General features: G+C 68.8%; 52 protein-coding genes (1 of these 52 cut by a window edge). 35 read left to right on the plus strand and 17 right to left on the minus strand.

Annotated elements, in window-relative coordinates:
- The first annotated feature begins 91 nt into the window (after window positions 1-91).
- From ACWGO6_RS16370 to ACWGO6_RS16400, 7 genes are all read left to right on the plus strand, one after another.
- Complete coding sequence (locus ACWGO6_RS16370; RefSeq protein WP_452327301.1) at window positions 92-1,183, plus strand: carbohydrate ABC transporter permease; 1,092 nt, start codon at window positions 92-94, stop codon at window positions 1,181-1,183.
- On the plus strand, window positions 1,180-2,070 hold the full coding sequence (locus ACWGO6_RS16375) for a carbohydrate ABC transporter permease (protein WP_136040799.1): 891 nt from the start codon (window positions 1,180-1,182) through the stop codon (window positions 2,068-2,070). Before ACWGO6_RS16370 ends, ACWGO6_RS16375 begins: the two co-directional genes overlap by 4 nt.
- Window positions 2,071-2,075: 5 nt before the next feature.
- Window positions 2,076-3,506 (plus strand): GH1 family beta-glucosidase, encoded by a 1,431-nt coding sequence (locus tag ACWGO6_RS16380; protein WP_452327302.1) that lies wholly within the window; start codon window positions 2,076-2,078, stop codon window positions 3,504-3,506.
- Window positions 3,507-3,622: 116 nt separating this feature from the next.
- Window positions 3,623-4,618: a LacI family DNA-binding transcriptional regulator gene (locus ACWGO6_RS16385; protein ID WP_136040829.1), complete on the plus strand. Its 996-nt coding sequence runs from the start codon at window positions 3,623-3,625 to the stop codon at window positions 4,616-4,618.
- Between the two features lie 353 nt (window positions 4,619-4,971).
- Entirely contained in the window at window positions 4,972-5,643 is a 672-nt protein-coding gene (locus ACWGO6_RS16390) for a TetR/AcrR family transcriptional regulator (protein ID WP_240744977.1), read from the plus strand.
- A 4-nt stretch (window positions 5,644-5,647) separates the two neighbouring features.
- Entirely contained in the window at window positions 5,648-6,415 is a 768-nt protein-coding gene (locus tag ACWGO6_RS16395; RefSeq protein WP_452327303.1) for a LamB/YcsF family protein, read from the plus strand.
- A gap of 22 nt (window positions 6,416-6,437) precedes the next feature.
- Window positions 6,438-8,063, plus strand: a complete 1,626-nt coding sequence (locus tag ACWGO6_RS16400; protein ID WP_452327304.1) for a 5-oxoprolinase subunit B/C family protein — start codon at window positions 6,438-6,440, stop codon at window positions 8,061-8,063.
- 136 nt (window positions 8,064-8,199) lie between these two features.
- On the opposite strand, the gene ACWGO6_RS16405 is transcribed toward ACWGO6_RS16400, so the two are convergent.
- Entirely contained in the window at window positions 8,200-9,528 is a 1,329-nt protein-coding gene (locus tag ACWGO6_RS16405; RefSeq protein WP_136040803.1) for a uracil-xanthine permease family protein, read from the minus strand.
- Window positions 9,529-9,639: 111 nt separating this feature from the next.
- Between ACWGO6_RS16405 and ACWGO6_RS16410 the strand changes: the two genes are divergently transcribed.
- Entirely contained in the window at window positions 9,640-9,903 is a 264-nt protein-coding gene (locus ACWGO6_RS16410; RefSeq protein WP_136040804.1) for a type II toxin-antitoxin system VapB family antitoxin, read from the plus strand.
- A complete protein-coding gene (locus tag ACWGO6_RS16415) occupies window positions 9,900-10,298 on the plus strand; it encodes a type II toxin-antitoxin system VapC family toxin (RefSeq protein WP_136040805.1) in 399 nt (132 codons plus the stop codon). Before ACWGO6_RS16410 ends, ACWGO6_RS16415 begins: the two co-directional genes overlap by 4 nt.
- Window positions 10,299-10,302: 4 nt before the next feature.
- Here ACWGO6_RS16415 and ACWGO6_RS16420 read toward each other — a convergent pair whose 3' ends face one another.
- A complete protein-coding gene (locus ACWGO6_RS16420; protein ID WP_452327305.1) occupies window positions 10,303-11,181 on the minus strand; it encodes a phosphoribosylaminoimidazolesuccinocarboxamide synthase in 879 nt (292 codons plus the stop codon).
- Between the two features lie 90 nt (window positions 11,182-11,271).
- Between ACWGO6_RS16420 and ACWGO6_RS16425 the strand changes: the two genes are divergently transcribed.
- The 8 genes from ACWGO6_RS16425 (at window position 11,272) to ACWGO6_RS16460 (ending at window position 17,634) form a co-directional block, all read left to right on the plus strand.
- Window positions 11,272-11,820 carry a GNAT family N-acetyltransferase gene (locus tag ACWGO6_RS16425; protein ID WP_136040807.1) on the plus strand — a complete coding sequence of 183 codons (549 nt, stop codon included), beginning with the start codon at window positions 11,272-11,274 and terminating at the stop codon, window positions 11,818-11,820.
- Window positions 11,821-11,964: 144 nt separating this feature from the next.
- Entirely contained in the window at window positions 11,965-12,591 is a 627-nt protein-coding gene (locus ACWGO6_RS16430) for a PadR family transcriptional regulator (RefSeq protein ID WP_452327306.1), read from the plus strand.
- A complete protein-coding gene (locus ACWGO6_RS16435) occupies window positions 12,588-14,159 on the plus strand; it encodes an MFS transporter (RefSeq protein ID WP_452327307.1) in 1,572 nt (523 codons plus the stop codon). Before ACWGO6_RS16430 ends, ACWGO6_RS16435 begins: the two co-directional genes overlap by 4 nt.
- A 122-nt stretch (window positions 14,160-14,281) precedes the next feature.
- The gene (locus ACWGO6_RS16440; protein ID WP_452327347.1) at window positions 14,282-14,506 is read left to right on the plus strand and encodes a DUF4160 domain-containing protein; all 225 of its coding nucleotides are present in this window, start codon (window positions 14,282-14,284) and stop codon (window positions 14,504-14,506) included.
- The gene (locus ACWGO6_RS16445; protein WP_452327308.1) at window positions 14,487-14,723 is read left to right on the plus strand and encodes a DUF2442 domain-containing protein; all 237 of its coding nucleotides are present in this window, start codon (window positions 14,487-14,489) and stop codon (window positions 14,721-14,723) included. The genes ACWGO6_RS16440 and ACWGO6_RS16445 overlap by 20 nt, the downstream gene beginning before the upstream one ends.
- 41 nt (window positions 14,724-14,764) lie before the next feature.
- Entirely contained in the window at window positions 14,765-15,304 is a 540-nt protein-coding gene (locus ACWGO6_RS16450; protein WP_452327309.1) for a GNAT family N-acetyltransferase, read from the plus strand.
- A gap of 126 nt (window positions 15,305-15,430) precedes the next feature.
- Window positions 15,431-16,909: an amino acid ABC transporter substrate-binding protein/permease gene (locus ACWGO6_RS16455; RefSeq protein ID WP_136040816.1), complete on the plus strand. Its 1,479-nt coding sequence runs from the start codon at window positions 15,431-15,433 to the stop codon at window positions 16,907-16,909.
- On the plus strand, window positions 16,906-17,634 hold the full coding sequence (locus ACWGO6_RS16460; protein WP_136040817.1) for an amino acid ABC transporter ATP-binding protein: 729 nt from the start codon (window positions 16,906-16,908) through the stop codon (window positions 17,632-17,634). The genes ACWGO6_RS16455 and ACWGO6_RS16460 overlap by 4 nt, the downstream gene beginning before the upstream one ends.
- Window positions 17,635-17,841: 207 nt before the next feature.
- On the opposite strand, the gene ACWGO6_RS16465 is transcribed toward ACWGO6_RS16460, so the two are convergent.
- The 4 genes from ACWGO6_RS16465 to ACWGO6_RS16480 all read right to left on the minus strand — a co-directional run bounded on the left by ACWGO6_RS16465 (window position 17,842) and on the right by ACWGO6_RS16480 (window position 21,897).
- Entirely contained in the window at window positions 17,842-19,182 is a 1,341-nt protein-coding gene (locus tag ACWGO6_RS16465; RefSeq protein WP_452327310.1) for an MFS transporter, read from the minus strand.
- A complete protein-coding gene (locus tag ACWGO6_RS16470) occupies window positions 19,179-19,658 on the minus strand; it encodes a winged helix-turn-helix transcriptional regulator (RefSeq protein WP_136040819.1) in 480 nt (159 codons plus the stop codon). The genes ACWGO6_RS16465 and ACWGO6_RS16470 overlap by 4 nt, the downstream gene beginning before the upstream one ends.
- 217 nt (window positions 19,659-19,875) lie before the next feature.
- Window positions 19,876-21,153, minus strand: a complete 1,278-nt coding sequence (purD, locus tag ACWGO6_RS16475; RefSeq protein WP_452327311.1) for a phosphoribosylamine--glycine ligase — start codon at window positions 21,151-21,153, stop codon at window positions 19,876-19,878.
- 69 nt (window positions 21,154-21,222) lie between these two features.
- On the minus strand, window positions 21,223-21,897 hold the full coding sequence (locus tag ACWGO6_RS16480) for an NUDIX hydrolase (protein ID WP_452327312.1): 675 nt from the start codon (window positions 21,895-21,897) through the stop codon (window positions 21,223-21,225).
- 53 nt (window positions 21,898-21,950) lie between these two features.
- Here ACWGO6_RS16480 and ACWGO6_RS16485 point away from each other — a divergent pair, with 53 nt between their 5' ends.
- Window positions 21,951-22,319: a sterol carrier family protein gene (locus ACWGO6_RS16485; protein WP_136040822.1), complete on the plus strand. Its 369-nt coding sequence runs from the start codon at window positions 21,951-21,953 to the stop codon at window positions 22,317-22,319.
- A gap of 8 nt (window positions 22,320-22,327) precedes the next feature.
- Here the strand turns inward: ACWGO6_RS16485 and ACWGO6_RS16490 are convergent, their stop codons facing one another.
- The 3 genes from ACWGO6_RS16490 to ACWGO6_RS16500 are packed head-to-tail and all read right to left on the minus strand — an operon-like array spanning window position 22,328 to window position 25,274.
- Entirely contained in the window at window positions 22,328-23,107 is a 780-nt protein-coding gene (locus tag ACWGO6_RS16490; protein WP_452327313.1) for a heme ABC transporter ATP-binding protein, read from the minus strand.
- The gene (locus ACWGO6_RS16495; RefSeq protein WP_452327314.1) at window positions 23,098-24,171 is read right to left on the minus strand and encodes a FecCD family ABC transporter permease; all 1,074 of its coding nucleotides are present in this window, start codon (window positions 24,169-24,171) and stop codon (window positions 23,098-23,100) included. The genes ACWGO6_RS16490 and ACWGO6_RS16495 overlap by 10 nt, the downstream gene beginning before the upstream one ends.
- Window positions 24,168-25,274 carry a heme/hemin ABC transporter substrate-binding protein gene (locus ACWGO6_RS16500; RefSeq protein WP_452327315.1) on the minus strand — a complete coding sequence of 369 codons (1,107 nt, stop codon included), beginning with the start codon at window positions 25,272-25,274 and terminating at the stop codon, window positions 24,168-24,170. The genes ACWGO6_RS16495 and ACWGO6_RS16500 overlap by 4 nt, the downstream gene beginning before the upstream one ends.
- A gap of 164 nt (window positions 25,275-25,438) precedes the next feature.
- Between ACWGO6_RS16500 and ACWGO6_RS16505 the strand changes: the two genes are divergently transcribed.
- Window positions 25,439-29,689, plus strand: a complete 4,251-nt coding sequence (locus tag ACWGO6_RS16505; protein ID WP_452327316.1) for an HtaA domain-containing protein — start codon at window positions 25,439-25,441, stop codon at window positions 29,687-29,689.
- A 154-nt stretch (window positions 29,690-29,843) separates the two neighbouring features.
- Complete coding sequence (locus tag ACWGO6_RS16510) at window positions 29,844-30,155, plus strand: potassium transporter Trk (protein WP_136041115.1); 312 nt, start codon at window positions 29,844-29,846, stop codon at window positions 30,153-30,155.
- A 131-nt stretch (window positions 30,156-30,286) separates the two neighbouring features.
- Here the strand turns inward: ACWGO6_RS16510 and ACWGO6_RS16515 are convergent, their stop codons facing one another.
- The gene (locus ACWGO6_RS16515; protein WP_136041114.1) at window positions 30,287-30,892 is read right to left on the minus strand and encodes a zinc-binding alcohol dehydrogenase; all 606 of its coding nucleotides are present in this window, start codon (window positions 30,890-30,892) and stop codon (window positions 30,287-30,289) included.
- Between the two features lie 86 nt (window positions 30,893-30,978).
- Here ACWGO6_RS16515 and purM point away from each other — a divergent pair, with 86 nt between their 5' ends.
- Genes purM through ACWGO6_RS16530 form a run of 3 tightly spaced genes read left to right on the plus strand, consistent with a single transcriptional unit; the run spans window position 30,979 to window position 34,898 of the window.
- The gene (gene purM / locus ACWGO6_RS16520; protein ID WP_136041113.1) at window positions 30,979-32,094 is read left to right on the plus strand and encodes a phosphoribosylformylglycinamidine cyclo-ligase; all 1,116 of its coding nucleotides are present in this window, start codon (window positions 30,979-30,981) and stop codon (window positions 32,092-32,094) included.
- A 6-nt stretch (window positions 32,095-32,100) separates the two neighbouring features.
- Window positions 32,101-33,573 (plus strand): amidophosphoribosyltransferase, encoded by a 1,473-nt coding sequence (gene purF, locus ACWGO6_RS16525; protein ID WP_452327317.1) that lies wholly within the window; start codon window positions 32,101-32,103, stop codon window positions 33,571-33,573.
- On the plus strand, window positions 33,573-34,898 hold the full coding sequence (locus ACWGO6_RS16530) for an MFS transporter (protein ID WP_452327318.1): 1,326 nt from the start codon (window positions 33,573-33,575) through the stop codon (window positions 34,896-34,898). The genes purF and ACWGO6_RS16530 overlap by 1 nt, the downstream gene beginning before the upstream one ends.
- 24 nt (window positions 34,899-34,922) lie before the next feature.
- Here the strand turns inward: ACWGO6_RS16530 and ACWGO6_RS16535 are convergent, their stop codons facing one another.
- Window positions 34,923-35,225 carry a hypothetical protein gene (locus ACWGO6_RS16535; protein WP_136041111.1) on the minus strand — a complete coding sequence of 101 codons (303 nt, stop codon included), beginning with the start codon at window positions 35,223-35,225 and terminating at the stop codon, window positions 34,923-34,925.
- The gene (locus ACWGO6_RS16540; RefSeq protein WP_452327319.1) at window positions 35,222-35,869 is read right to left on the minus strand and encodes a hypothetical protein; all 648 of its coding nucleotides are present in this window, start codon (window positions 35,867-35,869) and stop codon (window positions 35,222-35,224) included. Before ACWGO6_RS16540 ends, ACWGO6_RS16535 begins: the two co-directional genes overlap by 4 nt.
- A 146-nt stretch (window positions 35,870-36,015) precedes the next feature.
- Between ACWGO6_RS16540 and ACWGO6_RS16545 the strand changes: the two genes are divergently transcribed.
- Window positions 36,016-36,240 carry a hypothetical protein gene (locus ACWGO6_RS16545; RefSeq protein WP_136041109.1) on the plus strand — a complete coding sequence of 75 codons (225 nt, stop codon included), beginning with the start codon at window positions 36,016-36,018 and terminating at the stop codon, window positions 36,238-36,240.
- 191 nt (window positions 36,241-36,431) lie between these two features.
- Window positions 36,432-36,587 carry a hypothetical protein gene (locus tag ACWGO6_RS16550; RefSeq protein ID WP_168443193.1) on the plus strand — a complete coding sequence of 52 codons (156 nt, stop codon included), beginning with the start codon at window positions 36,432-36,434 and terminating at the stop codon, window positions 36,585-36,587.
- 161 nt (window positions 36,588-36,748) lie between these two features.
- Here the strand turns inward: ACWGO6_RS16550 and ACWGO6_RS16555 are convergent, their stop codons facing one another.
- On the minus strand, window positions 36,749-37,783 hold the full coding sequence (locus tag ACWGO6_RS16555) for a LacI family DNA-binding transcriptional regulator (RefSeq protein WP_136041108.1): 1,035 nt from the start codon (window positions 37,781-37,783) through the stop codon (window positions 36,749-36,751).
- 94 nt (window positions 37,784-37,877) lie between these two features.
- Between ACWGO6_RS16555 and ACWGO6_RS16560 the strand changes: the two genes are divergently transcribed.
- From ACWGO6_RS16560 to ACWGO6_RS16585, 6 genes are all read left to right on the plus strand, one after another.
- On the plus strand, window positions 37,878-39,734 hold the full coding sequence (locus ACWGO6_RS16560; protein ID WP_452327320.1) for a glycoside hydrolase family 35 protein: 1,857 nt from the start codon (window positions 37,878-37,880) through the stop codon (window positions 39,732-39,734).
- Between the two features lie 336 nt (window positions 39,735-40,070).
- Window positions 40,071-45,098 carry an endo-alpha-N-acetylgalactosaminidase family protein gene (locus ACWGO6_RS16565; protein ID WP_452327321.1) on the plus strand — a complete coding sequence of 1,676 codons (5,028 nt, stop codon included), beginning with the start codon at window positions 40,071-40,073 and terminating at the stop codon, window positions 45,096-45,098.
- On the plus strand, window positions 45,095-47,629 hold the full coding sequence (locus ACWGO6_RS16570) for a GH116 family glycosyl-hydrolase (protein WP_452327322.1): 2,535 nt from the start codon (window positions 45,095-45,097) through the stop codon (window positions 47,627-47,629). The genes ACWGO6_RS16565 and ACWGO6_RS16570 overlap by 4 nt, the downstream gene beginning before the upstream one ends.
- Before the next feature lie 161 nt (window positions 47,630-47,790).
- Complete coding sequence (locus tag ACWGO6_RS16575; protein WP_452327323.1) at window positions 47,791-49,071, plus strand: ABC transporter substrate-binding protein; 1,281 nt, start codon at window positions 47,791-47,793, stop codon at window positions 49,069-49,071.
- A 69-nt stretch (window positions 49,072-49,140) separates the two neighbouring features.
- A complete protein-coding gene (locus tag ACWGO6_RS16580) occupies window positions 49,141-50,121 on the plus strand; it encodes a carbohydrate ABC transporter permease (RefSeq protein WP_136041102.1) in 981 nt (326 codons plus the stop codon).
- Complete coding sequence (locus ACWGO6_RS16585) at window positions 50,118-51,014, plus strand: carbohydrate ABC transporter permease (protein ID WP_136041101.1); 897 nt, start codon at window positions 50,118-50,120, stop codon at window positions 51,012-51,014. The genes ACWGO6_RS16580 and ACWGO6_RS16585 overlap by 4 nt, the downstream gene beginning before the upstream one ends.
- 33 nt (window positions 51,015-51,047) lie before the next feature.
- On the opposite strand, the gene ACWGO6_RS16590 is transcribed toward ACWGO6_RS16585, so the two are convergent.
- Window positions 51,048-51,953: a helix-turn-helix domain-containing protein gene (locus tag ACWGO6_RS16590; protein ID WP_168429476.1), complete on the minus strand. Its 906-nt coding sequence runs from the start codon at window positions 51,951-51,953 to the stop codon at window positions 51,048-51,050.
- A gap of 233 nt (window positions 51,954-52,186) precedes the next feature.
- On the minus strand, window positions 52,187-52,372 hold the full coding sequence (locus ACWGO6_RS16595) for a DUF3073 domain-containing protein (protein ID WP_029263716.1): 186 nt from the start codon (window positions 52,370-52,372) through the stop codon (window positions 52,187-52,189).
- 148 nt (window positions 52,373-52,520) lie between these two features.
- Between ACWGO6_RS16595 and ACWGO6_RS16600 the strand changes: the two genes are divergently transcribed.
- Complete coding sequence (locus ACWGO6_RS16600) at window positions 52,521-53,066, plus strand: universal stress protein (protein ID WP_136041099.1); 546 nt, start codon at window positions 52,521-52,523, stop codon at window positions 53,064-53,066.
- A gap of 62 nt (window positions 53,067-53,128) precedes the next feature.
- On the opposite strand, the gene ACWGO6_RS16605 is transcribed toward ACWGO6_RS16600, so the two are convergent.
- Together ACWGO6_RS16605 and ACWGO6_RS16610 are read right to left on the minus strand one after the other, a co-directional pair.
- Window positions 53,129-53,755 carry a PadR family transcriptional regulator gene (locus tag ACWGO6_RS16605; protein ID WP_136041098.1) on the minus strand — a complete coding sequence of 209 codons (627 nt, stop codon included), beginning with the start codon at window positions 53,753-53,755 and terminating at the stop codon, window positions 53,129-53,131.
- On the minus strand, window positions 53,752-54,591 hold the full coding sequence (locus ACWGO6_RS16610) for a DUF4097 family beta strand repeat-containing protein (protein ID WP_136041097.1): 840 nt from the start codon (window positions 54,589-54,591) through the stop codon (window positions 53,752-53,754). The genes ACWGO6_RS16605 and ACWGO6_RS16610 overlap by 4 nt, the downstream gene beginning before the upstream one ends.
- Before the next feature lie 204 nt (window positions 54,592-54,795).
- Here ACWGO6_RS16610 and ACWGO6_RS16615 point away from each other — a divergent pair, with 204 nt between their 5' ends.
- The 3 genes in view from ACWGO6_RS16615 to ACWGO6_RS16625 are tightly spaced (at most 45 nt apart) and all read left to right on the plus strand, a layout consistent with a single transcriptional unit that may run on beyond the window.
- Entirely contained in the window at window positions 54,796-55,458 is a 663-nt protein-coding gene (locus tag ACWGO6_RS16615) for a GntR family transcriptional regulator (RefSeq protein ID WP_240745007.1), read from the plus strand.
- A gap of 45 nt (window positions 55,459-55,503) precedes the next feature.
- Entirely contained in the window at window positions 55,504-56,298 is a 795-nt protein-coding gene (locus ACWGO6_RS16620; RefSeq protein WP_136041096.1) for an MBL fold metallo-hydrolase, read from the plus strand.
- Between the two features lie 27 nt (window positions 56,299-56,325).
- A protein-coding gene (locus tag ACWGO6_RS16625; RefSeq protein WP_136041095.1) for an NAD-dependent epimerase/dehydratase family protein crosses the window boundary here: on the plus strand, window positions 56,326-56,488 show its beginning. The gene runs 623 nt beyond the window's last position; the window shows 163 of its 786 coding nt (coding positions 1-163); the start codon lies at window positions 56,326-56,328; its stop codon lies beyond the right edge, outside the window.

Here is a 56,488-nt window from a genome sequence, read left to right on the forward strand (position 1 = left end):
GTTCCGGTCGCAGTTCCTGCCGCCTCCACCCCACGGTCGGCGGCAGGAACTGCGACCGGAACCCTCGGAACCCCGGGACAAGGACCCCTCCATGACTCTCACCGCCCCGCCCGCGGAGCAGCAGGCCGCGGCATCCGCCCACAAGACGGATGCGCCCGCCAAACGCTCCTGGCGCCACCGCGTCTCGCGGTTCGACCAGAACGCCTCCCCGTACTTCTACATCTCGCCGTTCTTCCTGCTGTTCGGGCTGGTCGGCCTGTTCCCGCTGCTGTACACCGTGTGGGTCGCCGTGCACGAGTGGGACCTGCTCAAGGGCGAGGGCGACTTCGTCGGCGTCGGCAACTTCGTCGAGATCCTCGGCGACGCCATGTTCTGGAACTCCATCGGCAACACCCTGAGCATCTTCCTGCTCTCCGCGATCCCGCAGCTCTCCGTCGCGCTCGTGATCGCCTATCTCCTCGACCGGGGGCTCCGCGCCCCGACCTTCTGGCGGATGAGCGTGCTGATCCCGTTCGTCGTCACCCCCGTCGCGGTCGCCATCATCTTCTCGAGCATCTTCAACGAGGCCGACGGCCTGGCCAACAACCTGCTCAACCTCATCGGCATCGCCGACCAGGAGTGGAAGCACAACACCGCCCTGTCGCACATCGCGATCGCCGTCATGGTGAACTTCCGCTGGACCGGGTACAACGCCCTGATCCTCCTCGCCGCGATGCAGGCCGTGCCGCGCGATCTCTACGAGTCGGCCGCCCTCGACGGGGCAGGCGCGGCCCGTCGGTTCTTCTCGATCACGATCCCGACGATCCGGCCGACCCTGATCTTCGTGATCATCACCGCGACGATCGGCGGCCTGCAGATCTTCGCCGAGCCGCGCCTGTTCGACGTCTCGACGGCCGGCGGCATCGGCGGCAGCGATCGACAGTTCCAGACGACTGTGCTGTTCCTCTGGGAGCTCGCGTTCTTCCGCCGCGACCTCGGTGAGGCGTCCGCGGTCGCCATCCTGCTGTTCCTCCTCATCGTCGGGATCGGCGTGATCAACTTCCTCATCTCCCGGCGCATCTCCACCGGGGACGGGCCGAAGAACCGTGCCGCCCGCCGACGCGCCCGCACCGCCGACACGACGGCCACGACCGCCGCTGCGGGAACGACGATCGCCACCACCACCGAGGAGAACGCGCGATGACCGCCACCCAGGCACTCAGCGTGCCCGAGAAGATCCGCCGTCGGCGCAGCGCAGCGGGAGGCACCGCCGGCATCGGCAGCCGCCCCGGCTTCCTCACCTACGGGCTCCTCGCCGCGTTCATCATCGGCAGCGTGTATCCGCTGTGGTGGTCGGTCGTGGTCGCCAGCGGCACGAACGCCACCCGCGGTGAGACGCTGCCGCTGATCCCCGGGGGCAACTTCTTCGCCAACGCGGCCAAGGTGTTCGACGCCATCCCGTTCTGGCTCGCCCTCGGCAACTCATTCCTGATCTCGGGCATCATCACGATCTCGGTCGTCACGTTTTCCACCCTCGCGGGCTACGCGTTCGCGAAGCTGAAGTTCAAGGGACGCGACGGACTGATGGTCTTCGTGATCGCGACGATGGCGATCCCGACGCAGCTGGGCATCATCCCCCTGTTCATGCTGATGCGCGAACTCGGCTGGACCGGCTCGATCGGCGCGGTCATCGTGCCGACCCTCGTCACCGCATTCGGGGTGTTCTTCATGCGGCAGTACCTCGTCGACGTCATCCCCGACGAGCTGATCGAGGCGGCGCGTATGGACGGCGCCAACCAGTTCCGCACGTTCCTGACCGTCGGGCTGCCCGCGGCTCGACCGGCCATGGCCATCCTCGGACTCTTCACCTTCATGACGGCGTGGACCGACTACCTGTGGCCGCTGATCGTGCTCTCCCCGCAGAACCCGACACTGCAGACGGCGCTCAGCCAGCTGCAGTCGGGCTACTACATCGACTACTCGATCGTGCTCGCCGGTGCGGTGCTCGCGACCCTCCCGCTGCTCGTGCTCTTCGTGGTCGCGGGTCGGCAGCTGGTCAGTGGCATCATGGCGGGCGCGGTGAAAGGATGACCCCTATGACCCGCTCCTTCCCCGAGAACTTCCTTTTCGGCGCCGCGACGGCGGCGTACCAGATCGAGGGGGCGGCGTTCGAGGACGGACGCACGGCATCCATCTGGGATACGTTCGCCCGCGTGCCCGGTGCCGTGATCGGCGGCGACAACGGCGACGTGGCCTGCGACCACTATCACCGGTACCGCGACGACGTCGCCCTGATGACCGAGCTCGGCCTGCAGACGTACCGCTTCTCCACGTCGTGGTCGCGGGTGCGACCGGACGGCGGCGCCGTGAACGCGTCCGGCGTGGACTTCTACGAGCGCCTGGTCGACGAGCTGCTCGCCGCCGACATCCTGCCCTGGCTGACGCTGTACCACTGGGACATGCCGCAGGCGCTGCAGGATGCCGGTGGCTGGACCAACCGCGACACGGTCGACCGGTTCCTCGAGTACGCCGGTACCATGCACGACGCGCTCGGCGACCGGGTGAACGTGTGGACGACGCTCAACGAGCCGTGGTGCTCCTCCTTCCTCTCCTACACGGGCGGTGAGCACGCGCCGGGGCACACCAGCGTCGCCGAGGGGCTGCTCGCCTCGCACCACCTGCTGCTCGCACACGGCAAGACGGTGCAGGAGCTGCGCGGCCGCGACGCCTCGCTGAACCTCGGCATCACCCTGAACCACACGGTCGCCGACCCCGCCGACCCGCAGAACCCGGCCGACGTCGACGCCGCCCGCCGTGTGGACGGGCAATTCAACCGCTGGTTCCTCGACCCGATCTACCGCGGCAGCTACCCGGCGGACATCGTCGAGGACATCCGCGCGGTGGATGCCGACGCCGTCGCACAGTTCGAGGCCGCGGTCCACGACGGCGACCTCGATACCATCTCCCAGCACATCGACACGCAGGGCGTGAACTACTACCACGGCGACTTCCTGTCGGGCACGGCGCCGGCCCAGGCGCCGGTGTCCGGAGGGCCCGCCACCGAGCGCCCCGTCCGCAGCCCCTATCCGTCCAGCGACGGCATCCATTCGGTCGAGCGCGGGCTGCCGCGCACGGCGCAGAACTGGGAGGTGCAGCCCGAGGGGCTCACCCGGGTGCTGCAGCGGGTCTGGAGCGAGTACGCCGAGCCCGCGGGCGCGGTGCTGTACATGACCGAGAACGGTGCCGCCTATGACGACGTCGTGGTGGTCGAAGACGGCGAGACACGCGTGCACGACGCCGACCGCACGGAGTTCCTGCGCCTGCACCTCGGTGCGGTGCTCGATGCCGCAGAGTCGGGCGTCGACGTGCGGGGCTACTTCTACTGGTCGATGTTCGACAACTACGAATGGGCCTGGGGCTACGACAAGCGCTTCGGCATCGTGCGCGTCGACTACGACACGCAGGAGCGGAGCCTCAAGGACTCTGCCCGGGAGTACGCCCGCATCATCGAGGCCCGGTCGCTGTAGCCCTCCCCGGCTTCCGAATCGTGCGAATGGTCCCATCCGGGGCCGGGATGGGACCACTTGCGCGATTCGAAGCAGGACGTCAGTGAGAATAGGGCGATGGAAGAGTGCGTACGTTGATGTCGCCACGAGCGACCATCGAAGAGGTGGCCGCGGCCGCCGGTGTCTCCCGGTCGACCGTGTCGCGGGTCGTGAACGGGTCGACGGCGGTGAGTCCGGAGGCGCTCGCCGCGGTGCGCGCCGCGATCGATGAGCTGAACTACGTGCCCAACCGTGCCGCCCGTTCGCTCGCTTCCCGCCAGACGCACGCGATCGCCTTGATCGTCCCCGAAGACACGAACCGCTTCTTCGGCGACCCGTTCTTCGCCGCGATCGTCGCCGGCATCACGGGTGCGCTCGGCGGTTCCGACTATCTGCTCAACCTGCTCATCGCGAGTGACGACCCGGGCGACAAGATGACCGGCTTCGTGCGCAACGGCGGCGTCGACGGCGCGCTGATCGTCTCGCATCACACCAGCGACGCGTTCATCGACCGCGTCGCGGATGCCGTGCCGGTGGTCTACGGCGGTCGGCCGGTGCGCCGGCTCGAGGGCGACTACGTGGTCGACGTCGACAACGTCGCGGGCGCCCGCGCGGCGACCCGTCGCCTGATCGACATCGGGCGCACGCGCATCGCGACGATCTCGGGCCCGCTGACGATGGTCTCCTCGGGCGACCGCATCCAGGGCTTCCGGGCGGCGCTCGCGGATGCCGGGCTGACGCCGTTCGCCGAGGAGGAGGGCGACTACAGCGAGGCCAGCGGTGCGGATGCCGTGCGGCGCATCCTCGCCGCCGGTCGACCCGATGCGATCTTCGTGGCCAGCGACCTGATGGCGCGGGGTGCGCTGACCGCGCTGCGTGCCACCGGTGTGCGCGTCCCGGAAGACATCGCCCTCGTCGGCTTCGACGACTCATCGGTCGCGCTCACGACCGACCCGCAACTCACGACGATGCGGCAGCCGATGTACGCGCAGGGCGAGACCATGGCCCGCGTGCTGCTGTCGCGTCTCGCGGGGGAGGATCCGCCGCAGACGACCATCCTGCCCACCGAGCTCGTGGTCCGCGCCTCGGCCTGAGTCGGTCTTCGGCCGGCACGCCTCGGCCCGGGCGTCTCGTCCGGGGTCGACCTCGGCCCGGGCGTCTCGTCCGGAGCCGGGAGGAAACACGGCAGCGCCCCTGACGCCCCCTCCTGGCCAGGGACGCACCCGTGCGTCTTTGCAGCACAACTTCGGAGATCGGCGGCGAACCGCCGGTGGAAGGCACGGATGCCGCGGCGTGTCGCCCCGGATCTCCGAAGTTGTGCTCGGCTGATCTGGTCAGCCGAAAATCGCATCCATTCATAGGTTGAACGGACGTTCAGTGAGTAATCTATACGGCAGGGGGCGCATTCGGGAAAACGGACCGGCTGAACTCAGGAGGTGGATGCCGCGTGGCACGCTCCGACGAGCAGAACCGACTGGCCCGTCAGCGCGCCAGGGAGAACATCCTGGAGGCCGCGATCGAGGTCTTCAGCGAACGCGGTGTCACCGGCGCGAGCATCGCCGCGATCACGAAGCGGGCGGGCGTCGCCCAGGGTCTGGTCAACTACCACTTCGGCGGCAAGGAGCAGCTCGTCGCGGCCGTCATCGACCGATGGTTCGAGACGGTGCTCAGCTTCGCGCGCGTGGAAGGCACCCCGGACGAGATGCTCGCGGCCGTGATCGACGGAGCCCTCACGGCCACCGCCTACGCGATCCCGCTGCAGCGGGCGGTACTGGCGATGCAGCAGCAGCCCGCCACACATCGACTGTTCGCCGAATCGGAGGCTCGTCATGAAGCGCGCGCCACTGCCGCGGAGGATGCCGTGCGACAGCTGTTCCGCGCCCGCGGCGCCGAAGACCCCGCGCTCGAAGAGGTCATGCTCCGCAGCACGCTCGAGGGCGTCTTCGTGAAGTTCGCCGTGTTCGGCGATACCTATCCGCTCGAGGACGCCCGGCGTTGGGTGCATCGCCGGTACGGACTGCCCGAGCCGACGACACCCATCGCTCCGCCGGTTCCGCTCCGGGACGGCGAACCGCGCCCGCGCGCGACGGCGGCGCTGGGTTCGGGGCGGCAGGCGTGATCGCATGACGTCGATCGACCTGAACTCGGACCTCGGCGAGAACGTCGCCGACCGGATCGTCAGCGACGACGCGAGTATGCTGCGCCTGGCCACGAGCGCGAACGTGTCGTGCGGATTCCACGCGGGCAGCCCGGAGGGGATCCGCAAGACGCTCGCCGCCGCCGTCGAGGGCGGTGTCGTGATCGGTGCGCACCCCGGCTACCGCGACTACGAGAACTTCGGCCGCACCAGGGTGGACATCGACTCGGCCACGCTCCAGGCGCATGTCGAGTATCAGCTCGGTGCCCTCATGGGTCTCGCCGCCGCGGTCGGCGGCACGGTCTCCTACGTCAAGCCGCACGGGGCGCTCTACAACACCATCGCCCGCGACGAGCGGCAGTCGAAGGACGTGGTGGCGGCGATCCGCGCGATCGACCCGAGCCTGATGCTGCTGGGGCTCGCCGGGGGTGTCGTGCTCGACGTCGCCGAGCGGGCCGGGCTGACGGTTGCCGCTGAGGCCTTCGCCGACCGGGCCTATCAACCCGACGGGCAGCTCGTGCCGCGCACCGAGGTGGGAGCCGTGCTGCATGACCCGACCGTGGTGGCGGAGCGCATGGTGCGCCTCGCGGCCGACGGCGTGATCCGCGCGATCGACGGCTCCGACGTGCCCGTGACGGCGCAGTCGATCTGCGTGCACGGCGACAGTCCCGGCTCGGTGGCGATGGCGGCCCAGACCAGGCGGATGCTGCAGGACGCGGGCATCACGATCGCCCCGTTCGCGGGCACCCGATGACACGGCCGGCGCAGGTCGGCTGATGCGCATCCTCACGGCATCCGATCACGCACTGCTCGTCGAAGCGGACGACCTCGACGAGGCGATGCGGCTGAACGGGGCGTGGGAGGGCGTGCCCGGCATCGTCGAGCGCATCCCCGGTGCCCGCACCGTGCTCGTGCGCTTCGATCCGCTGCGGGTGTCGGCCGCCGATCTCGCGCAGACGTTGGCGGCGACCCGAGTCGATGTCGCATCCCTCCCGGGCGCCGGGGAGGTCGTGATCCCCGTGAGCTACGACGGTGAGGACCTCGACGAGGCGGCATCGCTGCTCGGTGTCTCGGCGGAGGAGCTCGTGAACCGGCATCTCGCCGCGGACTGGCGGGTCGCGTTCGCCGGGTTCGCCCCCGGCTTCGGCTACCTGGTGAGCGACGATCCGCTCTTCGACGTGCCGCGCCGCTCGTCTCCGCGCACACGTGTGCCTGCCGGGTCGGTGGCACTCGCCGGGGCGTTCACGGGTGTCTATCCGCGCGAGAGCCCCGGTGGGTGGCAGCTGATCGGCCGCACGGATGCCGTGATGTGGGACATCGACCGCGACCCGCCGGCGTTCCTGTCTCCGGGGACGGCGGTGCGGTTCGAGCGGGTGCGGGCGGATGCTCCTGTGGCCGCGGCTCAGCCGGGTGCGGCTCAGCCGGACCGAAACGGAGATGATCCGGCGGACGCCCGGCGCGCCGTCGAGCGACTCGCCGACGCGGAAGCGGATGGTCCGGGATTCGGCGCGGCATCCGCGGTCGAGGTCATCCGGCCGTCGCTGCAGCTCCTGGTGCAGGATGCCGGGCGCCCGGGTTACGCGGCGCTCGGGGTCTCGGCATCCGGAGTCGCCGACCGACGCGCGATGCGGGATGCGAACCGCGCCGTGGGGAACGCCCCCACGGCTGCTGTGCTCGAGAGTGTCGGCGGAGCGGTGCTCCGGTTCCACGGGGTCGGCGTCGCGGTGGTCATCGGGGCTGTCGGCGCGCTCACCCTGAGCGGAGCCGAGGGGCTCGTCCGTCCGGTCGTGCACGGCGAGCCCTTCGCCACGATCGACGGCGACGAACTGACCCTCGGCCATCCGGACCGTGGTCTGCGGTACGTGATCGGGGTTCGCGGCGGAATCGAGGCGACGCCCGCGCTGGGCAGTCGTGCGGCCGACACCCTCGCGGGGCTGGGGCCGGAGCCGCTCACCGCCGGTGCGCTCCTCGCGATCGGCGATGCCGCCCCGAACCTGGTCGAGCCCGGGGCCGTGCCGCGCGACCTCCCGGCCCCCGGCGACCTCGTCGAGCTCGACATCACGCTCGGCCCTCGTGACGACTGGTTCACGACCCGTGCCCTCGAGGTGCTCACGACCCAGGAGTGGACGGTCACACCGCGCTCCGACCGCGTCGGCATCCGCCTCCATGGCGCGGTGCCGCTGGAGCGTTCCGTCGACGGCGAGCTGCCCAGCGAGGGTGCGGTCACCGGTGCGATCCAGGTGCCGCCCGACGGGCAGCCGGTGCTCTTCCTCGCCGACCACCCGCTCACCGGCGGGTACCCGATCATCGGCGCCCTGACCGACCGCAGCCTCGATCTCGCCGGTCAGCTGCCGCCGGGAGTGCGCGTTCGGTTCACCCTCCGGGTGCCGTCCGCCGGCTGAGTTCCGCCGTCGGACGGTTCACAACTCCGCAGAAAACTGCACCGATCCGGAGTGATACCGCCGTACAGAGCCGTGCGGGCTGGTTTCTGAGGAGTTGTGAACGCGACGGGTGAAGCACCCGACGCTGCGGGACCGCTCAGGCGGGGTCGCCGCCGAGCGGGCCGACCGCCTCGAGCGGCTTCGGGTCGTCGGCACCGGTCTTGCGCAGGCGGGCGATCAGGTTGCCCAGGTGGTAGATGAGGATCGCCGCGACCGTGGCGATGACGATGCCGCCGAGCTCGAAGCCGGATGCCTCGTCCTTGATCATGAACCCGCCGACCGCCATGATCAGCGCCACGGCTGCCGTGTACTGGTTGACCGGGCGCGAGAAGTCGACGCGGTTGTCGACCCAGATCTTGATGCCGATGACGCCGATGAGGCCGTACAGCGCAGTGGTCACGCCGCCGAGCACACCGGCCGGCACGGAGTTGATGACTTCGCCGAACTTGGGCGAGAGGCTGAGCAGGATCGCGGCGGCTCCAGCGACCCAGTAGGCGGCCGTCGAGTACACGCGGGTGGAAGCCATCACGCCGATGTTCTCGCCGTAGGTCGTGGTGCCCGAACCGCCGAAGAAGCCGGCCAGGGTGGTCGAGACGCCGTCGGCGATCAGAGCCTTGCCGGTCTGCTGGTTCACGCTCGCGTCGCCGGTCATGGTCGCGACGCCACGCACGTGCCCGACGTTCTCGGCGATCAGCACGAGCACGACCGGGAGGAACATCGCGAGCGCCGTGAGGGTGCCGGGCTCGGTGAAGTTAGGGAAGTGGAAGGTGGGGAGGCCGACCCAGTCGGCCTTCTCCACGGCGGAGAAGTCCAGTTCGCCGCGGAACGCCGCGAAGATGTATCCCGCGATCACGCCGAGGAAGATCGAGATGCGTCCGAGGAAGCCGCGGAACACGACGGCGAAGAGGATCGTGATGGCGAGCGTGAACGTCGCGGTCACGGGGGCTGCGGCGTAGTTGTTGTGCGCGGCGCCCGCGAGGTTGAATCCGATGAGGGCGACGATCGTCCCCGCGAGGACCGGAGGCAGGAAGCGGTCGACCCACTTCACGCCGACTGTGTGCACCACGACGCCGATGATGGCGAGCAGCACACCGACCGCGACGATGCCGGCCAGGGCGGTGCCCATGTTCGCGGAGGCGGTGGCGGCGGTGACCGGAGCGATGAACGCGAACGACGAGCCCAGGTAACTGGGCAGCTTGTTGCGCGTGACGAGGAGGAACAGGATCGTGCCCACGCCGCTGAACAGCAGGGTCGTGGCGACCGGGAAGCCGGTGATGATCGGCACCAGGAACGTCGCGCCGAACATCGCGACGACGTGCTGGAGTCCGATCGCGATCGTGGCGGGCCAGTTCAGGCGCTCGTCGGGACGGACGACGGCGCCGGGCTCGACCGTCCGGCCGTTTCCGTGCAGCTTCCACAGGGCCATGCGGGCTCCTCAGGGTTCGGGGGATGGCGGGAGTGCTGGAGCAACACTATCGATTCCTGAGTTTTCCCTGAGCGCTTCTACCATGGTAGACGCGACGGTAGAATGGTAGACATGAGCCTCAACATCAAGAACGAGACGACGCACGAGCTCGTGCGCCGACTCGCGGCGTTGACCGGTCAGAGTCAGACGAGTGCGGTGGAGGATGCGGTGCGGCGGCGTCTCGCCGAGCTGGAGGAGACGCGTGAGGCGGAGATAGAGCGCAAGCGTGCGGCGATCGCCGCTGTGGTGGAGGAAGCGCGGAAGCTACCGGTCATCGGGCCGAGCTATGAGGAGATCATGGACGAGATGTATGACGAGATGGGCCTTCCTCGATGATCCTCGACTCATCCGTGATCGTCGCGATCCTGACGAGTGAACCCGACGGAGTTCTGTTCCAGCGCCTGTTGGCGGAGGAGGCGGATCCGGTGATCTCGGCGGCGACGCTGCTCGAGTCGCATATCGTGATGCGCCGGCGGCTGGGTGAGCCCGGCGTGGAGAAGGTGGACCGGCTCCTCCGTGAAGGAGGCGTCGGCGTGATCCCGGTCGATGAAACGCAGGCCAGGAGTGCAAGTCGTGGGCATGCTGCGTACGGGCGGGGTTCCGGGAGCCCAGCGCGCCTGAACTACGGCGACTGCTTCTCCTACGCGCTCGCGATCAGTCGCGACGAACCGCTGCTCTTCAAGGGCGACGACTTCATCCACACCGACGTGCGTCGGGTGGAGCTCGCCTGACGACTCAGGCGCCGAGGCGGTCGATCAGTTCGCGGTAGCGGTCGGCGGTGCGCTCGACCACGTCGTCGGGGAGTGCGGGCGGCTCCCCCTGCTTGTCCCAGTTCGCGGCCATCCAGTCGCGCACGATCTGCTTGTCGAAGCTCGCCATGCGTGCGCTCGGGGTGCTGCCGGTGCGCCAGGACTCGGCGTCCCAGTACCGCGAGGAGTCGCTGGTGAGCACCTCGTCGGCCAGGCGCAGGGTGCCTTCGGCATCCGTCCCGAACTCGAACTTGGTGTCGGCGAGGATCAGACCCTTCTCCTCGGCGATCGCGGCGGCGCGGGCGTAGATCGCGAGCGAGGTGTCGCGCAGCTCGGCCGCGCGCTCGGCGCCGACCAGCTCGACGGTGCGCTCGAACGTGATATTCTCGTCGTGCTCGCCCATCGGCGCCTTGTAGGCCGGCGTGAACAGGGGCTCCGGCAGACGGTCGCCGTTCTGCAGGCCGGCGGGCAGCGGGATGCCGCACACGGTGCCGTTCTCCTGGTACTCGGCCCAGCCGGAACCGGTGATGTAGCCGCGCACCACGCATTCGATCGGCAGCATCTCGAGCGACTGGGCGAGCATGGCGTGATCGGCCACCTCGTCGGGCAGCTCGCCCTCGGCGATGTGGTTGGGGAAGTCGGAGAGCTGTGCGAACCACCAGCGGCTCAGCCGCGTCAAGAGCGCGCCCTTGCCGGTGATGCCGGGGGAGAGCACGAAGTCGAAGGCGCTCACGCGGTCGGAGGCCACGACCAGGATGCGCGTGTCCGCCGGATCCTCCGAGGCGTACAGGTCGCGGACCTTGCCCGAGTAGATGTGCCGCCAGCCGGGGATGCTCTGTGCCGTGCCTTCTGAAGGAGTGCTCACCCGCCCATTATCCCGGTTCCATCCGACCGCGAACGCCGTCGGTCGTGGGTCGCGCCGCCCGGTGTCGGAGCGGTTGTCTAGCGTTGAGGGGTGACTGCTGACATCTTCACCGACCGGCTCCGCCTTTCGCGGTCGACCCCGTCCGACCTCGATGCGGTCTTCGCGATCCAGAACGATCCGCGGGTGTGGACGCACTTTCCGAGTCTTCGACACGCCGACCCCGCGACGACCCTCGAGATGATGGAGCGCTGGGAGCGCAGCTGGGAGCTGGCGGGACTCGGATCCTGGGTCGCGCGTCTGCGTGACACGGGCGAGATCATCGGAAACGGTGGGTGCACGCTGCTCCGCGATGAGGTGTGGAACGTCGGCTACCGGATCGCGGCCGACCATCACGGACACGGGTACGCGACCGAGCTGGCACGCGCCGGCATCGAGCAGGCGCGCATCATCGCGCCCGATCGCCCCGTGATCGCCTATCTCGTGGAGCACAACCGGGCGTCGGCGCACGTCGCAGAGAAACTGGGCCTCGAGCTCGTGCATCGGGCACCGGATGTCGGCAACCCCGATCCGGCGGTGATGCGGCTCGTGTACGCAGATCGACCGCTCACCCCGATGCAGCTCGCGGCCGCCCTCGGCTGACCGGCTGACCGACCGGCCGGCTGACCGCCTGACCGACCGGCTGACCTGCTGCTCGGCTGACCGACCGACCGGCCGCTCGGTGGTCGGTCTTGTCGCTGTCCGCCGCGGGGGCGTATAGTCCACATGGACTATTTGAGGTGGGATATGAAGAAGGATGCCGTCGATCGGCTCACCCCGATGGGGGTGATGGTGCTCGCGCTGCTGCGCGAGGGCGACATGCACCCCTACGAGATGGTGCGTCTGATGCGCGCCAGGCACGACGACCGACTGCTCACGATCACCAACGGGACGCTGTACCACACGGTCTCTCGACTCCACCGCGCCGGGCTGATCGACGAGCTCGGCATCGATCGTGACGGCAACCGTCCGGAGCGCACGACCTACGCCCTGACGGATGCCGGACGCGATGCGGTCGTCGCGTGGGTGCAGCGCGAGCTGCCGCGCATCGATCGCCCGGCCGACTTCCGCGTCGCGCTCGCCGAGGCGCACAATGTCGAGCGTCCGGAGGTCCTGGATCTCCTGCGTGCGAGGCGCGCGGCGCTCGTCGAGGATCACGCCAGGCACCTCGACGGCCTCGCGAAGGCCCGGCAGAAGAACGTGCCCGAACAGGTGCTCGTCGAGATCGAACGGCAGGAGGCCCTGCTGGACGCAGAGCTCCGCTGGCTCGACTCCCTCCTCGACCGCCTCGAGGCCCAAGTCCTGCCGTGGGGTCCCACGGCATTCCCGAACTCAGACCGCTACCGCGCTCAGCGAAAGGCTGCACAGCAATGACAGACACTCCTCGCGACGGAGACCGCCCACCGGTGTCCGCGCCCGCCACATCCGGTCCTTCGACCGGCACCTACTCCGTCGGGCACAAGCCCACGAGTCCGTGGCCTGCCCTCTGGGCTCTGGTCATCGGCTTCTTCATGATCCTCGTCGACACCACGATCGTGTCGGTCGCGAACCCGGCGATCAAGGCCGCGCTCGATCCGAACACGAACAACCTCGACAACGTCGTGTGGGTCACCAGCGCCTACCTGCTCGCCTACGCCGTGCCGCTGCTGATCACCGGACGCCTCGGCGACCGCTTCGGCCCGAAGAACATCTACCTGATCGGCCTCGCGATCTTCACGCTCGCCTCGCTGTGGTGCGGACTGTCGAACTCGCTCGAGGGACTGATCGTCGCCCGCGCCGTGCAGGGCCTCGGAGCGGCGTTCATGACCCCGCAGACCATGGCCGTGATCACCCGGACATTCCCGCCCGAGCGCCGCGGCGCCGCCATGGGTCTCTGGGGTGCGACGGCCGGTGTCGCCACACTCGTCGGTCCGCTCGTGGGCGGCCTGCTCGTCGACGGCTTCGGCTGGGAGTGGATCTTCTTCGTGAACATCCCGGTCGGCATCGTCGCGTTCGTGCTCGCCTGGCGTCTGGTCCCGAAGCTCGCCACCCACCCGCACCGCTTCGACATCGTGGGCGTCGTGCTCAGCGCCGTGGCACTGTTCCTGATCGTCTTCGGACTGCAGGAGGGCGAGAAGTACGACTGGGGCGTGATCTGGGGTCCCATCTCGGTGTGGAGTCTGATCATCGTCGGCCTCATCGTGCTCGGGCTGTTCATCGTGCAGCAGGCCAAGACCCGCAGCGAGCCGTTGGTCCCGCTCGAGCTGTTCCGCGACCGCAACTTCTCAGGTGCCAACGTCGCGATCGCCGCGGTCGGCTTCACGGTGACGAGCATGTCGCTGCCGATGATGTTCTTCCTGCAGTCGGCGCGCGGACTCACCCCGACCGAGGCCGCGCTGCTGCTGATCCCGATGGCGGTGCTGTCGGGTGTGCTCGCCCCGGCGGCGGGCAAGCTGCTCGATCGGGTGGATCCGCGCATCATCCTGATCCCCGGTCTGCTCTGCGTCGCCGCCGCGCTCGTCTGGTACTCGGTCCTGATCAACATGGACACCCCGATCTTGATGTTCCTGCTGCCCTCGGCTCTGATGGGCATCGGCAACGCGGGCATGTGGGGCCCTCTCGCCACCACCGCGACGCGCAAGCTGCCGCCGCGCCAGGCGGGTGCCGGAGCTGGCATCTACAACACCACCCGGACGATCGGGTCGGTCATCGGCTCGGCATCCATCGCCGCGTTCATGCAGTCCCGGCTCGAGGCGAACCTGCCCGGTCTCGCCGATGCGCCGGCCGGCATCTCGACCGGGGGAACGCTGCCTCCGCAGGTGGCCGACGGGTTCGCGGCCGGCATGTCGCAGGCGATCCTGCTGCCGGCCTGCGTCATGGTGATCGCGCTCGTCGCTTCGCTGTTCCTCGGCCGCTACGACAAGGCGGATGCCGCGGCTCCCTCGGCCGCGCAGCCGGAGTAGTCGACGACTTTCCCTGCACGATCGGGTCCGAGGGGTGCGACTTCCGCACTCCTCGGACCCGATCGCTGTCCGGCTCCGGATTGCATCGGTCTCAGCGCTACCGTCGCTCTGTGCCGACGGTCATGCGAGTACGCGGATACCGATTCTTCTTCTACAGTAACGGGGGGTCGGAGCCCCCGCATGTGCACGTCGAGCGGGCGGAGTTCACCGCAAAATTCTGGCTGCGGCCGGTAGAATCGGCCGCGAAGACGGGGTTCGGCGACCGTGAGCTGCGAATGCTTCGACGGCTGATCGAGTACCGACGAGATCTGATCGAGGAGGCGTGGCATGAGCACTTCTGTGGATGACGCTGTCGCGACCGGAGTCCTGATCGACGACCGCGAGCTGCACGTGCACATGAAGGACGGACGCACCATCAGTGTTCCTCTCGACTGGTTCCCGCGCCTTGTCGACGCGAGCGCCGATGAGCGAGCGGACTGGCGCCTGATCGGCGCGGGGGAGGGTGTCCACTGGCGGCAGCTGGACGAAGACCTCTCCATCGCCGCGCTGCTCCGAGGCCGCTGACGCCCTTTGCGGGGTATCGCGGAATGTGATGTCATCGGGCGATGACGATCGCACTCGCTCGACCGACCATCGACCTCTTCGACTCCTGGGCCGCGGCCGTGGCGGAGTTCGACGGCGGACACATCGACGGCGGCGGTTACGAGCAGAGATTCGTGCCCGACCGGGCGGCATGCGCGGCGTTCGTCGAGAAGGCGGAGCTGTATGCCACTCCGGGGACGGTGCTGCCCGAGGGGCACGTGCCGTGCGACTTCTTCTGGATCACCGAGGGCGACCGCGTCGTCGGGTTCATCGCGTTCCGGCGTGAGCTCAACGAGTGGCTGCGTCGCTTCGGCGGCCACATCGGCTACTCGACGATCCCGTCGCGGCGCCGGGAGGGAATCGTGCGCGAAGCCCTCCGCCTCGTGCTCCGCTTCGCGAAGTCCGAAGGCTACGACCGCGTGATGCTCACCTGCGACGACGACAACGTCGGCTCTATCCACACGATCGAGGGCGCCGGCGGGGAGCTCGAGGGCGTGATCGACGCCTCGGAGTCGGGGCAGCCGCGCGTGCGGCAGTACTGGATCGAGCTGTCGCCCGCCTGAGGCCGGACTCGCCCCTCTGTGTGGTTCCCGCGGGACGGGCGGAGGCGGGCGCGCGCCGAGGCGGCGACTAAGGTGGATGCTCGGCGATCGTCCGGTCGCATCATCCGATCCCGAGGAGCACACGTCGTGATCCGAAATCCATCCGCCGCGACCGGCCGCCTGCGCCGATCTGTGCGCCGCGCCGGTGCGGCCGCACTCGTCGCCTTCGTCGCCGTGGGAGCGCTGCTCGCCGGCGCCGCCCCTGCCACCGCCGCCGATGACGGCGAGAAGTACGTCATCGGCACCGACACGACGTTCGCCCCGTTCGAGTTCACGAATGCGAACGGCGACCTCGTCGGCATCGACATGGACCTGCTCCGTGCGATCGCGAAGGATCAGGGCTTCGAGGTCGAGATCCGCCAGCTCGGATTCGACGCCGCCGTGCAGGCGCTGCAGTCGAACCAGGTCGACGCCGTCATGGCCGGCATGTCGATCACCGAGGCGCGGCAGGAGACCTTCGACTTCAGCGAGCCCTACTTCACCAGTGGAATCCAGCTGGGCGTGCTCGAGGAGAGCGACATCCAGTCCCTCGACGACCTCGACGGCAAGGCCGTCGCCGTCAAGACCGGCACGCAGGGTCAGACCTTCGCCGAAGAGAACAAGGACGAGTACGGCTTCAAGGTCACCCCGTACCAGGACACGACCGACATGGTGGATGCCGTGAAGGCGGGCCAGGCGGTCGGCTACTTCGAGGACTTCCCGGTGCTGGCCTACGGCATCCAGCAGGGTTCCGGCTTCCGTCTGATCGGCCAGCCCGAGCTGGGCGGCGAGTACGGCTTCGCGGTCAACAAGGGCGAGAACCCCGAGCTGATCGAGATGTTCAACGAGGGTCTCGCGAACCTGAAGGCCTCCGGCGAGTACGACGAGATCGTCGACACCTACCTGTCCGGCGGCGAGGAGTCCGCGCAGCCGACCGACATCATCTCGGTGGCCGTCGAGTACTGGCCCGCGCTCATGCAGGGGCTCTGGCTCACGATCCTCGCGACGATCGTCGCGATCGTGGCCGCGTTCATCCTCGGCATCATCTTCGGGTTCGGCCGTCTCGCGAAGTTCGCTCCCCTGCGCTGGATCTCCACCGCGTACGTCTACATCTTCCGCGGTACCCCGATCCTCATCCAGGCGTTCTTCGTGTTCTTCGCGATCCCGCAGCTGATCCCCGATCTGAAGTTCGATCCGTTCGTCGCCGGCGCGATCACGCTCTCGCTCAACACGGGTGCGTACATGACCGAGATCATCCGCGGCGGCATCCAGGCGGTCGATCCCGGTCAGAACGAGGCCTCGCGTTCGCTGGGCCTCAGCCACTGGAAGACGATGCAGAAGGTCGTGCTCCCACAGGCGTTCCGCATCATGATCCCGTCGTTCGTGAACCAGGGCATCATCACGCTCAAGGACACGTCGCTGATCAGCGTCATCGGCCTCGCGGAGCTGACGTTCGTGTCGCGCCAGATCATCGCCTCGACGTATCTTTCGGCCCAGGTGCTGACGATCGTCGCCATCATCTACTTCATCGTGATCACGCTGCTGACGCTGCTCGCGAACCGCCTGGAGAGGACGTTCAACGCATGAGCAAGATCGTGGTGCAGAACCTGCACAAGTCGTTCGGCGACAACGAGGTGCTCAAGGGCATCGACCTGGCGGTGGAAGACGGCGAGGTCGTCGCGGTCATCGGTCCGTCGGGGTCGGGGAAGTCCACGCTGCTGCGCTGCCTCAACAAGCTCGAGGAGCCGACGTCAGGGCACGTCATCATCGACGGCGTTGACCTCACGGACAAGAGCGTGAAGCTCGACGAGGTGCGTCAGCGCATCGGCATGGTGTTCCAGCACTTCAACCTGTTCCCCCACATGACCGTGCTCGAGAACATCACCCTCGCGCCGGTCGAGTGCGGCAAGATGACCAAGGCTCAGGCGCGCGAGCGTGCGCTGGCGCTGCTGGAGCGCGTCGGCCTGTCGGAGAAGGCGGACGCGAAGCCGGCATCCCTCTCCGGTGGTCAGAAGCAGCGCGTGGCGATCGCCCGTGCGCTAGCGATGGATCCCGAGATCATGCTGTTCGACGAGGCGACGAGCGCCCTCGACCCCGAGATGGTCGGCGAGGTGCTGCAGGTCATCCGCGACCTGGCCTCGGGCGGTATGACGATGGTGCTGGTGACGCATGAGATGGGCTTCGCCCGCGAGGTGTCCGGACGCACGGTCTTCATGGACGGAGGCGTCGTGGTCGAGGAGGCCCCGCCCGCCGAGCTCTTCGGCGCCCCCAAGAACGAGCGTCTGAAGGACTTCCTCTCGAAGGTGCTCTGACCCTCCCTCCCGGGGGTCGAGCGGCCCCTTCGCCTCCGTCGAGTGCACGGGTTCGCGCCGAGTGCACGGGCAGTTCACGTGAACAGGCCGTGCATTCGGCAGCATCCCGTGCACCGGAGGCGACGGGGATGATGGCGCGGGGACGCCGGGGCGGATGCCGGGGCGGATGCCGGGGCGGATGCCGGGACGGTGGGGAAACGGGACGGACTACTCGCGGGCGCGGGCGGGGGTGGGGTGTCGACGGATCGTCGCGCTGACCAGCGCCGCGACCGCGCAGAGGCCCGCGGCGGCGAACCACGCGAACGTGTATTGACCGGTGTGGTCGCGCACGATCCCCGCGAGCACGGAGGCGATGCCCGCGCCGATCTGGTGCGCCGCGAACACCCAGCCGAACACGAGCGGTCCCTTGTCGCCGAAGACCTCACGGCACAGCGCGATGGTCGGCGGCACGGTGGCGACCCAATCGAGGCCGTAGATGACGATGAACACGATGATGCTCGGCTGCACCTCGGCCGAGAGCAGGCTCGGCAGGAACAGCAGGCTCACTCCGCGCAGCGCGTAATACGCCGCGAGCAGGATGCGCGGGTTCACCCGGTCGGTCAGCCAGCCCGAGAAGACGGTGCCGACGATATCGAAGATGCCGACCACCGCGAGGAGACCTGCCGCCGTCGTGGTCGCCATCCCGTGGTCGTGCGCGCTGGGGATGAAGTGCGTGCCGATGAGTCCGTTGGTGGTGGCCCCGCAGATCGCGAACCCGATCGCCAGCGCCCAGAATGTCCGGGTGCGCGTCGCCTCACGCAGAGTGGTGAGGGCGAGCTTCGCGGCTCCCCAGGCCGTTCCGCGGCGAACCGGCGTCGGCGCCACGGTGGGAGTCGTCTCCCCATAGCGGGCGACGCCGAGGTCACTCGGGCGGTTGCGCAGGAAGATCCAGACCAGAGGCATGACCGCGAGGGCACCACCCGCGATGATGAGCGAGGCCCCGCGCCATCCGATGTCTTCGGCCGCCGCCGCGATCACGGGCAGAAAGATGAGCTGTCCGGTCGCACTGCCCGCCGTCAGCACGCCGGAGACCAGTCCGCGCCGAGTGGCGAACCAGGTGTCGGTGATGGTCGCGGCGAACACCAGCGCCATGGATCCCGTGCCGAGCCCGATCAGCACACCCCAGGTCAGGATGAGCTGTCCGGGTGTGGCGACGAACACGCTGAGTGCCGCGCCCGCCCCGATCACGAAGAGTGCGACGACCGTGACGGCGCGGATGCCGAAGCGCTGCATGAGGGCGGCGGCGAACGGGGCGATGAGGCCGTAGAGCAGCAGGTTGATCGAGACCGCCAGCGACAGCTCGGCCGTGCTCCACCCGAACTCCTCTTCGAGCGGCACCATGAGCACGCCGGGGGCTGCGCGGAATCCGGCGGCTCCGATGAGGGCGATGAGGGCGACGAGGGCCACGGTCCACGCCGGGTGGAAGCGGCGCTGACGCGCGCGGACGGGCTTGGCGGTCGGCTCGGCGGTCGGCTCGGCGGTCGGCTCGTCCACCGATTCGGCGGTCATGCCGCGCGCCCGGCGTGGAGCGCGAAGGGCTCCCCGCCCATGCTGCGTCGTGCCCAGCGGGTGCTGTCGGCGTCGAGCGGCGCCGCACAGGTCGCGCACCAGTCCACCGACTCCGAGACGTCGCCGCACCGGCTGCAGCTGACCGTCAGGCCCCAGGACCCCCTCGGGTCGGTGATGCGGGAGAAACGTGCGTAGGCGTGCAGGATCGGGAGCGTCTGGCGCCCCGCGTCCGTCAGCCGGTAGCCGCTGCGGGCGTCGTCGGGTTCTTCGCGCGCGACGAGGTCGGCCTCGCCCATCGCGGTCAGTCGCCGGGAGAGCACCGAGTCGGCCGCGCCGGTCGCCTCGCGCAGCTGCTCGAAGCGGGTGCGACCCGAGAAGAGCTCGCGCAGGATGAGCAGCACCCACGGGTCGGCGAGCACATCGGCGGAGTGAGCGATCGGGCAGGTCGAGGACGACCAGTCGGAGCGGAGTGGCATCCATCTACTTTCTTGAAGAAAGCTTGCTGCGTCAACCGCGAACTCGACGTTGGCAGGATTCGCGTCGGGATTCGTCCGGAATCGCGCGCCAGCGCTGCCGTGCGCGCCGGATGCTGCCGAGTGCACGGGATGCTGTCGAGCTCACGGGGTGTTCGCGTCGATAGGCCGTGCGCTCGGCGCGAAGTCGTGCGCTCGGCGAGGTGGTCGGTGGCGGAGACTAGTCCGCGACGCGGGCGGCGATGTCGGTGCGGTAGTGCGAACCGTCGAGGCGGATGCGGGAGATCGCCTCATACGCCCGGTCGCGCGCGGTGCGGAAGTCGGAGGCCACGGCCACAACGTTCAGCACGCGCCCACCCGTCGCGATCAGCGATCCGCCGGGAGCATCCGGGCTCGCGGTCGCGGCGTGCACGAGGCGGACGCCCCCGACGGCCGCGGCCTCTGCGAGACCCTCGATCGGGCGTCCGGTCTGCGGTGCCTCGGGGTAGCCCTCGCTGGCCAGCACGACCGTGATCGCCACGTCATCGCTGAACTCGGGCTCCGGCTGGTCCTCCAGGGTGCCGGATGCCGCGGCGAACAGCAGCTGCGACAGCGGGGTGACCAGGCGGGGCAGCACGATCTGCGTCTCGGGGTCGCCGAAGCGCGCGTTGAACTCGATCACGCGCACGCCCGCCGGGGTCAGGATCAGGCCCGCGTAGAGAAGCCCGATGAACGGGGTGCCCTCCGCGTCGAGCTGGCGCACCACGGGGAGCGCCACGTCGCGCGTGACCTCTTCGACGAAGGCCTGCTCGCTGCCGAACTGGTCGGCGAGCCAGGGCAGCGGGGAGTAGGCGCCCATGCCACCCGTGTTGGGTCCGGCGTCGCCGTCGAGTGCGCGCTTGAAGTCCTGGGCGGGGCTGAGCGCGCGCACGGTGTCGCCGTCGCTCAGGAAGAACAGGGAGACCTCGGGGCCCGAGAGGAACTCCTCGATGAGCACCGGGCCGGCGGGGAGGTACTGCTGGGCGTGGGCGAGGGCTTCGGCGCGATCGGACGTGACGATGACGCCCTTGCCGGCTGCGAGGCCGTCGGCCTTGACCACGTACGGTGCGCCGAGATCGTCGAATGCGGCCTCGACCTCGCTCGTGCTGGCGGCGCGGACAGCGCGTCCGGTCGGCACTCCGGCGGCATCCATCACCCGCTTCGCGAACGACTTCGAGCCCTCGAGCTGTGCTGCGGCCTTGCCCGGTCCGAACACCGGGATGCCGCGCACGCGCAGGGCATCGGCGACTCCGGCGACGAGGGGGGCCTCGGGCCCGACGACGACCAGATCGATCGCGTGCTCGTGGGCGAAAGCGGTGACCGCTCCGCCGTCGAGAGGATCGACCGAGACGGGGGTCGCATCTTGCGCGATGCCGGCGTTGCCGGGAGCGACGAAGATCTCGTGCTCCGTCTGCTCGGCCCGCAGGGCGAGGATGATCGCGTGCTCACGGGCACCGGAACCGAGGACGAGAATCTTCACCCGTCCAGACTACCGAGGCTCGCACTCCGGGTTTCGGCGTCGCGGGCAGAACCCGACTCCTCAGATGGCTCAGACCTCGACGGTCCGCTCCACCGATGCGTCCCAGGGAACGGTCCATCCCGCCGCGTCGAACAGCGCATCGAGCACCATCGCGGTGAAGCCCCACACGATCGTCCCATCGACGTCGAACGCCGGTCCGCGGAAGGTGCGGCCCATCCGCGTGAGTGTCGAGGTGAACCGGGTCGCGGGGTCGAGCAGTTGCGCGACCGGAACCCGGAACACTTCGACCGTCTCGGCATGGTCGACGGCAACGACCCTCGATGGCGACTGCCACCAGGCGAGCACGGGTGCGACGAGGTGGTTGCTTGCAGCGAGGGGGATCACGGGCAGCGTCGCCAGGATCTCGACGCCGGCCGGATCGAGCCCGGTCTCCTCCTCGGCCTCGCGCAGCGCCGTGGCGACCAGATCCGCATCGTCCGCCTCGACTCGGCCTCCGGGGAACGACACCTGTCCCGGATGGGAGGAGAGGGTGGGCGCTCGCCGCTGCAGCAGTACGTCGAGGTCGCGGGCGACGGCGGCGTCGGCTGTCGCGGCGGGCGTGCGGTCCAGCACCCCGAACAGAATGAGCACCGCGGCATCGTGCGCGTTGTGCGGGTCGGCGAGGGGCGGGATCCGGACGCCCCAGGAGTGGTCGGCGACGGCGGCGAGCAGCTCGGCGCGGGCGCCCTGCGGATGCATGCTCATGCGTCCGAGCTTAGGACGCGTCGGGAGCGCGTGGCCGGTTCTAGGCTGGGGGAATGGCCAGGAAGATCGACATCATCGACGGGCGGGTGGCGCTGGATGCCGTTCGCGCTGCCGATGCCGCCGGCGCGAAGCCGCAGCGGACCGACCTCGCCACGGCGGTGCGCTACCTGTTGCAGCTGCTCGACGAGAAGGCTCCGGGAAACAGTGTCGAGGTCCGGGTGCCGCCCTTCGGCGCGGTGCAGGTGATCCAGGGCCCCCGCCACACGCGCGGCACCCCGCCGAACGTCGTCGAGATGGATGCCGCGACGTGGATCGCCGTGGCCACCGGCATGGAGCCCTGGGCGGATGCCGCAACAGCGGGCCGCATCCATGCCTCGGGAACGCGCGCGGATCTCAGCGACGTGCTCCCGGTGCGTCCCTAGTCGACCACTCAGCGCCGCGCGACCACCAGCGGCACTCCCGTCGCGGGGTGCGGGAACACGTCGACCGCCTGTCCGTAGACCTGCTCGATCCGTTCGGCCGTGAGCACCTCGGCCGCCGGCCCCGTCGCCGCGACCCGGCCGTCGGAGAGCAGTGTGACCCGGTCGGCGTGCGCGAGCGCGGCGTTGAGGTCGTGCAGCACGATCGCCACGGCGATGCCGGCATCCGCGCGCCCGCGGATCAGCCGCATGACGTCTTCGTGATGCTTGAGGTCGAGGGCGGCGGTCGGCTCGTCCAGCAGCAGGATGCCGGTGCTCTGGGCGATCACGCGGGCGAGGGCGACGCGAGCGCGCTCGCCGCCGGAGAGTGAGGGCACCGCGCGAGCCCGGAGGGCTGTCACTTCGGTCTGCGCCATCGCGGACGACACCAGCTCGTCGTCTTCGTCGGCCGCGGGCGTGCGTGCCCACGGCGTCCGCCCCATGCGCACGACCTGCTCGGCGCTGAAAGGGAAGGTGACGGAGTTCTCCTGCAGCAGCACGGCCCGCTCCCGGGCGAGGAGCCGGGGCTTCACGCGTTCGATGGGCTGACCGTCGATCTCGACCGTGCCCGCCTGCGCGACCACATCGCCGGCGAGCACACCGAAGAGGGTGGATTTGCCGGCGCCGTTGGGGCCGACGAGTGCATGGATCTCGCCGCCGTGGATCTCGATGGACGCGTCGTCGAGGATCGTCCGGCCCTCACCGACGCGCACCGTGAGCCCCGCCCCGCGGAGCCGCACGGTCACGCCCATCCTCCGGAGCGACGGCGCGTGCGCACGAGCAGCCAGAGGAAGAACGGCCCGCCCACGAGCGAGGTGATCATGCCGATCGGCAGGTCGGCGAGCGGAACGGCCGTGCGCGCGACAAGATCGGCGACGGCGATCAGCAGCGCGCCACCGAGGGCCGACGCGATCACCAACGGCAGGTGGGCGGGGCCGATCAGCATGCGCATCAGGTGCGGCACGACGAGCCCGGCGAAGCCGATGATCCCGGCGAACGCGACCGCCGCGCACACCAGCAGAGCGACCGTCACGATCACCACGACCCGCAGCAGCTCGACGTTGACACCGAGGTGCCGTGCGGTGCGCTCGCCGAGGGCGAAGAGATCGAGGCTCGGAGCGACGATCAGGGCGACGACCACGCCGATCAGGACCAGCGGGGCGACCAGTTGGATGTTCGACCACAGGGCGCCGTTCAGCGACCCGAGCTGCCAGAACACGATCTGCTCGCGGGTCGACGTGGTGCCGAGGAAGGTGAAGAACGCCATTCCCGCGCCGGCGATGGCGTTGATCGCGATGCCGGTGAGCAGCAGGGTCACGACCTCGGTGCGGCCCCCGGAGCGACTGATGAAGTACACCGAGAACACCGCGATCAGCCCGCCGGCGAACGCGAATGCCGGCGTGGTCCACATGCCGAAGGTGGCCAGGCCGAACGTGATGCTCGCCGCCGCGCCGAGTGCCGCGCCCGAGGAGACGCCGACGACGCCGGCATCCGCGAGCGGGTTGCCGAAGATCGCCTGCATGAGCACGCCCGAGACGGCGAGCGCGGCGCCGACCAGGAGACCGAGCACGATGCGCGGCATCCGCAGGTTGAAGATCACGCCGTAGTCGGTGGATGCCGCGGGCGCCCAGGCGGTGTCGATCCCGACGCCGCGCAGCAGCACACCGACCAGCGCGGTGGGGGACAGGTCGTACTGCCCGCTCGTGATCGAGACGACGCAGGTGATCGCGAGCGCGACGACCAGGCCGACCGTCACGAGGGCGAAGCGCAGCCCCCGGTGCCTGGTCGGCGTCGGTGTGACGACCTCCCCGGTCACTTCGCGGGCTCGGGGGCGTACAGGGCGCGGGCCAGGGCGCCGATCACATCGGCGGTGCGCGGGCCGAAGCTCAGGATCTCGCTGTCGGCCATGTCGATCACGCGACGGTTCGCTCCGGCCGGCGTCTCGGCGACGGCGGGGATCCGTTCGATGAGACCGTCGATGCCGCCGACCGACTCGAGTCCGTCCGTCATCATCACCAGGACATCCGGCTGTGCGGCGACCAGGGCCTCCGCGGTCATGGGCTTCATGCCCTCCCAGCCGATCTCGGCGGCGACGTCGACTCCGCCGACCGCGTCGATGAGGGAGTCGGCACCGGAGTCCTCGCCGAAGATGTAGTAGACGTTCGCGCTGCCGCGCACGTAGAGGAAGAGCATCCGTGCGCGATCGGCCTCGTCGGCGGGCACGACGTCGGCGATCTCGGCCAGCGTCCCGTCGACCGAGGCGTCGAGCCGCGCGATGAGCGCCTCGCCGCGGCTGGGCACTCCGAGAGCGGTGGCGATCTCGGTGACCAGTTCGTCGGTGGTGTCGAGCCGCCGGTCGCTGGAGATCACGACGACCGCGATGCCCGCGTCGCGCAGCTGCTGACGGACCTCCTTCGGACCGATCGTGGTGTCGGTGAGCACGACGGTCGGCGCGAGCTCGAGGATCGCCTCGGCGTTCAGCGTGTGGCCGGTCTTCGTGACGACCGGGAGGTCTTCCGTGCCGGCGAAGACCGTCGACGCGTCGCGCCCGACCACCTGGTCGCCGAGTCCGAGGGCGAAGACGGTCGAGGCGATCGTGCCTGAGATGTCGATCGGGAGGATGCGGTCGACGTCGGTGATCTCGATCTCTCGGCCCTCGCTGTCGGTCACCGTCACCGGGAGCGTCGGCGCGGTGTCGTCATCGACTGCCTCGATCGCGCGGCCGGAGAGGCACGCGGTGGAGGGGCCCTCATGCCCGCGGACGTCGTCGATCACGTCGAGCGAGGCGAGGGGAGTGGATGCCTGCGGGCAGGTGTCTTCTGCGGCGGCGGGTGGTGCGGCGGGCGCTCCGGGCTCGGCGCACGCGGTGAGACCCATGGCGAGAGCGGCGACGAAGAAGACGGCAAAGACGCGACGCATTAGGCAAGGCTATCCTAAAACTTGACGGGCGCTGATTCGCACCTCTACGCTCAGGAACGGCGGCTTGCTTAGCCAAGCCTAACCAACATCCGACCCTTCGCCCGACTGCATTGCGGCACCGCCGGCGCGCGTGCTCTTCTGCGTGCCCGGAGCCGTGGAGAACCGTGAACGCCACAGCCACAGCATCCTCAGGGAGCACCCGCATACGCGTGCTGCTCGCCGCTTTCGTCTCCTTCCTCCTCGTCGCCGCCGGTGCGGTGATCGTCCCGCCCGCGCATGCTGCCGGCGCCACGGTCACAGCGACGGTCGCCTCTGCGACCACCTCCGGCGTGAGCGCGCAGGTGCAGGTGAGCGGCCTGCCGGAGGTCGAAGGCGCCTATGCGGCCCTCATCGTGAAGGGCACCGAGGCCGGCCTCAGCGGCAGTGGCGGATACGCGGCGTTCGTGATGCCCACGGTCGCGGCGGGGGCGAGCACGTTCACGCTCGATGCGCCCGCCGGATCGCTCGATCGGACCATGTCCTACGAGGTGCTCGTGTGGCAGAAGCACTCGAACCCGAACGAGACGACGATCTACGGCCGCGGCGACGTCGCGATCTCCGCGGGGCAGTGGGACGCCGTATTCGGCCCCGTGCCCACCGACCCGGGCGCCGACCCCGGAACCGACCCGGGCACGGACCCTGGCACGGATCCCGGGACTGACCCGGGCACCGATCCCGGCACCGACCCCGGTACTGACCCGGGCACCGACCCCGGTACTGACCCGGGCACCGACCCCGGTACTGACCCGGGCACCGACCCCGGCACCGACCCGGGCGAGACGCCGTTCTCCCCGGCGATCGAGGTCTTCCTGGCCGACGGCACGACCTCCGCGACGGGCAAGGCTCTCAAGGCCGGCGACGAGATCGTGGTGAAGGGCTCCGGCTACGACCCCGCGGCCAACGTCGGAGGCCGCGGCGTTCCGATCCCGAAGGATCTTCCGCAGGGCACGTACGTGGTGTTCGGCAACTTCGCCTCGGCGTGGCAGCCGTCCGCCGGTGCAGCCTCGTCGACCCGCTCAGTCGGAGCGCAGGTCTGGGCGCTCTCCGAGGGTGTGCTGAACCAGGTTCCCGCGCAGTATCAGGGTGCGATCCGCGCGCAGTGGGTCGACATCGCAAGTGATGGCACGTTCCAGGCGACTCTGACGTTGAAGGACACCGCCGCGACCCCCGGCGCCTACGGCGTCTACACCTACGGTGCGGGCGGAGTCACCAACGCCGCGCAGGAGAAGAGCGTCGCTCTCGACTACACCGAGACCGCCGTCGCCTCCGCGAGCGTGAAGTCCGCGACCGCGAAGGACGGGCTGACCGTCACTGCATCCGGTTCGAAGCTGGGCACGATCACCGGTGCGTACGCCGCACTGATCGAGACGGGCACCGAGTCGGCGGTCACCTCGGGCGGCGGGTTCCTCGCGATGCAGTACGTGCGCGGGATCGAGGGTGGCGCGTTCAGCGTCGACCTGACCGCTGCCGCCGACACTCTCGACCGTACGAAGTCGTACGAGGTGATCGTGTGGAAGCAGCACACGATGCCGAACGCCGAGACCATCTATGCTCGCGGCGCCGTCGCGATCAGTGACGCCGAGTGGGATGCGCTCGTCGCCCCGACGTTCTCCCCGTCCATCGAGGTCTTCCTCGCCGACGGCACGACGCCGGCCGGGAACTCGGCCCTCAGGGCGGGCGACAAGGTCGTCGTGAAGGGCTCCGGCTACGACCCGGCGGCCAACGTCGGAGGCCGCGGCGTTCCGATCCCGAAGGATCTGCCGCAGGGCACGTACGTGGTGTTCGGCAACTTCGCCGCGGACTGGAAGCCGTCGACCGGCGCCTCATCCGCGACCCGCTCGGTCGCGGCGCAGGCATGGGCGCTCGCCGAAGGTGTGCTGAACCAGGTGCCGTCGCAGTACCAGGGTGCGATCCGCGCGCAGTGGGTCGACATCGCGGCCGACGGCACGTTCCAGGCGACGCTGACGCTGAAGGACACCGCCGCCACCCCCGGCTCCTACGGCGTGTACACCTACGGCGCGGGCGGAGTCACCAACGCCGCGCAGGAGCAGAGCGTGGCACTGAACTACGGCAACGCCGCGGGCCTCACCGCCACGGTGAAGACGGCGACGGCGAAGGACGGCCTGACGGTCACGGCGGCGGCCTCGAAGCTCGGCGACATTGCCGGCGCGTATGTCGCGGTGATCGAGAAGGGCACCGAGGCGGAGGTGACGGCCGGCGGTGGCTTCCTCGCGATGCAGTACGTGCGGGGTATCACCGGCGGCGCGTTCAGCGTCGACCTCACGGCTGCCGCCGACGAGCTCGACCGCGCGAAGTCGTACGAGGTGATCGTGTGGAAGCAGCACACGATGCCGAACGCCGACACCATCTACGCCCGTGCGGCCGTGCCGGTCAGCGACGAGCAGTGGAACGCGATCCTCCCGGAGGGCCCCGCTCTCGGCGCGACCGTGAAGTCGGCGACCGCGAAGGACGGGCTGACCGTCGCGGCGGCGGCCTCGAAGCTCGGGTCGATCCCGGGCGCATACGTCGCACTGATCGAGAAGGGCACGGAGGCGGATGTCACGGCCTCCGGCGGCTTCCTCGCGATGCAGTACGTGCAGAACATCACCTTCGGCTCGTTCACGGTCGATCTCACGACGGCGGCGAAGAACCTCGACCGCACGAAGTCGTACGAGGTGATCGTGTGGAAGCAGCACTCCATGCCCACCGCCGACACGATCTACGCGCGCTCGACGGTGACGATCACGGATGCTCAGTGGCGCGCGCTGTTCGGCGAGAAGCCCACGGACCCGAAGCCGCCGACGAAGCCGACGACCCCGCCGGCGAGCGTTCCCGGCGGATCGCTCCGCTGGGCGATCTCCTCGGACTTCGCCCGCTACGTCACCGGTGGCATCGCCCAGGGGGCCATCGCGGTCTCCGACGGTGCGACGCGCTCGGGCAACCAGTTCCAGTTCGGTCAGACCGTCGGGGGCGACTTCGACGTGAAGACCGGGCTCGGCAGCGTCGTCTACCGCGGATCGGTGCGCTTCACGGGCCACCACGGGGTGCTCGACGTCACCGTGTCGAACCCGCAGATCCGCATCACCTCGGCGGGAGCGGCGACACTTTCCGTGACCAGCGGAGGTGCGCAGGTGCCGTTCGCGACGCTCGACCTCTCGCGGGCGGCGCGCATCTCGGCGAACGGTGCCGTCACCTACACCGCGGCGCCGGCGTCGCTGACGGCGGCCGGTCGCGATCGGGTGCTGGCGGGGTACTCGACCGACCTCAACCCGGTCACCTTCACGATCGGCTCCGTCGCGGCGGCGCCCGCGGGGAACACGGGCACCGTGGCTGCGGCCGCCGCGAAGGCGAGGACGACCCTGCCCGCGGCCCCGCCGGCATCGGACGGCATCGACGTCGACGCGGAGAACCTCGCCGCGCTCGAATCCGGGCAGCCGGCCACCATCACCGCATCCGGTTTCCAGCCGAACGAAGAGGGCATCAAGGTCGTCGTGTACTCGACCCCCGTGCTCCTCGACACCGTGACCGCGGATGCTGCGGGCGTCGCGACCTGGTCGGGCACGCTGCCCGCCAGCCTCGAAGACGGCGCGCACACGCTCACCCTGCAGGGCTCGGTCGACCGCGGCCTGTCGTTCACGCTCACCCGCGCGAAGACCGTGATCGGCGCGTGCACGGTCGAGGGCGCCACGCTCCAGTGGGGGTACAAGGAGTCGTTCCGCACCTACATCGAGGGCATCGCGAAGGGCGGCTGGACGCTGACCGACGTCGAGTACCGCTACCCGGACTACGTCTGGGAGAGCGGCACCGGCTCGTTCGATGACGAGACCCTCGCCGGTGTCATCACCTACGGCGGCAGCATCACGTTCACCGGCCACGACGGCGCACTGAACACGACGCTGGGGAACGCCCGGCTCGAGCTCGCCGGCGACAAGGGCTACCTCGTCTTCGACGTGAGCGGCACCACGCAGGACGGCCAGAGCGTCGACCAGAAGGCCGTCCGCCTCGCGGAGTTCGCCCTCGGTGATGCCGCGGTCGTCGACGGGAAGCTCTCGCTCGACGCGATCCCGACGACACTCACCGAGGCGGGGGCTGCCGCGTTCGGCACCTATGCCGCGGGCGAGGCGCTCGACCCGGTGACCGCGATCATCCCGGTCGACGCGGAGTGCGGCGTCGCGATGGAGGAGGAGGCCGAGGTCGACTCCGAAGCCACCACCGCCGTCACCGCGGTGACCGAGCCGGCAGACGAAGACGGCGCCCCGGTGTGGCCGTGGATCGTCGGCGGCCTTGTGGTCGTGGCCCTCGCCGCGACCGGCGGTGTGCTCATCGCCCGGCGCAACCGCAAGGGCGAGACCGCGGAGACGACGACCGAGGTCTGAGTCGAGAACCCGGTACGGATGTCGGGAGAAAGTACGGATGCAGGGAGCACTCGCCGTGATGGCTCCGGCATCCGTACTTTCTCCCGACAAGTGCTCGTCGCCTCGGACGCCACCCCGGGTTCCCGGCATCGGCCGACGGTGGGACAATGGAGGTATGGCCCCCACCGATACCCACCAGACCGTCGAAGCGACCGTGCGCCGTGTGCCGCGGTACGGCGTGCTCATGGGCATCGGCGTGGTGCTCGGCATCATCGCCGCCGGCATCCTCACCTGGACCGGCAGCTTCGACGAGTCGCAGGCTCTCGACATCGTCTACCCGCCGGGCCAGGTCTTCGGCTTCCTGCTGCTGTGGACGGTGCCGATCGGCATCGCCCTGGGCGGCGTCGCGGGGCTCGTCATGGAGCGCATCGCCCGCCGTCACGACCGCGTCGTGCAGGTCGACCGCGAGACCGTCGTCGAGGACTGACCCCCTCCGCACCTGCTCTCGTGCCGAGTGCACGGCTTGTTGCCGAGCGCACGGCTTTCGCGCGCGTGTTTCCCGTGCACTCGTGAGCAACCCGTGCACTCGGCGCCCCCTCGGCGCCCGGGCGAGGAGCGCTACGCGAGCTCGGCGATCACCGGGCGGATGGCGGTGTCGAACGCCACGACGTCGCGGCGCAGCCCGTCGGTCACGGCGACCGTGAGGTCTCCGATCCACCAGATGCCGCGCTGCGAGAACGGCAGCACCTGCACGTTCAGCTCGAACGAGTGCGCGCGACGGCCGACCTCGCGCTCGAACTCCGCGATCGCGCTGGCGTAGGCGCGGTAGGCGTCGCCGCCGGTATGGCTCTTCATCGAGCTCACGTACCGATCGTGCGCGGCGTGCGCGTAGAGGAGAGCGGATGTCGCCTGCGGGGCGATCGCGGCGGCGAGCTCCTCCGCGCCGGAGGCGGGCAGAGCCACCAGGGTCTCGAACCCGTCGATGAGTTCGAGCGGCACATCTGAGGGGTGTGCGCGCGGCTCGACTGTCATGTCCCAGTAGTTGCGCCACTGCTGTTCGACGGCCGAGGAGGCATCCGTGGCATCCGGCGCCCGCACGGCGAGGTCGCGAAGGGCGGGAAGGTCCTCCGGTGCGCGGATCCCGAGTCGCTGACGCAGCGCGAGCGCGACGAGCACCGGAACGCTCGCGTCTTCGCGGATGAGCCACTGCGGCTTGTCGGCCATGGCCCCATCGTAGGCGGCGAGGGGGTCCGGATCCGAGGTGCGACTTCGCGGAGAGTCGGACCGGCTGCGGGCGGTAGGCTGGAGGGGTGGCTGCCTCCCCCACCAATCCCTATTCCGAAGCCGGCGTCGACACCGCTGCAGGTGATCTCGCCGTCGAGCTGATGAAGTCTTCCGTGCGCGCGACGCACGGCCCCGAAGTGCTCGGCGGTGTCGGCGGATTCGCCGGCCTGTTCGATGCCAGTGCGCTGCGAGACTTTCGTCGCCCGCTGCTCGCGACCAGCACCGACGGCGTCGGCACCAAGGTCGCGATCGCGCAGGCGATCGACAAGCACGACACGATCGGCCAGGACCTGGTCGGCATGGTCGTCGACGACATCGTCGTGGTGGGTGCGAAGCCCCTCTTCATGACCGACTACATCGCGTGCGGCAAGGTTGTTCCCGAGCGCATCGCCGACATCGTCCGCGGCATCGCCGAGGCGTGCTCGGCCACGGGCACCGCTCTGGTCGGCGGCGAGACCGCGGAGCACCCCGGACTCCTCGGCCCGCGCGACTACGACGTCGCGGGCGCAGCTACCGGAGTGGTCGAGGCGGATGCCATCCTCGGCGCGGATCGCGTGCGCGACGGCGATGCCGTGATCGCGGTGGCCTCCAGCGGACTGCACTCCAACGGCTACTCGCTCGTCCGCCACATCGTGACCCGCGCCGGCATCGGCTACGGCGACAACGCCGCCGACTTCGGCACCACCTGGGGCGAGGCACTCCTCGAGCCGACCCGCCTCTACACCCTTCCGCTGCTGCGTCTCATCGAGCAGCTCGGCGGCGGCGTCCACGCGCTCAGCCACGTCACCGGGGGCGGCATCGCGGCGAACCTCGCGCGCGTGCTCCCGCAGGGCAGCTGGGCTGAGGTCGACCGCAGCAGCTGGTCGCCGAGCCCCGTCTTCCGCGTGCTCAGCGACATCGCCGGCTCCACGCTGGAGTCCGCGGAGGGCACCTGGAACCTCGGCATCGGCTTCCTCGCCGTGGTGGCCGCAGACAAGAAGGATGCCGCGATCGCGGCGCTGAACGCCGAGGGCATGCCCTCGTGGCAGGTCGGGACCGTCGGCTTCGGCCCGCGCCCGGCCGGCGAATTCGAACAGGGCGCCAAGGGCGTCGACGGTGGAGCAGTGCGCCTGGTCGGCGCCTACGCGGACGGAGCGAAGTAAGAGCCCATGTGCGGCATCGTCGGAATGGTGGGCTCTGCCCCGGTCAATCAGGACATCTACGACGCACTCCTGCTGCTGCAGCACCGCGGCCAGGATGCGACGGGCATCGCCACCGCCGAGGCGAACGGCGTGATGCACAACGCCAAGGCGCAGGGCATGGTCCGCGAGGCGTTCCGCACCCGTGACATGCGCGCGCTGCTCGGCAACGTCGGCCTCGGTCACGTGCGCTACGCGACCAAGGGCACGGCCTCGAACGAAGAGGAGATGCAGCCGTTCTACGTGAACGCGCCGTACGGCATCATCCTCATCCACAACGGCAACCTCACCAACACGCGTGAGCTCACGGCCGACATGGCCCAGCGCGACCGCCGTCACCTCAACTCGTCGAGCGACACCGAGCTGCTGCTCAACGTGCTCGCCGGTGAGCTGCAGAACACGACGTCGACCGTCGACCTCGACCCCGAGCGGGTGTTCGAGGCCGTCGCCCGCACGCACGAGCGCATCGAGGGCGCCTACGCCGTGATCGCCGTGATCGCCGGCTACGGTCTGCTCGCGTTCCGCGATCCCTTCGGCATCCGTCCGCTGATCCTGGGCCGTCGTCCGTCGACCGTCCCCGGTGCGGAGGGCAAGGACGAGTGGGTCGTCGCCAGCGAGTCGCTCGTGCTCGAGAACGGCGACTACGAGGTCGTCCGTGAGGTCGAGCCCGGTGAGGCCGTCTTCATCACCAACGATGGCGAGCTGTTCTCCAAGCAGTGCGCCACGGCCGCGACGCTCGCGCCCTGCGCGTTCGAGTACGTCTACCTCGCCCGCCCCGACTCGGTCATGAACGGCATCTCCGTCTACGAGTCGCGCCTGCGCATGGGCGACCGTCTCGCCGACACCATCGCCAAGCACGTGCCGATGGACAAGATCGACGTCGTCATGCCGATCCCCGACTCCTCGCGCCCCGCGGCCATGGAGGTCGCCCGCAAGCTCGGCATCGAGTACCGCGAGGGCTTCTACAAGAACCGCTATGTCGGCCGCACCTTCATCATGCCGGGGCAGGCGGTGCGCAAGAAGAGCGTGCGCCAGAAGCTCAACGCCATGTCGACCGAGTTCCAGGGCAAGAACGTGCTGCTGATCGACGACTCGATCGTGCGCGGGACGACCTCGAAGGAGATCATCCAGATGGCGCGGGACGCCGGCGCCGCCTCGGTGACCTTCGCCTCTGCGGCGCCTCCCGTGCGGCATCCGCACGTCTACGGCATCAACATGCCGTCGCGTCACGAGCTCATCGCCCACGGGCGCACGATCCCCGAGATCGCCGCCGAGCTCGGCTGCGATCACCTCGTGTACCAGGAGGTCGAAGACCTCAAGGCCGCGATCATCGAGGGTTCGGTCCTCACCGATCTCGACATGAGCTGCTTCGACGGCCGGTATGTGACCGGCACGGTCTCGGATGAGTACCTCGCCTGGGTGGAGGGGTCACAGACCTCTTGATGTCCGGGTCCCTGAGCTCGTCGAAGGGCCGACCGCTGTGGCAGGGTCGGGCTCTCGCACTCGTGGGGATCGTCCTGGTGGCGTTCTCGCTGCGCTCCGCGGTCGCCTCCCTGTCGCCGGTCATCGACCATGTCGCCGCGGACTTCCCGGTCTCGCCGGTCATCGTCGGGCTGATCGGCGCTGCGCCGCCGGTGTGCTTCGCGATCTTCGGTCTGCTCACCCCGCTGTTCGAGCGTCGATTCGGGCTGGAGCGGATGGCGGTCGCCGTGATCGCCCTGATGGCGCTGGGCATGCTGCTGCGCGGGTTCGCGGTGGACTCGACGACCCTGCTCGCGGCGACCGTCGTGGTGTTCGCGGGGGTCGGCTCCGGCAACGTGCTGCTGCCTCCGCTGGTGAAGAAGTACTTCCCGGATCGGCTCGGGATCGTGATGACGATCTACTCGACCACGTTGGCGGTGTCGACGTTCTTGCCCCCGCTGGTGGCGGTGCCGGTGGCTGACTCGCTCGGCTGGCGGGTGTCGCTCGGTATGTGGGGCATCGTCGCCGGGATCGCGCTCGTGCCGTGGGTGGCTCTGCTGGTGAAGGGCGGCTCGCGCGCGGACGCCCCGATGAAGGCGGAGCTCCTGGTTCCCGACCCCGCCGACGGCGTGAACGACGTGCAGGATGCCGTGGCCGCCGCGACCGGACCGATCTCCACCGCTCCGGCGAAACGGGGGCACTTCGCCCGCCTGTGGCGGCTGCCTCTCGCGTGGGCGCTCGCCGTCGTCTTCGGCACCTCGTCGACCATGGCCTACGTCTCGTTCGCCTGGATGCCGACGATGCTGGTCGACATCGGCGGCGTGACCCCGGCGACGGCGGGCTTCCTGCTCTCGCTGTTCGCGCTGATCGGTCTGCCCTGCTCGCTGCTGGTGCCGGTGCTCGTCGTCCGCTTCCAGGCCACGCGCCCGCTCTTCTTCGTTGCCGTCATCGGCGGTCTGGTCGGGCTCGCCGGGCTCCTGCTGTTCCCGACCGTCGCGCTGCCGCTGTGGGTGAGCATCTTCGGGCTCACGGCCATCATGTTTCCGTTGAGTCTCGTGCTTCTGAGCATCCGTGCTCGCACCCCCGAGAGCGCTGTGGCGCTGAGCGGTTTCGTGCAGAGCATCGGCTATGCGATCGCGGCGACCTTCCCGCTGCTGGTCGGGCTGCTCCACGAGACGACCCATGGCTGGCAGATCCCGCTGGTCGTGATCGCGGGGGTGCTGATCGTCGCGATCCCCGCGGGCATCGTCGCAGGGCGTCGCCGCACGGTCGAAGACGAGTGGGAGCGCCGGCACGGACGCTGGTGAGGGTGACTCACACACCGCCGAAGCTCAGGGGAGCGGGATGGAGTTTCCGTCGGACGTTCCCACAAAGTCGACGACTGCGATGCCTGCCGCGAGGAGTGCCACGAGCACGACCGTGAGGATAGCCATGGACACGATGAGGACGATCGCTTCCGTGCGGCGCGGCCGTCGCGTCAACCGGAAGATCACGAAGGCGAGCAGAGCGGCTTCCACGAGAAATGCCCACGGGGTGAACAGCGCGAGAACGCCTCCGCACACGGCGAGGGCGAGGATCCACCATCGGGAGGAGCCTTGTCCACGTTGAGTAGATATCGTGCGCTCGACTCTCATACCGTTCGAATGGTCGCGACGTAAGCCGAGGGCTTGCCGCCGTTGGTCGTGATGAGGTGCTGCTTGTTGAAGGAGATCGGTGAGCCCTTGACGACCAAGCTCACGTGATGGATCACGCTGCACGTTCCCCGACCGCTGCTGATGTAACTGGAGCGATTGACCGAGTCGGAGACACCGACCCCAGAATGCCACCCATCGCAACTCAGAACCCGCGTCACGCCCGTCGACGTCGCTTCGTACTTGAACTCATTGGTAAACGTCTGGACCGGAATCCCGAGCATGTAGGCGGTCTGAGAGTCTTTGGCCATGTAGCCCCTCGTCGTCGTAGCCGTCAGCGCGTCGCCCTTGACGGCAGGGGTCCCAGGAACCGCGGTGATGGCCTCAGCTTCCGCACGCAGATCGAAGACTGAGCCTGGCTCAGTCGCTAGTGAGAAAAGAAGCGCGTGCTGGTCAACATCGTCTAGAGAGTCAAACTTTGCTTCGAGGGCCTGCGCCGTGGCGGCCGAGACGCCCAAGGACTCCGTGAAATCGGCGAACGAGTCCTCTGGCAGCTCGTCCGCCTGCGCGGGCATAGCAGCCCCGAGCAGCCCCAGTAGAGCAGCTGCCGCAGCCGACCAGATACCAAGGTTCTTTCGAGAAAGCATCGTTACCTCCATTTGTGAACGAAACCCGCGTCACGATAAATGTAACATGTTACTAGCGGTGGGCAGTTCACGGTACTACCGGCGCGACACTCAGGGCGCGTCGGCAGAGGGGGACGAGAGAATGGCGATGAGGGAATCAGTCGCGGATGATCCGGTGGGTCGTTGTCGCGCTGGCAGTGGTGAGCGCGGTACTGAACTTCGTGATGTACCAGTACCTGTCCCCTCAGAATCCGGTCTTCCTGATGTACGTCGCGGTGTCGGTCCTCGTTGCCGTCACCCTCGTGTTCCCCCGGTTGCGCCAGAAGCTCTGGTCCTCGCGGGGGAGATCCCCGCGTGGGCACGCGCGCGATGGCGGTGAGCCCAGCCCCTGAGGCGTCCGCCATAGCGGACACCAGCTATCGGAGCCCGAATGCCCTGCGCGCGGCGTCGCTGTTCTTCTGTTGCAGGCCGTTGTCTCGGCGGGCGTGGGCTACTGGGTGTTCATGCAGACGTTTCGCATCGCAGGCTGCGGCCCTTCATGCAATTTGCGGTTGCGGAAGGAGCGTGGCACGCGCAGATCTTGGTGAGTGTCGCCACCTTCATCGCATCGATCGTGGCGATCCTCTGGAGCTGGTACAGGGGGCGCGAGAGTTGGTGGATGGTAGCCATCGGAGTCGTGCTGATTCTCGTGACGGGAGTCGTGGCGACAATCGCGATCGTCGCTGCCACCACACTCTGAGTCCCTTGGGATTCAAGAAGACCCCTTGGTGCTTCGTGTTCCAAGGGGTCTTCTGGTGAGCGTCTTCGGGTTCCCGGCGATCATGTTCCCGCTGAGTCTCGTGCCGTTGAGTATCGGGCTCGAGCGTCGGAGAGCATGTGTGGCGAAGAACCGGGGGAGGACTACGGTGCCGAGCGGGGCGGTGCGGTGGACGAGCGCACGATGAGCTGCGGGTCGGTGGACGGCACCTCGCCGACCGCCTCGTGCCCCTCGATCTGGGCGATGACCCGGAGAGCGGCTGCACGCCCCATCGCCTCGAAGGGCTGGCGGACGGTCGTGAGCGCGGGGGAGGCGTAGGCGGCGAGGGCAATGTCGTCGACGCTCACCACCGAGACATCGTCGGGCACGCTGCGGCCGGCTTCGTGCAGTGCGCGGATCAGACCGAATGCCATCTCGTCGCTGCTCACGAACACGGCGGTGACCTCGGGGATGGCCGCGATCGTGCGGCCGGCGCGGTAGCCGGACTCGGGGGTCCAGTCGGCGGGGATGACGGGCGGCGGCGCGATGCCGTGGTCGCGCAGCGTCTGCTCCCACGCTTCGCTGCGCTGCTGCGTCTCGGTCCAGTAGTCGTCGCCCGACACGTGCCAGACGGTCGAGTGGCCGAGGTCGAGGAGGTGCTCCACGGCGAGACGGGCGATCGCGCGCTGGTCCACGGCGAGCGGCGCATCCTCGTCGAGGGAGGTGCGCTCGCTGCGGGTGGCCGGGGTGCGCTCGGTGCGGGCCCGCATCGCGGGGCTGTCGAGTTCGACCGGCACGCCGAGGATGATGCCTTCGGCGCCCTGACGCTCGAGCCGATCGAAGGCCTCCAGGAACGATTCGGCGGAAGCATGATCGGCGACCGCCGCCGTGGTCACCGTGTACCCGTTCGCCGCGGCCGCCTGCTGGATGCCGACGCCGAGGGCTGCGGACGAGTAGCGGTCGGTCGAGACCACGATCACGCCCAGCACGCGCGTGCGGCCTGAGGCGAGGGAGGCGGCGGCGGCATGCACGCGATACCCGAGCTCTTCGACAGCGGCCATCACCCGCCGGGCGGTCTCGGGGCGCACGGTGTCCTGCCCGGACATGACGCGCGAGACGGTCTGCGTCGAGACGCCGGCCAGTCGGGCGACATCGACCTGGCTGGGCGCGCGGTCGTCTTTCGGGCGGCGTGGTGACATGTGACCAATGGTAGCGATCAATCGGCGGAAAACCAGGAATTGCGAGTTGTACCGATGCGATAATGTGAACGCAAACACTCGTGCTTGGAGCGCTATGCCTGACCCCCTCGCCTCGGCTCTCGGCGGCTCTTCCGCTGCCGTCGACACCCCGGAAGCCGCGCTGCGGATCGACGAGCCCACCCTGACCTGGCGGGACGGGGAGATTCTCCGTGAGGGCATGCCCCATCGGATCCTCGCCGGTTCGATCCACTACTTCCGCGTGCACCCGGACCAGTGGGAAGACCGACTCCGCCGCCTCGCTGCGATGGGCGCGAACACGGTCGACACCTACGTCGCCTGGAACTTCCACGAGCGTGTCGAGGGCGACATCCGCTTCGACGGCTGGCGCGACATCGAAGGCTTCATCCGGCTCGCGGGCGAGGTGGGCCTGGACGTGTTCCTGCGGCCCAGCCCGTACATCTGCGCGGAGTGGTCCAACGGCGGGATCCCGTTCTGGGTGTCGGGGCGCGTCGCGGCGCTGCGCACCAGCGACCCCGAGTTCCTTGCAGCGGTCGACGCCTGGTACGACGAGCTCATCCCGCGGCTCGTCCCGCTCCAGGCCTCGCAGGGCGGACCGATCGTGGCCATCCAGGTCGAGAACGAGTACGGCTCCTTCGGCAGCGATGCGGGCTACCTCGCCCACCTGCGTGACGGGCTGCGCCGTCGGGGGATGATCGAGATGCTCACGACGGCCGATGGCCTCACCGGCGACATGATCGAGCACGGCAGTGTGCCGGGGGCCATGGCCACCTTCACCTTCGGCACGGGCGTCGCGAGGGCCGTGGAGCTGCGACGCGAGGGCGATGCGCTCATGTGCAGCGAGCTGTGGGGCGGCTGGTTCGACCACTGGGGTGAGCGGCACCACGTGCGCTCCGCCGCCAGCACCGGGGGCACGATCGAGGAGCTGCTCGCCGCCGGTGGATCCGTCAGCCTCTACATGGCGCACGGCGGCACGAACTTCGGCCTCTGGAACGGCGCCAACCACGACCGGGTGCTGCAGCCGACCGTGACGAGCTACGACTCGGATGCGCCGATCGGCGAAGACGGAACGCTCAACGAGAAGTTCCACGCGCTCCGGGCGATATTCGCGCCGTTCCATTCGCGCGAACTCCCGCCTGTTCCCGCAGCCCCGCGGAGGCAGGCCGCGTCGTCGGCCGCGCTGCATCCACGGGGGTCCGCGCTCGACCTCGTGGCGAGCCTGCCCGTGACCGGCGACGTCACCCCGCGCCCGCTCACGTTCGAACAGCTGGGTGCCGAAGACGGCCTCGTCGCCTATGAGGCCGAGGTGTCGTACCCGGCCGATGCGACGCTCATGATCGACGGACTGCACGACCGGGCGGTGGTGTTCCTCGACGGTCGTCGGCTCGGGGTGCTGGAGCGCGACGGTGAGACGTCTCTCGCGCTGCCCGCCGCCGGCGGGGCCGGCCGACTCGTGATCGTCGTCGAGAGCCTCGGCCGCATCAACTACGGCCCGTACACGGGCGAGGGCAAGGGCATCATGCGCGGCGTGATGATCGGCCGTCGTCTGGTGAACGGATGGACGCATCGCCTCGTCCCGCAGGACGCTCCGGACTCCGCCGCGTGGATGGATGCCGGAGTGCGGGGCGGCTTCGCCACGGTTGCGGGAACCGAGGTCTCCGACGGCGTGGCCGCAGCATCCTTCGACATCTCCGAGCCGCTCGATGCCTGGCTCGCCTTCCCCGGGGGGTCGAAGGGGATGGTCTGGCTCAACGGATTCCTCCTCGGCCGGTACTGGAAGGTGGGCCCGCAGGAGACGCTCTACGCGCCAGCGCCCCTGTGGAGAGCCGGGCGGAACGAGATCGTGGTGCTCGACACCGACGGTCTCGGTGCGACGGTCGAGATCCGCGAGGAGCCCTCCTTCGGCGAGACCGAGGAGTTCGTCGGCTCCTGAGTCACGCGCCCGCGCTCCCGCCCGCGTCCCCGCCCGCGCTCTCATCTGCGTTGCCGAACGTACGGCTTGCTGCCGAGTGCACGACCTGTTCTCGCACACACCCCGTGCACTCGCGAGCAAGCCGTGCACTCGACGTGGCCTGCGGCGGTGCTGCCTCGTCATGGCCGATGTGCTCACTCGCGCACCTCGAGGGCTCCGCGCAGGATGGGCCCAGAAGAGTCCGGGTCGCAGCCTCGAAAGTCCAATGCGCACGATGATCTGCGTTCATAGGCTTCCAGCACCGCACCCCCGTGCTGTGCCCTCGTTGCCTTCAACGCTGAAAGAGATCGATCGCGCATGAGACTCCCACTTCCGTTCCCGCGTTCCGTTCATACGCCCGCACCGGCGGTGCCGCCGCTCCCACGCAGGGCCCTCGGTGCCTCCCTCGCCGTGCTGCTGGCGACACAACTCTTCGTCGCGACGCCTGCCGTCGCAGACGGTGAGAAGTCCCCCGACGGCACCTTCGCCCTGCGCTCCTCCGCACTCGTGGTGGACGTCGACGCGGAGTTCCCACGCGTCGTGGGATACACCTGGCGAGACACGGGTGCCACACTCGGCGGAGCCGACGGGTCCGCTCATGACCTCGAGATCAACGGCAAGGCCTACACGCCGACGGTTGCGGCGGAGGCCGCGAAGTCGAAGGTCGAGTATGTGATGAGCGTCCCGGAGATCGACGTGCGCATCTCCGCCGTGATCGAGGTGAAGAAGGAGGTCACCTCCTTCCGGGTGACCGAGATCCGCGAGGACGGCGAGCTCCGGGTCGAGACCCTCGCCCTCCCCGACCAGGGCATCGTCTCGGTGCGAGGCGACGACGCGCAGGCCCAGCTTTCGACGATGCTGCTGCGCAAGACGTACTACGACAACAAGGGCAACCAGGATCAGTACCAGCCGGTCGCCTCGGATCCCGTCGACGCCGAGCCGCAGCCGGCGAACGTCGCCTTCGTCTCGAACTCCGGCCTCGCCGCGGGCGTGGCGACCAACGCGGTCACGACGTACGGTCCGCTGCGCTACCAGACCACGGAGAGCGACGGCGTCAAGCGGTCATCGGTCTGGAGCAGCACCTGGACCTATCGTGGCCCTGACGGCGGCGTGGTGGAGCTGCCCCGCATCGACGTGGCGGTGAGCGCCGAACGCAACGGCGACGGGGTCGTCGATTGGCAGGATGCTGCCGCGGGCTACCGCCAGATCATGCCCACACCGTTCGGCGGAGACGAGGTCGCCGACAAGGTCGTGCAGTACATCTCGATGAACTTCATGAGCGGAGTCCAGCAGCCCTTCATCAAAGCGCTCGACGACGTGAAGAAGGGCTACCTCTACACCGATGGGCTGGGGCAGTCCGTGCAGCTCAAGGGGTACGAGTCCGAGGGCCATGATTCCGCCCACGGCGATTTCGCCGATCACTACAACGAGCGTGCCGGTGGTCTCGCCGACCTGAAGACCGCCACGAAATCCGCCTCGAAGTTCAACGCCGAGTTCGGCGTGCACATCAACAGCGGAGTGGCGATGCCCGAGTCGGACATCTTCCGGTGGGACCGCCTGTCATCCACCGAGCCGAGCTACTTCTACGGGGATGCGCACTTCTACCTGGACCGGGAGAAGGACCTCGCCAGCGGTGACTACGCGACACGGATCGCGGCGCTCAAGCACGACCTTCCCGAACTCGGATTCGTGTACTCGGACGTGTTCTTCGGCGAGGACTGGGAAGCCTGGGCCTCGGCGAAACCGGTCAACGACGCCGGTCTGCCGCTGCAATCGGAGTTCCCGTCGTGGCTGTGGCCGTACGTCACCTTCTATCACCAGTCCGGCGAGTACGACGCGGTGGGGATCGAGTCCGACATGATGAGATTCCTGTACAACTCCTACGCCGATGTCTGGCCCAAGTCGGCTCAGCCGCTTCTGGGCGGTGCGAGCAACCTCGGGATCGGCGGTTGGCACGGCGAACGTGACGTCGATGCCTGGGTGGCGAAGACGTTCACCGTCAACCTTCCGACGAAGTACCTCCAGCACTTCGACGTCGTGACGATGGCCGAAGGCCGGGTGGGTCTGGAAGACGATGTCGTTTCGGCTGAGGTCGATGGGCGGCGGCAGATCAGCAAAGACGGTCGGCTGGTCGCCGATGGCGACGAGTACTTCCTCCCCTGGCAGGACGATGTGAAGAGCGGCCGCGGCATGCCGGATCCCGATCGGATCTATGCGTGGAGCGCATCCGGCGAGCCACGCGAATGGCAGGTGCCCGAAGACATGCGGCAGTCCGGACGGTACAACATCTACCGGCTCACCGACACCGGTCGTGTCGCGGAGGGCTCCGTCGATGCGAAGAAGGGGGCCGTACGGCTGGACCTCGATCCGAACGTCCCTTACGTGCTCTACCCGGCCAAGCCCGCGGCAGTCGGCGACGTTTCGTTCGGAAAGGGCGCGCTGGTCGCCGACGGAAGCTTCGCCTCGCGCACTTTTGACGAATGGACCCGGACCTCGAGCAGCGGCGACGTCTCCGGCATCGAGGTCGTCACCGACGACAACGGCTGGCCCGTGCTCAACGTCGCCGGTGCGGCGGATGGGACGGTCTCGCAGCGGCTCGACGGTCTGAAGCCCGGCACCTACGCCGCGTCGGCGTGGGTGTCGACGTCGGACGGTCGGCCGGCGACGCTCTCCGTCGACGTCAAGGGCGAGCGGTCGCGAACCCGGACGATCACGGCGACGCCACCGCTGCAGGACGACATGGACCATCAGCTCTTCGGGAAGCCGTTCCAACGCGTCCGCGTTCATTTCACCGTTCCGAAGGGACAGCGGACGGCGACGATCGCGCTCAGCGCGGGAGCCGGTGCCGCCGGTGCCGTCCAGTTCGCGGATGTGCGCGTGGTCCGCGACGGCGGGGGCGATCCGAGTGACGGCGAGGCCTTCTACAGCGAGGACTTCGAGCACGTCGACCAAGGGTGGGGGCCGTTCGTCCTCGATCAGCCCAGCGAAGCCGCCGTGCATCTCTCCGAACGCCACGAGGGCTACACCCGAGACACCATCAGCGGCGACTGGTCGCTGAAGGCGGCGAACGGGAAGGTCGGACAGGTCTATCGGAGTTGGCCGGGCACGATCGACTTCGAGAGCGGTCACGCCTACCGGGTGCGGCTGGCGTATCAGTCCGACGCCGCCGGCACCTTCGCCTTCGGCGTCGGAGCGGATGGAGTCGCCGACCCCCTCACGAGCGGACGTCTCGCTCGGACGACCGCGCGACCGCTCGACAGCGCGCCGGCAGACGGGCCGAAGCCCGATGGCTGGACGGACTCGCTGCCACCTCAGGACTCGGCACCGGACGCACCCTGGGAGCGCACCTTCGTCGCCGGGTCCTGTGGAGACGCCTACCTCGCGCTCGAGCAGGTCGCCGCGGGCATGCAATCGGCCGTCATCGACGATCTGGTGATCGACGACCTGGGGCCCGTCGATGGCGCGTCCGAGGCTGAATGCCGGTCGCTGGCGACGGTCTCGGTGGACTCCCCCTCGCTGGAGCCCGGCAAGAAGACCGACGTGGTCGTCACCTACACGAACGAGAGTTCGGTCGCTCACAGCGGCGTCACGCTCACGCTCCCCGCCTCGTCAGGACTGGAAGTGAAGGCGGTCGACGCCGAGCCGATCGCGGAGGTCGCTCCGGGGGCGTCCGTGTCGGCCACGTTCTCCGTGACCACTCGCGCAGAGCTGCCGGCGGAACCCGTCTGGCTCATCGGTCGTGCGGAGTTCACGCAGGACGGGAAGCGCGGAGGCGCGACCAGCGAGCCCGTCGACCCGCGCGTCGCCTACGGCTCGATCGCGGAGGCCTACGATCGGGTCTCGATCACCGATGACTCGGCGCCGGCGGGAGGAGACTTCGACGGGAACGGCAACAGCTATTCGCGCCAGGCGCTCGAGGCCGCGGGGCTCGTCCCCGGGGGAGCGGTGACGATCGATCAGGCGGCGTTCACGTGGCCGTCCGAAGTCGGGGTCCCCAACAGTGCAACGAGTTCCGGGCAGACCGTCGAGCTGGACGGAAGCGGCGGTGCGATCGGATTCCTCGCTGCCGGCGGCAACGGGAAGCGCGGGACGGTGACGATCACGTACCACGATGGCTCGACCTCGACATCCCAGGTCGCGGCACCCAACTGGTGCTGCACCGCTCCCGGACAGTTCGCCGCCCGGCCGGTGGCGAGCTCGACCTACAACAACGGCGCGAACGGTCCGCAGAATCAGGGAGTGGGCTACCAGGTGTACTACGTCACCGCTCCTGCCGAGCAGGGCAAGACGGTCGTCTCGGTGACGCTGCCCGACAACGGGATGCGTGTCTTCGCCCTGACCGTGGTCCCGCTGTTCACGGCACCCCCGGCGGGCGAGTCCTTCGTGAGCGACAACGAATGGACCTCGGCGACCTCCGGATGGGGACCGGTCGAGCGCGATCGATCCCTCGGAGAGCGGCTGTGGGGCGACGGCGACAGGATCGTCCTCGATGGTGAGCCCTTCGACAAGGGGATCGGCATGGCGCCGCTGACCGACGGGCCGTCGGCGGTGAGCGTGGCGCTCGACGGAACCTGCCAGGCCTTCCACGCCACGGTGGGCCTCGATGACGCCCAGAAGACCAAGGGATCCGTCGTCTTCTCAGTCGTCGGCGACGGAGAGGTGCTCTACGAGAGTCCGACGATGAGGGCGGACAGCGACAACGAGGTCATCGATGTCGACGTGACCGGGGTGCACCGCCTCGAACTCCGCGTGGGCGACGCCGGAGACGGCATCGGCGACGACCATGCGAGCTGGGGCGACGCGAAGCTACGCTGCGCGGAACCTGCCGATCGAGCATCGGCGTCGGATCGACGCGTGGATCTCGAGTCCGCAGGGGACTGGTCCGGAGTGTACGGCTCGGCGGGATGGCAGATCGCCGGTGGCGGCGGAGTCGCCCCCGGAAACGGTGTGAGCCTCGACGTCGCCGCAGCCGGTCCCGCGTACGTGTGGACGCAGCAGACCGACGACGTACGAGCACTCGCTGCGGGGGACCGGCCCGGGAGGATCGCCTCCGCCTGGCATGTGAAGTCACCGACGTTCACCGTGTCCGCGCCGACGGCCGAGCCGCACCGGTTCTCCTTCTATCTGCTCGACTGGGACAGCGACGACGCCAGAAAGGAGCGCATCACGATTCGGGACACCGCAGGAAGAGTGCTCGACACCGTCGAGGCGTCGGGGTTCTCCTCCGGGGCGTGGTACTCCTGGGCGGTCTCGGGCACCGTGACGGTGACGTTCGAGCCCATCGCGGGAAACAACGCGGTCGTGAGCGGTGTGTTCGTCGATCCCGTCGCGGAGGTCGAGGGATGAGGGAGCGGAGAGCTGCCGAGGTTCCCGGCGACGGGAGCGGAGCGAACCCGCGCGGCTGGCCGGCGCAACGACGGTACTCGGGCGCCGCCCTGCGTCGGGTGGTCATGCCGCTCGGTGGAATCGGGACCGGGACGATCGGTCTCGGTGGGAACGGCAGGCTGACGGACTGGGAGATCGGCGATGCACCCGCATCCGGGAGGTTCCCGCGGGTCGCCCACGTCGTCGCCCGCGTGGAGACGCCCGACGCCACGAGCCTGGTCGCCCTGGAAGGGCCGATCGACGACAGCGCGTTCGACGGGCCGGATGGATCCATGGCGCAGAACCACGGATTGCCCCGTTTTCGGGAGGCCGAGTTCTCGGCCGCGTATCCCTTCGCCCGCGTGGACCTCCGCGACGAGGACCTCGCGTTCGACGCGTCGCTCGAGGCGTTCAACCCGTTCGTTCCCGGGGATGTGCAGGCCAGCTCCCTTCCGCTCGCCGTTCTGCGGTACCGCCTGACGAACCGGAGCGCTTCGCCGGTGAAGGCGACCGTGTGTGCATCGATCGCGCATCCGCTCGGTGGCGAGGGCAGCGCGCGGAGCGTAACCCTGCATCGCGCGGATGGCCTGACATCTCTGCAGTACAAGGCTGCCGGGGGCCGGCCGGAGGAGGACGGCACCTTCGCGCTCTCGGTGCGGGCGGGAGAGGATGTCACGTGGCGCACCGCCTGGCCCGAGCCGCACTTCGGCGACGACCTGCTCGAGTACTGGGACGATCTTCACGATGGGCGGCTCACCGACCATCCCGATGCGACGGCCCTGGTCGGCAGTCTCGCGTCATCCGTCGACATCGAGGCGGGAGGGAGCGCCGAAGTCACGTTCCTCCTGTCCTGGCACCTGCCGCGCCGGCGGGCGTGGAAGTGGGTGCCGCTTGCGTTCGGCGACAGCTGGACCTACGAAGATGACACCCATCTCGACAATCACTATGCGACGAAGTTCGCCGACGCGCTCGACGTCGTCCGGAAGACCCTTCCCGACCTCGAGCGACTCGAGCGGAGGACGCGCTCTTTCGTCGAGGCCTTCTGTCGGCAGGATGTGCCCACCGAGCTTCTCGAGGCGGCTCTGAGTGCGACCTCGGTCCTGCGCTCCCAGACGGTGTTCCGCACCGGCGACGGCCACTTCTATGGCTGGGAGGGGTGCGCCGCGGACACCGGCAGCTGCCACGGCAACTGCACGCACGTCTGGCACTACGAGTACGCCACCTCCCATCTGTTCGGCGAGCTCGCGCGGAGCATGCGGGAGCTCGAGTTCCTGCACGCCACCGACGAGTCCGGGAAGATGAGCTTCCGCATCGGGCTGCCGTTGGAGACCCACGCTCGGGAGTGGCCCTATGCCGCGGCCGACGGCCAGACCGGCGCCGTCGTCCGGCTCTATCACGACTGGCGTCTCTCCGGCGACGACGAGTGGCTTCGGTGCCTGTACCCGGCCGCGCGGCGCGCGATCGAGTTCTGCTGGATCGAGGGGGGTTGGGACGCCGATCGCGACGGACTCATGGAAGGTGTGCAGCACAACACCTACGACGTCGAGTTCTACGGACCGAGTCCGCAGATGCAGGGCTGGTATCTGGCCGCGCTCGCCGCCGGTGCGGTGATGGCGACCGCGGTCGGCGACGATGGTTTCGCGGCGCTCTGCGCCGAACTGCACGAATCCGGCCGCCGCCTCACCGAGTCCGTCACCTTCAACGGCGACTACTACCAGCAGGACGTGCGCCCCCTTCGCGAGGGCGATGCCGTCGCCTTCGGTCTGCGGCGCCGGACGGAGACGGACGAGATCGGCCGTGACCCGGTTTCCCAGCTCGGAGCAGGATGCCTCGTCGACCAGCTCGTGGGAGATACAGCGGCCCGGCTCGCAGGTCTGCGAGGACCGTTCGACCCCGAGCATTTCCGGTCGGCCGCTGCCGCGGTCTTCCGCAACAACCGTCGCGATCGCGCGGATCGCACGCTGAACCACATGCGCAGCTTCGCGCTCGCCGATGAGGCGAGTCTGGTCATCTGCAGCTTTCCGCGCGGCGACCGACCGAAGACGCCCTTCCCCTACTGCTCCGAGGCGATGCCGGGCTTCGAGTACGCGGCCGCGACGGCCCTCGTCCAGGCGGGGATGCCGGGGGAGGCATTGCGTGTCGTGTCGGACGTTCGGGCCCGCTTCGACGGAACACGGCGCAATCCGTTCGACGAGATGGAATGCGGCAGACATTACGTCCGCTCGATGGCGAGCTGGGGGACCCTCCTTGCCTGGCAGGGGCTCCGAGTGGATGCCGTCGAGCAGTCCATCCACCTCGCTCCGCGATCCGAGCGCTCGGATCTCGTCTGGACGAACGGATTCGGATGGGGGACCGTGTCGCTCGACGGTGCGCGCCTCCGCGTGTCCGTCGAAGAGGGCGTCCTGACGCTGACGGCGATCCATGTCGACGGGGTGGGTCGCTGGTCCGCGCAGGGAGACACGACTCTCGCGGCGGGTGACCGACTCGAAGTCACGCTGCAGACCGAGTGCTAGCGCCAACATTCCGTAGCAGATTGACTCCACACCTGCTGATAATGAGGGAATGTGGCGCTTGTTATCGCAAACAAAATGTGCCACCATCAAGATGTACCTCGTATTGCCCGGTCCCGAAGCCGGCGGCGAAGTGTCCGAGCTCATTCAAAGGAGATGCAGCAGTGAAGAGAGCAGTCTTGCGAACCGTGGCAGCCGTCGGAGCCTTGGGTGTCGGCCTCGCTGTGGCCGGGTGTTCCGGTGCGGCGAAGTCCGGGCCGACGGAGATCGTCTTCTGGGGGTGGTCCCCCGGCTACGGAGACGCAGCGGAGGCATTCAACGCTTCGCAGGACGAGATCGTCGTGACCTACGAGGAGATCGCGCCGGGCTCGAAGGGGGGCTACGACAAGATGCTCAACGCCTCGAAGGCGGGCAGTGCACCGTGCCTGGCGCAGGTGGGCTATGAGACGCTCACGAGCTTCGCGGCCCAGGGTGTGCTTCAGGACGTCTCCGAGTTCGCGAAGGACAGCGAAGACGAATTCCAGCCGGCCCCGTGGTCTGCAGTGAACATCGGCGACGTGGTCTACGGTGCGCCGGTCGACCAGGGGCCGATGGCTCTCTACTACAACAAGGGTGTGTTCGACTCGCTCGGCATCGACGTGCCGACGACCTGGGCCGAGTACCAGGCAGCGGGAGAGCAGCTGAAGGCCGCAGGCAAGTTCCTGTCCGCCGGCTATCTCAACTACGACTACGCGGGGTTCGCGTGGCAGGCTGAGGCGCCCTGGTTCTCCATCAGCGACGACACCTGGAACGTGTCGATCGATTCGTCGGGGAACCAGGACGTCGCGGCCTATTGGCAGACGCTCATCGACGGGGGAATGATCAGCCCGGCCCCGATGTGGGACCAGTCCTGGTATGCGGGACTCGGCGACGGAAGCATCGCGACGCACGTGGGAGCGGTATGGCTCGCCGGGGTCTTCACGGACAGCGTGCCCGATGGCGCAGGTCAGTGGGCTGTCGCGCCGATGCCCCAGTGGGAAGCCGGCGAGACCAAGGTCGGCAACGTCGGCGGCTCGGCCACGGCTGTCATGAAGGGATGCGACGACCCGGAAGCGGCATGGTCCTTCGCGCACTTCATGAGCACCGACGCGGACACGTACACGGGGCTGATCGAGGACGCGGCGCTGTACCCTGCCGCGACCGAGCTCCTCGGCCTGCCGGCGCTGTCCGAACCCGACGAGTACTTCGGCGACCAGGTCATCTTCGACGTCTTCGCCGAGGCGTCCGAGGATGTCGCGACAGGATGGACCTGGGGCCCGAACATGCCCGAGACGGTCGGGTTCCTCGATGATGGGCTGAGCAAGGCATGGGCGGGCCAGGGCGGAACTCTCGTCGACGCCGTCGAGACGACTCAGAAGAAGACGTTCGACGCTCTCGACGCTCAGGGCATCTCCGTTTCGGAGTGAGCTCCCGCGTCCGGTCGGGGTGCCATCGCCGCCCCGACCGGACGGCCCCTCGACATGGCAGAGGACAGCATGACCACTTCTTCGACGCGCACGATCACGACCGCCGACAGCCGACGAACCCGAGGTTCGACATCCTCGCCCGCCCCCGGCGGCGCGACTGCAGCGCGACCGCATGCGCGCTGGCGCACTCCCCTTCTCTTCCTTGCCCCGTTCGGCGTGCTCTTCGTGGCGATGTACCTCGTCCCCATCGTGTACGCGTTCGTGCAGAGCCTGTTCGTCCTGGAGCGCTCGGGTCTAGGGCTCGAGGCGCCGAGTCTGGAGTTCGCGCCGCTGGCGAACTACGCCCGGCTCATCGAGGACGGCGACTTCATCGCGTCGCTCGGTCGGGTGGCCCTGCTCGGCGTGGTGCAGGTGCCGCTGATGCTCGGCTTCGCCCTCCTGCTCGCGCTCCTCCTCGACTCCAAGTCGGCCCGAGGCAAGGGCTTCTTCCGTCTCGCCGCCTTCCTTCCCTATGCGGTGCCGGGCGTCATCGCGGCGGTGCTGTGGTCGTTCCTGTACTCACCGGTGACGAGTCCGATCAACAAAGCGCTGGATCAGATGTTCAGCGGCGGAGTCCCGTTCTTCTCCGACGGTCTCGTGCTCTGGTCCATCGCGAACATCGTGACGTGGGGATGGACGGGCTACAACATGCTCATCATCTACTCGTCCCTCCAGACGATCCCCTCCGAGACCATCGAAGCGGCGCGTATCGACGGGGCGGGTGCGTGGCGGATCGCCTGGGCGATCAAGATCCCCATGGTGCGGCCCGCTCTGATCCTCACCGCAGTCTTCTCGATCATCGGCTCGGCCCAGCTCTACAACGAGCCGAAGGTGCTCCAGGCCATATCGGGGGGCGCGATCAGCAACAGCTTCACCCCGCTCATGGCGGCTCAAGCACAGGCGACGGCTCAGAACTATCCCTACGCGGCCGCGCAATCGGTCGTGCTCGCGCTCCTGGTGGGCGGCGTCTCCTTCCTGTTCTTCCGGCTCACGAATCGAGGCGAACGATGACCGCTCCCACATTGGTCTCGGCCACCCGTCCGCCGGTCAAGCAGCCGACGCGCTCGTCACGCGAGGGGAACCTCCTGAGCCGCCTCGGGGTGTTCGCCCTCCTCGGGGTCTCCGCCGTGTACTTCGTCGCTCCCATCTGGTGGCTGGTCGTGGCGTCGACGAAGCCATCGGGTCGGCAGTTCTCGGAGCCGAGCCTGTGGTTCGACGGCTTCGGTCTGTTCGACAACATCGCGCTCGTCTTCGCCGAGTCCGACGGCATCTTCGGGCGGTGGATGCTGAACAGTCTTTTCTACGCGGGGTTGTCCGCGGCCGTGGGAACCCTGCTTTCGGCCATGGCCGGTTATGCCCTGGCGAAGTACGACTTCCGCGGACGGGGAGTCGTCTTCGGCGTCATCCTCGCAGCGGTGCTGATCCCCAAGGTGATGTTCACCCTGCCGCTGTTCCTGCTGTTCAATCAGGTGGGGTTGCTCAACAACCCGCTCGCCGTGCTGCTGCCCAGTGTGGTGAGTCCCTTCGGCGTGTATCTGGCTCGTGTTTTCGCCGCGCAGTCCGTGCCCGATGAGCTCATCGAGGCGGGCCGCATCGACGGTGCGGGTGAGTTCCGCATCTTCGGTGCGATCGGTCTGCGGATCATGTCGCCGGCGCTCGTCACGATCTTCCTCTTCCAGTTCGTGGAGGTCTGGAACAACTTCCTGCTCCCGGTGATGGTGCTCAATGACACGTCGCTGCAGCCGGTGACTGTCGGGCTCGTCGGCTGGGCAGGGAGCAACGGGCAGGTGCCGGCCGGAACGGTGGTGGTCGCCGCGCTGCTCTCCGTGCTTCCGCTCGTGATCGCGTTCCTGAGCCTTCAGCGCTTCTGGCGGGCGGGTTTGACCGCAGGTGCCGTCAAGTGACACCTGAGGGCGTCTGAATACGGTGAAGCGGCGTCACCTGACCGCGTCGCCCGAGTGGTCGCCCCCGGATTCAGTGTCGGCCTGGTCGCTGATGGTGCCTGTCGACCCGGTCAGCGGCAGGCGCGACTGCTGCTCGCGGAACACCGTCGGCGGCACCCCCACGCGTGCGGCGAACAGGCGGGTGAAGTACGCGGGGTCGTCGTAGCCGACTCGAGCGCTGATCACCCGCACCCCGAGCGAGGTCTCGGCCAACAAGGTCTGGGCCTGCGAGATCCTTGCCTCGAGCACGACGTCGACCGGGGTCATCCCGGTGGAAGCCTTGACGACCTCGCGGAGGGTCTCGAGCGTGACACCGAGGGACCTCGCTCGGGCGGCCATGGTCATGGGGTGATGGGAGTAACGCCGCAACTGCCGGAGCAGACGTTGGTCGTCGGGCAGCACGTCAGGGCGCCCGGAACTGGAGGCCAACAGCAACTGCTGGGTGATGATCGACGCCTGGAGCCCGCCGGCTACGCCGCCGGTGTGCAGCGCCGAGCGCAGCCGCGAGAACAGAGAGGGGAACTCCGCCGGGGTCGTGTCGAGGTCGACCACTGGATTGCCGGGGTCGAACACGCCGAGCTTCAGAAAGCTCTGCACCGCGGGGCCGCCGAACAGCGTCCAGTGCTCGTCCCATCCGGCGCTGTCCGGGCCGTAACCGTGTTCCCGGCCGGGGATGATCCAGATCAGAGCCGGCGCACGGACGAGGCGCTCCGCGCCGAACGGGCCACGGTGCGAATACCAGCCGTTTCCGCGGGACACATGGATGAATGCGAACGACGCGAGAGTGCGAGCACGGAACGATGCCGTGCTTCGGTGCTCGCCCGCGCCGAGGCACGCGACCCCGTGGTCGCGGAGCGGTTGGGGCGGGGTGGCGTATTCGACCCATCCCGGATTGTCCACGTTGCCTCGATCCCGCGCGCCGCTGCCCAGAACGTGCCGGAGCGTCACGGCACTGCAACCAGCTTGGCAGACCTCGGGTGCACGAAGCGATATTCCTGCGCGCCGCGTATCCGTCTCGGACAGGGACTGGATGTTCGACAGCGTCGCGCCGGAACCGCCCTCCGCGGTGCGGCGCCCGGACACGACGAAACACCCGCACGTGGTGTGCGGGTGTCACGAGGCAGAGCGGGCGGTCAGGCCTTCTCTAGCTCGTCCTCGTCTTCGTCTTCATACTCATCGGCCCACTTGTCGACGTATGCGTCTTCGTCGGTCGGGTGAGCCAGCTCGCGCTCGAGCGCGGAGTAGTTCACCGACGGACTGTACGCCTTGAGTTCGCGGGCGATCTTGGTGTGTTTCGCCTTCTGACGGCCACGGCCCATGCGCGAGACCCCCTCACGAGTTAAGCTGCGGGCGGCGAGGCCCGAGGCATTTCACGACACCGGCGCGAAGCCGGTAAGAGTAGCATTCAGAATAGCACGCGGGGAAGACACTCTGGCTGAGGCCAGACTGGCGAAGGGAAACGATCTCATGACCGACAACACTCCCACTCCGTCCAACGAGGCCGCACAGAACGCGGCGTTGCAGAAGGCCGTCATCGTCGGCATGCAGTTGGACCAGGACCCCCACGTGATCCACGAGGCCGTGCGCTACGCGCGACTCCTCGGTGTCCCGCTGGTGGTGGCGCACGTGGACGTCACGCGATTCGTCACGTATGAGGATCCGGACGGCTACGTGCATTCGGCTCCGATCGACATCAATTTCGACGCAGGCGCCGCCGAGTTCGAGGCGGTCGAGGCTTCTGCCGCAAAGATCCTGGCGGGGGTGGATGTCACCTGGACGGCGCGTCAGCTCGTCGGCGACCCGGCGCTCGCGATCAAGCAGCTCGCCAACAAGCTGGATTCATCGCTCATCGTCGTCGGCACCCGCAAGCGCGGCATCGGCGAATCGATCCGCGAGTTCTTCACGGGTTCGGTCGCAGCGCGGCTCGCGCACCGGCAGCATCGCTCGATCCTGGTCGTGCCGCTCGGCGAGTCGGTGCCGGATGAGCAGAAGGAGATCTGGCCGGAGTCCTAGAGGGCGAACGCGCAACAGCAGAGGGCCCCGTCGGCTGTTCGCCGACGGGGCCCTCTGCGTGTTCAGGATCCGGAGCTGCTCAGGGAGACCGTGACTCCACGGGCCGCGTTGTCGAGCGCATCCTCCAGCTCGGTCACGACCGACGGAGACAGCGTGCCGCCCTTCGCGAGGTGCGTGCGCAGGTCGGTGCGCACCCGAGCGCGGAACGCGTTGATGACGGCATCCGCCCGGTGCATCTCCTCGCGACTGAGGAGCCGGGAGTCGTCTCCCGCCGTGCGCGGGCGGTTCTTGGCCGCGGTGCGCTCGCCCTTCTCGGCGGCTGCGAGGTCGGCGCGGAGGCTCTTCATCGCGTCCTGGACGCTCTGTCGGACCTCGCTCGCGATCAGTCGCACCGAATCGGTGAGACCCGCCTCGATGCCGGCGAGGTCGCCCTCGCGCGACGCGAGCTCCGCCCGACCGGCCTCGGTGATCGCGTAGATGGTGGTGCGGCCGTCGACGGTCTTGGTCACCAGACCCTCCTCCTCGAGCTTCGCGAGGCGGGGATAGATGGTGCCGGCGCTCGGCGTGTAGGTGCCGCCGGTGCGATCGGTCAGCGACTGGATGATGCCGTAGCCGTGCTGCGGCGCCTCGGCGAGGAGAGACAGCAGGTACAGGCGCAGGTCGCCGTGAGAGAAGACGGCGGGGCTCATGCTTCCCACTCCTCGTCTTCCGTGATCGAGGCCGGCGTGCGGCGGAGGACGGTGACGCCGCCGGAGACGGAGTTCGCGCGCAGGTCGACGAATCGTCCCGAGAGCTCGCCCTTCGTGCCGGTGTAGTTGCTGGGGCCGGAGGTGCTGCGCTCGACGCCGTCGATCAGCAGCCGACCGCTGAGGGAGCGGACGACGTAGTTGGCGGCCAGCGACTCGTCGAGGCGCACCGTGGTGCCGCCCGAGACGGAGTTGATGTTGATGGTGTTCACATCTCCCGCAGCATCCACGAGGGTGGAGCCCGAGACGATGTCGACGGTCGCCTTGCGCACGGCACCCGTGACGGCCACGTCGCCCGAGACGCTGTTCGCGTTGATCGAGCCCGTGAGGCCGCGCACCTGCACGTCGCCCGAGACCGAGTTGACCGTGAGGTCGCCGATCAGGGTGTCGACGATGATGTCGCCGGAGACGGTGTTGAGGCGGGCGTCGTTGCGGATGCCCGAGACGAGGGCGCCGGCGCTGACGACGCCGAGGTTGAGGGCGATCGAGCGGGGGACTGCGACGCTCACCTCGGCGCGGGGGCCGCCGGAGCCGAAGTTGCGGAAGACCTCGAGGAAGTTGTCCCAGCCCAGCTGCGGGTGGTCGATCTCGACCTCGCCGTCGTGGGACTCGATGCGGAGGTCTTTGGTGGTGACGCCGTGCACCTCGATGCGGATGCCCGGTTCGTCGTGGGCGATGATGTCGACCTGTCCTCCGACGAGGCCCACCTTGAGGCGGGTGACGGACTCGATGTCGATGACGCGTTCCTCGCCCGGGGCGATGAGCCACTTCTCGGTCATGTGTGCTTCTCCTGTGTGTAGGGTCACGATATATCGTGTGTGGCCAGCGTAACACGATATATCTCGATGGTGTCAACCCTCCATCCGAAGTTCGGGCGAAACCCTCATCGGAGAGGGGGTGGTCGCTGTGGTGGCCGCGCGTCCGCCCGGGGCCCGCGGGGGCGACCGGTAGTCTTCGACGGAAGGACTTCGAGGGGAGAAGACGTGGCCGGGCGATCGACGAAGCAGCCCATCGCCGACCGAATGTACGAGGTGCTGCTGCATCAGTTCATGTCGGGAGAGCGGGCAGCAGGGCAGAGCCTGAACATCGGAGCCCTGTCGCGCGAACTGGACGTCAGCCAGACCCCGCTGCGTGAGGCGCTCGCGCGCCTGGAGCACACCGGACTCGTCCAGCGCGAGGCGTTGCGCGGCTACCAGGTGGCCCCGGTCATGACGCGCGAAGAGGTGGAGCAGCTGGGGGAGGCCCGCGTGCTGCTGGAGCCCCGTCTCGCGTACGAGGCAGCCCTGCGCACGACGCCGGAGTTCCTGGAGGGGCTGCGTGAGGCGGTCGAGGACTTCCGCCGCTCGGCCGAGGTCGCCGACACCGAGACTGAAGGCTTCGACCTCTACTGGCGCAGCGACGCACGCTTCCACATGATGATCGCGGCGCAGTCCGGCAATGCCTTCCTGGAGATGTCGTACGCCGCGCTCGGCGGGCAGATCCAACGGTTCCGGCTGTTCTCGAAGTTCGGCCGCACGGGCGCCGTCAGTGCGGCGCCCGAGCACGATGCGGTCTATGAAGCGATCGTGGCCGGTGACGCCGACGGTGCTGCCGAAGCGATGCGCCACCACATCATCGGTGCGACCCAGAGGCTTCTCGAGGGCTGATTCCCTCCGCCGGGTGCCCGGTTTTGCGCTATACTATTTTTTGTGATGGCGCAGAACGAGGGACCCCAGTCGACGCCGACGGTCGGATCAGCCGGATCGTCGGGGTACATCGCGCGCCCGCTCGTCGAGGGCTTCCCCGGAAAGTCGAGTTCGCACGGGGCTTTCGGCTGGAGCAGCCTGTGGCTCCTCGACGACGGCGTGCGCCGGGTGCTCATCGATGCCGGCCAGCCTGCGTACATCCCCCTCATCCACGCGGGCCTCGAGCGTCTCGGACTGACGACCGACGACGTGACCGACGTGCTGCTGACCCACATGCACTGGGACCACGTCTCGAACTTCCCCATGTTCGCCCACGCGACCACCTGGGTCGGTGAGAAGGAACTGCGTTGGGCAGCGGATCAGCCTGCGGGCACCCCGTTCATCCCCGACCTGCACGTGCAGGAACTGCTCCGACGCACCGACCGCGTCGAGCGCATGAGCGTCGGGCAGGAAGTGCTCCCGGGCATCCACGCCATCGACAGCGCCGGACACACCCCGCACCACCTCGCGTTCTATCTCGACCGTGCAGAGGAGAAGCGCGTGTTCGCGGGCGACGCGGTGAAGAACGTGTACGAACTTGCCTCGGGGCGGGTCGATTCCACGCTGGACGCCGAGGCCAGTACCGCGACGATCGACGTGTTGCGCTCGCTGCTGACCGACACCGGGGCCGCGCTCGTTCCCGGGCACGATGTGGAGCTGCGCTGGGACGGACGCACCGCCCGGCGTCAGCGCCCCCAGCGGGCCAAGATCGGGTTCTTCGCCGACGCCTCGACCGGCGAAGAGGACCGCAGCATCGGCTGAGCGCCGATGCCGAAGGAGAGGATGACGATGACGACAGTGCTGTACACCGGCGGGACCGGACGGATGGGCCGCGTGATCCGCGAAGGGCTCGCCTCCCGCTACGACCGTGTCGTGCTGTTCGCGCGCTCCGACGCCGACGAGCCCCTCTTCCCCGGGGAGCAGGTGGTGGTCGGCGACCTCGGCGACCTGG

The sequence above is a fragment of the Microbacterium sp. NPDC055665 genome, assembly GCF_053618035.1.

Bases quoted from the DNA above. Each gene is read 5' to 3' on its own strand.
- ACWGO6_RS16530 (WP_452327318.1), top strand. From the start codon at position 33,573: ATGTCCGGGTCCCTGAGCTCGTCGAAGGGCCGACCGCTGTGGCAGGGT.
- purF (WP_452327317.1), top strand. From the start codon at position 32,101: ATGTGCGGCATCGTCGGAATGGTGGGCTCTGCCCCGGTCAATCAGGAC.
- ACWGO6_RS16435 (WP_452327307.1), top strand. From the start codon at position 12,588: ATGACAGACACTCCTCGCGACGGAGACCGCCCACCGGTGTCCGCGCCC.
- ACWGO6_RS16485 (WP_136040822.1), top strand. From the start codon at position 21,951: ATGGCCAGGAAGATCGACATCATCGACGGGCGGGTGGCGCTGGATGCC.
- ACWGO6_RS16620 (WP_136041096.1), top strand. From the start codon at position 55,504: ATGGCGCAGAACGAGGGACCCCAGTCGACGCCGACGGTCGGATCAGCC.
- ACWGO6_RS16500 (WP_452327315.1), bottom strand. From the start codon at position 25,274: ATGCGTCGCGTCTTTGCCGTCTTCTTCGTCGCCGCTCTCGCCATGGGT.
- ACWGO6_RS16370 (WP_452327301.1), top strand. From the start codon at position 92: ATGACTCTCACCGCCCCGCCCGCGGAGCAGCAGGCCGCGGCATCCGCC.
- ACWGO6_RS16450 (WP_452327309.1), top strand. From the start codon at position 14,765: ATGACGATCGCACTCGCTCGACCGACCATCGACCTCTTCGACTCCTGG.
- ACWGO6_RS16430 (WP_452327306.1), top strand. From the start codon at position 11,965: ATGAAGAAGGATGCCGTCGATCGGCTCACCCCGATGGGGGTGATGGTG.
- ACWGO6_RS16445 (WP_452327308.1), top strand. From the start codon at position 14,487: ATGAGCACTTCTGTGGATGACGCTGTCGCGACCGGAGTCCTGATCGAC.
- ACWGO6_RS16535 (WP_136041111.1), bottom strand. From the start codon at position 35,225: ATGAGAGTCGAGCGCACGATATCTACTCAACGTGGACAAGGCTCCTCC.
- ACWGO6_RS16470 (WP_136040819.1), bottom strand. From the start codon at position 19,658: ATGCCACTCCGCTCCGACTGGTCGTCCTCGACCTGCCCGATCGCTCAC.
- ACWGO6_RS16395 (WP_452327303.1), top strand. From the start codon at position 5,648: ATGACGTCGATCGACCTGAACTCGGACCTCGGCGAGAACGTCGCCGAC.
- ACWGO6_RS16565 (WP_452327321.1), top strand. From the start codon at position 40,071: ATGAGACTCCCACTTCCGTTCCCGCGTTCCGTTCATACGCCCGCACCG.
- ACWGO6_RS16415 (WP_136040805.1), top strand. From the start codon at position 9,900: ATGATCCTCGACTCATCCGTGATCGTCGCGATCCTGACGAGTGAACCC.
- ACWGO6_RS16490 (WP_452327313.1), bottom strand. From the start codon at position 23,107: ATGGGCGTGACCGTGCGGCTCCGCGGGGCGGGGCTCACGGTGCGCGTC.
- ACWGO6_RS16510 (WP_136041115.1), top strand. From the start codon at position 29,844: ATGGCCCCCACCGATACCCACCAGACCGTCGAAGCGACCGTGCGCCGT.
- ACWGO6_RS16555 (WP_136041108.1), bottom strand. From the start codon at position 37,783: ATGTCACCACGCCGCCCGAAAGACGACCGCGCGCCCAGCCAGGTCGAT.
- ACWGO6_RS16585 (WP_136041101.1), top strand. From the start codon at position 50,118: ATGACCGCTCCCACATTGGTCTCGGCCACCCGTCCGCCGGTCAAGCAG.
- ACWGO6_RS16610 (WP_136041097.1), bottom strand. From the start codon at position 54,591: ATGACCGAGAAGTGGCTCATCGCCCCGGGCGAGGAACGCGTCATCGAC.
- ACWGO6_RS16405 (WP_136040803.1), bottom strand. From the start codon at position 9,528: ATGGCCCTGTGGAAGCTGCACGGAAACGGCCGGACGGTCGAGCCCGGC.
- ACWGO6_RS16410 (WP_136040804.1), top strand. From the start codon at position 9,640: ATGAGCCTCAACATCAAGAACGAGACGACGCACGAGCTCGTGCGCCGA.
- ACWGO6_RS16375 (WP_136040799.1), top strand. From the start codon at position 1,180: ATGACCGCCACCCAGGCACTCAGCGTGCCCGAGAAGATCCGCCGTCGG.
- ACWGO6_RS16595 (WP_029263716.1), bottom strand. From the start codon at position 52,372: ATGGGCCGTGGCCGTCAGAAGGCGAAACACACCAAGATCGCCCGCGAA.
- ACWGO6_RS16380 (WP_452327302.1), top strand. From the start codon at position 2,076: ATGACCCGCTCCTTCCCCGAGAACTTCCTTTTCGGCGCCGCGACGGCG.
- ACWGO6_RS16440 (WP_452327347.1), top strand. From the start codon at position 14,282: ATGCGAGTACGCGGATACCGATTCTTCTTCTACAGTAACGGGGGGTCG.
- ACWGO6_RS16540 (WP_452327319.1), bottom strand. From the start codon at position 35,869: ATGCTTTCTCGAAAGAACCTTGGTATCTGGTCGGCTGCGGCAGCTGCT.
- ACWGO6_RS16560 (WP_452327320.1), top strand. From the start codon at position 37,878: ATGCCTGACCCCCTCGCCTCGGCTCTCGGCGGCTCTTCCGCTGCCGTC.
- ACWGO6_RS16460 (WP_136040817.1), top strand. From the start codon at position 16,906: ATGAGCAAGATCGTGGTGCAGAACCTGCACAAGTCGTTCGGCGACAAC.
- ACWGO6_RS16385 (WP_136040829.1), top strand. From the start codon at position 3,623: ATGTCGCCACGAGCGACCATCGAAGAGGTGGCCGCGGCCGCCGGTGTC.
- ACWGO6_RS16480 (WP_452327312.1), bottom strand. From the start codon at position 21,897: ATGAGCATGCATCCGCAGGGCGCCCGCGCCGAGCTGCTCGCCGCCGTC.
- ACWGO6_RS16545 (WP_136041109.1), top strand. From the start codon at position 36,016: ATGATCCGGTGGGTCGTTGTCGCGCTGGCAGTGGTGAGCGCGGTACTG.
- ACWGO6_RS16570 (WP_452327322.1), top strand. From the start codon at position 45,095: ATGAGGGAGCGGAGAGCTGCCGAGGTTCCCGGCGACGGGAGCGGAGCG.
- ACWGO6_RS16600 (WP_136041099.1), top strand. From the start codon at position 52,521: ATGACCGACAACACTCCCACTCCGTCCAACGAGGCCGCACAGAACGCG.
- ACWGO6_RS16515 (WP_136041114.1), bottom strand. From the start codon at position 30,892: ATGGCCGACAAGCCGCAGTGGCTCATCCGCGAAGACGCGAGCGTTCCG.
- ACWGO6_RS16465 (WP_452327310.1), bottom strand. From the start codon at position 19,182: ATGACCGCCGAATCGGTGGACGAGCCGACCGCCGAGCCGACCGCCGAG.
- ACWGO6_RS16580 (WP_136041102.1), top strand. From the start codon at position 49,141: ATGACCACTTCTTCGACGCGCACGATCACGACCGCCGACAGCCGACGA.
- ACWGO6_RS16605 (WP_136041098.1), bottom strand. From the start codon at position 53,755: ATGAGCCCCGCCGTCTTCTCTCACGGCGACCTGCGCCTGTACCTGCTG.
- ACWGO6_RS16400 (WP_452327304.1), top strand. From the start codon at position 6,438: ATGCGCATCCTCACGGCATCCGATCACGCACTGCTCGTCGAAGCGGAC.